The organism is Streptomyces sp. SCPE 10 (assembly GCF_051980735.1).
Classification (GTDB): domain Bacteria; phylum Actinomycetota; class Actinomycetes; order Streptomycetales; family Streptomycetaceae; genus Streptomyces; species Streptomyces misionensis.
This window is the reverse complement of sequence record NZ_CP197069.1, coordinates 2,593,681-2,651,351: the sequence shown is the minus strand read 5'-3', so window position 1 is coordinate 2,651,351 and position 57,671 is coordinate 2,593,681. Positions and strand designations below refer to the sequence as shown.

45 protein-coding genes and 3 tRNA genes (2 of these 48 only partly in view) are annotated in these 57,671 nt (G+C 68.7%); 36 read left to right on the top strand and 12 right to left on the bottom strand.

Translation table 11 applies throughout. The features are described from left to right. Window positions 1-2,362: the 3' portion of a pyruvate, phosphate dikinase gene (gene ppdK, locus ACSP97_RS12440; RefSeq protein ID WP_355529451.1), read on the top strand. Its footprint begins 359 nt before the window's first position; the window shows 2,362 of its 2,721 coding nt (coding positions 360-2,721); the start codon falls outside the window, past its left edge; its stop codon occupies window positions 2,360-2,362. A gap of 160 nt (window positions 2,363-2,522) precedes the next feature. On the opposite strand, the gene ACSP97_RS12435 is transcribed toward ppdK, so the two are convergent. After that, on the bottom strand, window positions 2,523-2,858 hold the full coding sequence (locus tag ACSP97_RS12435) for an EthD domain-containing protein (protein ID WP_355529448.1): 336 nt from the start codon (window positions 2,856-2,858) through the stop codon (window positions 2,523-2,525). A 66-nt stretch (window positions 2,859-2,924) separates the two neighbouring features. Here ACSP97_RS12435 and ACSP97_RS12430 point away from each other — a divergent pair, with 66 nt between their 5' ends. The 4 genes from ACSP97_RS12430 (at window position 2,925) to ACSP97_RS12415 (ending at window position 6,471) form a co-directional block, all read left to right on the top strand. After that, the gene (locus ACSP97_RS12430) at window positions 2,925-3,299 is read left to right on the top strand and encodes a MerR family transcriptional regulator (protein WP_355327257.1); all 375 of its coding nucleotides are present in this window, start codon (window positions 2,925-2,927) and stop codon (window positions 3,297-3,299) included. Between the two features lie 190 nt (window positions 3,300-3,489). After that, window positions 3,490-4,746, top strand: coding sequence for an ABC transporter substrate-binding protein (locus tag ACSP97_RS12425; RefSeq protein WP_358304017.1), 1,257 nt, complete (start codon window positions 3,490-3,492; stop codon window positions 4,744-4,746). Further along, window positions 4,743-5,645 (top strand): carbohydrate ABC transporter permease, encoded by a 903-nt coding sequence (locus ACSP97_RS12420; protein ID WP_358304015.1) that lies wholly within the window; start codon window positions 4,743-4,745, stop codon window positions 5,643-5,645. Before ACSP97_RS12425 ends, ACSP97_RS12420 begins: the two co-directional genes overlap by 4 nt. Then, window positions 5,638-6,471 (top strand): carbohydrate ABC transporter permease, encoded by an 834-nt coding sequence (locus ACSP97_RS12415; RefSeq protein WP_440557506.1) that lies wholly within the window; start codon window positions 5,638-5,640, stop codon window positions 6,469-6,471. The genes ACSP97_RS12420 and ACSP97_RS12415 overlap by 8 nt, the downstream gene beginning before the upstream one ends. A gap of 10 nt (window positions 6,472-6,481) precedes the next feature. Here the strand turns inward: ACSP97_RS12415 and ACSP97_RS12410 are convergent, their stop codons facing one another. After that, window positions 6,482-7,156 (bottom strand): class F sortase, encoded by a 675-nt coding sequence (locus tag ACSP97_RS12410; protein ID WP_355144515.1) that lies wholly within the window; start codon window positions 7,154-7,156, stop codon window positions 6,482-6,484. A 154-nt stretch (window positions 7,157-7,310) separates the two neighbouring features. Then, window positions 7,311-7,865, bottom strand: coding sequence for a hypothetical protein (locus ACSP97_RS12405; RefSeq protein WP_355144513.1), 555 nt, complete (start codon window positions 7,863-7,865; stop codon window positions 7,311-7,313). 626 nt (window positions 7,866-8,491) lie between these two features. Here ACSP97_RS12405 and ACSP97_RS12400 point away from each other — a divergent pair. The 16 genes from ACSP97_RS12400 (at window position 8,492) to ACSP97_RS12325 (ending at window position 22,019) form a co-directional block, all read left to right on the top strand. Then, complete coding sequence (locus ACSP97_RS12400) at window positions 8,492-8,671, top strand: hypothetical protein (RefSeq protein ID WP_355327251.1); 180 nt, start codon at window positions 8,492-8,494, stop codon at window positions 8,669-8,671. 168 nt (window positions 8,672-8,839) lie between these two features. Next, window positions 8,840-9,856, top strand: coding sequence for a PqqD family protein (locus ACSP97_RS12395; RefSeq protein WP_440557503.1), 1,017 nt, complete (start codon window positions 8,840-8,842; stop codon window positions 9,854-9,856). 15 nt (window positions 9,857-9,871) lie between these two features. Next, window positions 9,872-11,227: a TldD/PmbA family protein gene (locus tag ACSP97_RS12390; RefSeq protein WP_355144507.1), complete on the top strand. Its 1,356-nt coding sequence runs from the start codon at window positions 9,872-9,874 to the stop codon at window positions 11,225-11,227. Then, a complete protein-coding gene (locus tag ACSP97_RS12385) occupies window positions 11,224-12,558 on the top strand; it encodes a metallopeptidase TldD-related protein (RefSeq protein WP_440557501.1) in 1,335 nt (444 codons plus the stop codon). Before ACSP97_RS12390 ends, ACSP97_RS12385 begins: the two co-directional genes overlap by 4 nt. Further along, entirely contained in the window at window positions 12,555-13,502 is a 948-nt protein-coding gene (locus ACSP97_RS12380) for an ABC transporter ATP-binding protein (RefSeq protein WP_355144503.1), read from the top strand. The genes ACSP97_RS12385 and ACSP97_RS12380 overlap by 4 nt, the downstream gene beginning before the upstream one ends. Beyond that, a complete protein-coding gene (locus tag ACSP97_RS12375; protein ID WP_440557499.1) occupies window positions 13,499-14,296 on the top strand; it encodes a hypothetical protein in 798 nt (265 codons plus the stop codon). Before ACSP97_RS12380 ends, ACSP97_RS12375 begins: the two co-directional genes overlap by 4 nt. A gap of 2 nt (window positions 14,297-14,298) precedes the next feature. Next, window positions 14,299-15,087 (top strand): ABC transporter permease, encoded by a 789-nt coding sequence (locus ACSP97_RS12370; protein ID WP_440557497.1) that lies wholly within the window; start codon window positions 14,299-14,301, stop codon window positions 15,085-15,087. A gap of 50 nt (window positions 15,088-15,137) precedes the next feature. Continuing rightward, a complete protein-coding gene (locus ACSP97_RS12365; protein ID WP_355144497.1) occupies window positions 15,138-16,418 on the top strand; it encodes a hypothetical protein in 1,281 nt (426 codons plus the stop codon). A gap of 45 nt (window positions 16,419-16,463) precedes the next feature. Next, entirely contained in the window at window positions 16,464-17,405 is a 942-nt protein-coding gene (locus tag ACSP97_RS12360; RefSeq protein ID WP_440557495.1) for a hypothetical protein, read from the top strand. Next, window positions 17,402-17,620 carry a (2Fe-2S)-binding protein gene (locus tag ACSP97_RS12355; RefSeq protein WP_355144493.1) on the top strand — a complete coding sequence of 73 codons (219 nt, stop codon included), beginning with the start codon at window positions 17,402-17,404 and terminating at the stop codon, window positions 17,618-17,620. Before ACSP97_RS12360 ends, ACSP97_RS12355 begins: the two co-directional genes overlap by 4 nt. Continuing rightward, the gene (locus ACSP97_RS12350; protein ID WP_358271328.1) at window positions 17,607-18,578 is read left to right on the top strand and encodes an acetylxylan esterase; all 972 of its coding nucleotides are present in this window, start codon (window positions 17,607-17,609) and stop codon (window positions 18,576-18,578) included. The genes ACSP97_RS12355 and ACSP97_RS12350 overlap by 14 nt, the downstream gene beginning before the upstream one ends. Next, window positions 18,575-19,531 (top strand): hypothetical protein, encoded by a 957-nt coding sequence (locus tag ACSP97_RS12345; protein WP_355529425.1) that lies wholly within the window; start codon window positions 18,575-18,577, stop codon window positions 19,529-19,531. Before ACSP97_RS12350 ends, ACSP97_RS12345 begins: the two co-directional genes overlap by 4 nt. After that, window positions 19,528-20,181: an MOSC domain-containing protein gene (locus ACSP97_RS12340; RefSeq protein ID WP_440557492.1), complete on the top strand. Its 654-nt coding sequence runs from the start codon at window positions 19,528-19,530 to the stop codon at window positions 20,179-20,181. Before ACSP97_RS12345 ends, ACSP97_RS12340 begins: the two co-directional genes overlap by 4 nt. Beyond that, window positions 20,178-20,843, top strand: a complete 666-nt coding sequence (locus ACSP97_RS12335) for a hypothetical protein (RefSeq protein ID WP_355529422.1) — start codon at window positions 20,178-20,180, stop codon at window positions 20,841-20,843. The genes ACSP97_RS12340 and ACSP97_RS12335 overlap by 4 nt, the downstream gene beginning before the upstream one ends. Next, window positions 20,831-21,559, top strand: coding sequence for an HAD family hydrolase (locus ACSP97_RS12330; protein WP_435799197.1), 729 nt, complete (start codon window positions 20,831-20,833; stop codon window positions 21,557-21,559). The genes ACSP97_RS12335 and ACSP97_RS12330 overlap by 13 nt, the downstream gene beginning before the upstream one ends. After that, complete coding sequence (locus tag ACSP97_RS12325) at window positions 21,543-22,019, top strand: adenylate cyclase (RefSeq protein ID WP_355144481.1); 477 nt, start codon at window positions 21,543-21,545, stop codon at window positions 22,017-22,019. Before ACSP97_RS12330 ends, ACSP97_RS12325 begins: the two co-directional genes overlap by 17 nt. Before the next feature lie 100 nt (window positions 22,020-22,119). Here ACSP97_RS12325 and ACSP97_RS12320 read toward each other — a convergent pair whose 3' ends face one another. Beyond that, complete coding sequence (locus tag ACSP97_RS12320; protein ID WP_355327221.1) at window positions 22,120-22,821, bottom strand: SanA/YdcF family protein; 702 nt, start codon at window positions 22,819-22,821, stop codon at window positions 22,120-22,122. A gap of 182 nt (window positions 22,822-23,003) precedes the next feature. Between ACSP97_RS12320 and ACSP97_RS12315 the strand changes: the two genes are divergently transcribed. The 4 genes from ACSP97_RS12315 (at window position 23,004) to ACSP97_RS12300 (ending at window position 28,784) form a co-directional block, all read left to right on the top strand. Then, complete coding sequence (locus ACSP97_RS12315; RefSeq protein WP_355144477.1) at window positions 23,004-24,278, top strand: deoxyguanosinetriphosphate triphosphohydrolase; 1,275 nt, start codon at window positions 23,004-23,006, stop codon at window positions 24,276-24,278. Window positions 24,279-24,382: 104 nt separating this feature from the next. After that, entirely contained in the window at window positions 24,383-25,648 is a 1,266-nt protein-coding gene (locus ACSP97_RS12310; RefSeq protein ID WP_355327218.1) for an NAD(P)/FAD-dependent oxidoreductase, read from the top strand. 46 nt (window positions 25,649-25,694) lie between these two features. Further along, complete coding sequence (gene dnaG, locus ACSP97_RS12305) at window positions 25,695-27,602, top strand: DNA primase (protein WP_355144474.1); 1,908 nt, start codon at window positions 25,695-25,697, stop codon at window positions 27,600-27,602. Between the two features lie 78 nt (window positions 27,603-27,680). Beyond that, window positions 27,681-28,784, top strand: coding sequence for an RNA polymerase sigma factor (locus tag ACSP97_RS12300; protein ID WP_382011903.1), 1,104 nt, complete (start codon window positions 27,681-27,683; stop codon window positions 28,782-28,784). A 47-nt stretch (window positions 28,785-28,831) separates the two neighbouring features. On the opposite strand, the gene ACSP97_RS12295 is transcribed toward ACSP97_RS12300, so the two are convergent. From ACSP97_RS12295 to ACSP97_RS12280, 4 genes are all read right to left on the bottom strand, one after another. Next, window positions 28,832-30,760, bottom strand: a complete 1,929-nt coding sequence (locus ACSP97_RS12295) for an ABC transporter ATP-binding protein (protein WP_355144470.1) — start codon at window positions 30,758-30,760, stop codon at window positions 28,832-28,834. Then, a complete protein-coding gene (locus ACSP97_RS12290) occupies window positions 30,760-32,493 on the bottom strand; it encodes an ABC transporter ATP-binding protein (RefSeq protein ID WP_355529411.1) in 1,734 nt (577 codons plus the stop codon). The genes ACSP97_RS12295 and ACSP97_RS12290 overlap by 1 nt, the downstream gene beginning before the upstream one ends. A gap of 163 nt (window positions 32,494-32,656) precedes the next feature. Next, window positions 32,657-34,105, bottom strand: a complete 1,449-nt coding sequence (locus ACSP97_RS12285) for an FGGY family carbohydrate kinase (RefSeq protein WP_355144466.1) — start codon at window positions 34,103-34,105, stop codon at window positions 32,657-32,659. A 54-nt stretch (window positions 34,106-34,159) separates the two neighbouring features. Beyond that, on the bottom strand, window positions 34,160-34,465 hold the full coding sequence (locus tag ACSP97_RS12280; protein ID WP_355327212.1) for a YtxH domain-containing protein: 306 nt from the start codon (window positions 34,463-34,465) through the stop codon (window positions 34,160-34,162). Between the two features lie 158 nt (window positions 34,466-34,623). Between ACSP97_RS12280 and ACSP97_RS12275 the strand changes: the two genes are divergently transcribed. The 3 genes from ACSP97_RS12275 to ACSP97_RS12265 all read left to right on the top strand — a co-directional run bounded on the left by ACSP97_RS12275 (window position 34,624) and on the right by ACSP97_RS12265 (window position 35,029). Further along, window positions 34,624-34,696, top strand: a tRNA-Asn gene (locus ACSP97_RS12275). A gap of 6 nt (window positions 34,697-34,702) precedes the next feature. Continuing rightward, window positions 34,703-34,775, top strand: a tRNA-Asn gene (locus ACSP97_RS12270). A gap of 177 nt (window positions 34,776-34,952) precedes the next feature. After that, a tRNA-Ile gene (locus ACSP97_RS12265) sits at window positions 34,953-35,029 on the top strand. Between the two features lie 79 nt (window positions 35,030-35,108). Here ACSP97_RS12265 and ACSP97_RS12260 read toward each other — a convergent pair. Together ACSP97_RS12260 and ACSP97_RS12255 are read right to left on the bottom strand one after the other, a co-directional pair. After that, window positions 35,109-36,074, bottom strand: coding sequence for a tyrosine-type recombinase/integrase (locus ACSP97_RS12260; protein WP_355327210.1), 966 nt, complete (start codon window positions 36,072-36,074; stop codon window positions 35,109-35,111). A 952-nt stretch (window positions 36,075-37,026) separates the two neighbouring features. Further along, a complete protein-coding gene (locus tag ACSP97_RS12255) occupies window positions 37,027-37,542 on the bottom strand; it encodes a VUT family protein (RefSeq protein ID WP_355327207.1) in 516 nt (171 codons plus the stop codon). A gap of 544 nt (window positions 37,543-38,086) precedes the next feature. On the opposite strand from ACSP97_RS12255, the gene dpdE reads away from it, so the two are divergent. The 8 genes from dpdE to dpdD all read left to right on the top strand — a co-directional run bounded on the left by dpdE (window position 38,087) and on the right by dpdD (window position 55,681). Then, window positions 38,087-41,362: a protein DpdE gene (gene dpdE, locus ACSP97_RS12250; protein ID WP_440557486.1), complete on the top strand. Its 3,276-nt coding sequence runs from the start codon at window positions 38,087-38,089 to the stop codon at window positions 41,360-41,362. 97 nt (window positions 41,363-41,459) lie between these two features. After that, a complete protein-coding gene (gene dpdF, locus ACSP97_RS12245) occupies window positions 41,460-43,934 on the top strand; it encodes a protein DpdF (RefSeq protein WP_440557484.1) in 2,475 nt (824 codons plus the stop codon). After that, a complete protein-coding gene (dpdG, locus tag ACSP97_RS12240; RefSeq protein WP_355327198.1) occupies window positions 43,934-44,860 on the top strand; it encodes a protein DpdG in 927 nt (308 codons plus the stop codon). The genes dpdF and dpdG overlap by 1 nt, the downstream gene beginning before the upstream one ends. After that, window positions 44,853-47,948, top strand: coding sequence for a protein DpdH (gene dpdH / locus ACSP97_RS12235; protein WP_355327195.1), 3,096 nt, complete (start codon window positions 44,853-44,855; stop codon window positions 47,946-47,948). The genes dpdG and dpdH overlap by 8 nt, the downstream gene beginning before the upstream one ends. Next, complete coding sequence (locus ACSP97_RS12230) at window positions 47,948-48,634, top strand: hypothetical protein (RefSeq protein ID WP_355327192.1); 687 nt, start codon at window positions 47,948-47,950, stop codon at window positions 48,632-48,634. The genes dpdH and ACSP97_RS12230 overlap by 1 nt, the downstream gene beginning before the upstream one ends. Beyond that, complete coding sequence (dpdJ, locus tag ACSP97_RS12225; protein ID WP_355327190.1) at window positions 48,631-53,133, top strand: protein DpdJ; 4,503 nt, start codon at window positions 48,631-48,633, stop codon at window positions 53,131-53,133. The genes ACSP97_RS12230 and dpdJ overlap by 4 nt, the downstream gene beginning before the upstream one ends. Further along, a complete protein-coding gene (gene dpdK, locus ACSP97_RS12220) occupies window positions 53,130-53,648 on the top strand; it encodes a phospholipase D-like domain-containing protein DpdK (protein WP_240801127.1) in 519 nt (172 codons plus the stop codon). The genes dpdJ and dpdK overlap by 4 nt, the downstream gene beginning before the upstream one ends. Next, the gene (gene dpdD / locus ACSP97_RS12215; protein ID WP_440557480.1) at window positions 53,645-55,681 is read left to right on the top strand and encodes a protein DpdD; all 2,037 of its coding nucleotides are present in this window, start codon (window positions 53,645-53,647) and stop codon (window positions 55,679-55,681) included. Before dpdK ends, dpdD begins: the two co-directional genes overlap by 4 nt. Window positions 55,682-55,747: 66 nt before the next feature. On the opposite strand, the gene dbpB is transcribed toward dpdD, so the two are convergent. After that, window positions 55,748-56,842, bottom strand: coding sequence for a DGQHR domain-containing protein DpdB (gene dbpB / locus ACSP97_RS12210; RefSeq protein ID WP_330340137.1), 1,095 nt, complete (start codon window positions 56,840-56,842; stop codon window positions 55,748-55,750). Between the two features lie 48 nt (window positions 56,843-56,890). After that, window positions 56,891-57,671 carry the 3' portion of a tRNA-guanine transglycosylase DpdA gene (gene dpdA, locus ACSP97_RS12205; protein ID WP_355327182.1) on the bottom strand. It continues 473 nt past the right edge of the window, so 781 of the gene's 1,254 nt are visible here — the last part of the coding sequence; its start codon lies off the right edge, out of view; the stop codon is at window positions 56,891-56,893.

The following is a 57,671-nucleotide window of genomic DNA, read 5'->3' as shown; positions in this document are numbered from 1 at the left end:
CAAGTCGGTGCAGGGCCTGGCCAAGCAGGCCGGCGACGAGCGCTTCGCCTGGGACTCCTACCGCCGCCTCATCCAGATGTTCGGCAAGACCGTCCTCGGCGTCGAGGGCGACCTCTTCGAGGAGGCGCTGGAGGCGGCCAAGGCCGCCAAGAAGGTCACGGTCGACACCGACCTGGAGGCCGCGGACCTGAAGAAGCTGGTCACCTCCTTCAAGAAGATCGTCAAGAAGGAGGCCGGCCGGGACTTCCCGCAGGACCCGCGGGAGCAGATGGACCTCGCCATCAAGGCCGTCTTCGAGTCCTGGAACGGCGACCGAGCCAAGCTCTACCGCCGCCAGGAGCGCATCCCGCACGACCTCGGCACCGCCGTCAACGTCTGCTCGATGGTCTTCGGCAACCTCGGCCCCGACTCCGGCACCGGCGTCGCCTTCACCCGCGACCCCGCCTCCGGCCACCAGGGCGTCTACGGCGACTACCTCCAGAACGCCCAGGGCGAGGACGTGGTGGCGGGCATCCGCAACACCGTCGCGCTGGCGGAGCTGGAGCAGATCGACAAGAAGTCGTACGACCAGCTGATGCAGATCATGGAGACGCTGGAGAACCACTACAAGGACCTGTGCGACATCGAGTTCACGATCGAGCGCGGCCGGCTGTGGATGCTCCAGACCCGGGTCGGCAAGCGCACCGCGGGCGCCGCCTTCCGCATCGCCACCCAGCTGGTCGACCAGGGCCTGATCGACGAGACCGAGGCGCTCCAGCGCGTCACCGGCGCCCAGCTGGCACAGCTGATGTTCCCGCGCTTCGACGAGAAGGCGAAGGTCGAGCAGGTCGGCCGGGGCATCGCGGCGTCGCCGGGCGCGGCCGTCGGCAAGGCGGTCTTCGACTCGTACACCGCCGTCAAGTGGTCCCGCTCGGGCGAGAAGGTCATCCTGGTGCGCCGGGAGACCAACCCCGACGACCTGGACGGCATGATCGCGGCCGAGGGCATCCTCACCTCGCGCGGCGGCAAGACCTCCCACGCGGCCGTCGTCGCCCGCGGCATGGGCAAGACCTGTGTCTGCGGCGCGGAGGACCTGGAGGTCGACACCAAGCGGCGCCGGATGACGGTGCCCGGCGGCCATGTGGTCGAGGAGGGCGACGTCATCTCCATCGACGGCTCCACGGGCAAGGTCTACCTGGGCGAGGTCCCGGTCGTCCCGTCGCCGGTCGTGGAGTACTTCGAGGGCCGGATGCACCCGGGCGCGGACGACGCCGACGAACTGGTCGAGGCCGTGCACCGGATGATGGCCTTCGCCGACCGCAAGCGCCGGCTGCGGGTGCGGGCCAACGCGGACAACGCCGAGGACGCGCTGCGCGCCCGCCGCTTCGGCGCCCAGGGCATCGGCCTGTGCCGCACCGAGCACATGTTCCTCGGTGAGCGGCGCGAGATGGTCGAGAAGCTGATCCTCGCCGACACCGCGGCGGAGCGCGAGTCGGCCCTGTCCGCGCTGCTGCCCCTCCAGAAGAAGGACTTCGTCGAGCTGTTCGAGGCGATGGACGGCCTGCCCGTCACCATCCGCCTCCTCGACCCGCCGCTGCACGAGTTCCTGCCCGACATCACCGAACTCTCGGTGCGGGTGGCCCTGGCCGAGTCCCGCCAGGAGCCGCACGAGAACGACCTGCGCCTGCTCCAGGCCGTGCACCGGCTGCACGAGCAGAACCCGATGCTGGGCCTGCGCGGCGTCCGCCTCGGCCTGGTCATCCCCGGCCTGTTCGCCATGCAGGTCCGCGCGATCGCCGAGGCGGCCGCGGAGCGCAAGGCGGCCAAGGGCGACCCGCGCGCGGAGATCATGATCCCGCTGGTGGGCACGGTCCAGGAGCTGGAGATCGTCCGCGAGGAGGCCGACAAGGTCATCGCGGAGGTGCAGACGGCCACGGGCACGGAGCTGAAGCTGGCGATCGGCACCATGATCGAGCTGCCGCGCGCCGCGCTGACCGCCGGGCAGATCGCGGAGGCGGCGGAGTTCTTCTCCTTCGGCACCAACGACCTCACGCAGACCGTCTGGGGCTTCAGCCGCGACGACGTCGAGGCCTCCTTCTTCACGGCCTACCTGGAGAAGGGCATCTTCGGCGTCTCCCCCTTCGAGACCATCGACAAGGACGGCGTGGGCTCCCTGGTGAAGGCCGCCGCGGAGGCCGGCCGGCGCACCCGGCCCGACCTCAAGCTCGGCGTCTGCGGCGAGCACGGCGGCGACCCGGAGTCGGTCCACTTCTTCCACGAGGCCGGCCTCGACTACGTCTCCTGCTCCCCCTTCCGCATCCCGGTCGCCCGCCTCGAAGCGGGCCGCGCGGCGACGCAGTCCACGGGCAGCGACCACCGCTGATCCCGGCCGGGACACGAACCCCGGGCCCGCCGTCGGTCCCCGACCCTCATCCGATCGGCGGCGGTCCCGGTGCAGGAAAGAGAGGGGCGGCATCCCTGTGCGGGGGGTGCCGCCCCTCGGCGCTACCAGGCCGATTCGGCCGGGTCTCCGAACCGGTCCGTCAGATGACCTGCCTCTCCTCGGTGACCATCACGGCCACCGAGTCCATGTCGATGAAGCGTGCTTCGTCGGGGTTGACCAGCGTCCGGTAGTTCTCGGAGGAGAAGAAGGCGTCGTGGTCCTCCCAGTTCTCGAACCAGATCTCCGTCAGGCCGTCGTAGGCCCGGGGCGGGTACTTCTCGGCGGGGACCGGGTGGGACACGGTGTACCTGCGCACATAGCGCTCCGCCTCCGGGATGGAGGTGAACAGCGGCGCGTGCCGGTCACGGTGGTACTCGACGAAACGCTCGTACGACATTCCCTCGACGCGGTTGATCATGAAGATGAGCTTCAGCATGGGGTTAACCTAAAAGCTCACATCGATGTCAGGGGCAAGTCGATCAGCGACATGTGAGGAGTCGGCATGCGGATCGGTGAACTGTCCGCCCGGACGGGAGCCAGCCGCCGGTCGCTGCGCTACTACGAGGAACAGGGCCTGCTCGTCAGCTCCCGCTCACCCAGCGGACAGCGCCATTACGAGGACGAGCACGTCCAGCGGGTGCGTCTCATACAGGCGTTCCTGGCAGCCGGCATGCCCAGCGGCACCATCGCCGAGATGGCGCCCTGCATGTCCGAGCCGACCGAGGACAGGGCACGGCGGGCACTGGAGATCATGGGCCGCGAACGGGCCCGCCTGTCCGAGGCCATCGACGACCTCGCCGCCGCCAGGGACGCGCTGGACCACCTCATCGAGGACAACCAGGCGTATCTGGCCCGGTCGACGGCCGACGGTCGGTGACCTGGGGACGTTCGGTTCGGCGCGCGGACCGGAGGGAGAGGCGGAGCCGGTCCGACGCGACGGCCGTGACCTGCGGTCGGGTCACACACCGTCCGCCCCGAGTGACACACCGCAGTAACACCCCTTTCGTAATCGCCGCGCATGGTTGATCGTTGGGCCGTGCGTTGAGGACCGACGTCAGGGGGAGAGCATGACGATCAGCCGTAGGACGCTGCTGGGCGCGGGTGCCGGGGCCGGGGTCGCGGTGCTGACCGCCTGCGGGTCCAACACCGGGCGCGGTGGCGGGGGTTCGGGCGGGACGACGCTCGCGCAGTGGTATCACCAGTACGGGGAGCCCGGGACCGAGCAGGCCGTCGAGCGGTATGCCGCGGCCTACAAGAAGGCGCACGTCACGGTGCAGTGGCGGCCGGGGGACTACGACCGGCAGACCGCCGCCGCGCTGCTCACCGACTCCGGGCCCGATGTCTTCGAGGTCAACGGGCCCTCCCTCGACCAGATCCAGGGCCGGCAGGTGGAGGATCTGACCGAGCTGGTGGCGGGGGTCGAGGACGACTTCAACAGCGCCGTGCTCGCGCCCAAGACGTACCGGGGAAGGGTCTACGGGATCCCGCAGACCATCGACATGCAGATGCTCTACTACCGCAAGAGCCTGCTGGCCGACGCCGGCGTACGACCGCCCGAGACCCTCGACGAACTGGTCGACGCCGCGCGCGAACTGACCGGCAGAAAGGTGAAGGGGCTGTTCCTCGGGAACGACGGCGGCGCGGGCGTGCTCGGCGGAACCCCCCTGTACGCGGCGGGACTCCGGCTGGTCACGGAGGACGGCAAGCCCGGCTTCGACGACCCGGCCGCCGCCCGCACCCTCGGCAAGCTGCGCCGGCTGTACGCCGAGAAGTCCCTGCTGCTCGGCGCGCCCGCCGACTGGTCCGACCCGTCCGCCTTCCTCCAGGGGCTGACCGCGATGCAGTGGTCCGGGCTGTGGGCGCTGCCGCAGGTGCAGAAGGAACTGGGCGACGACTTCGGGGTGCTGCCGTTCCCGAAGGACGGCGCCGCCGGCCGGCCCTCCGTGCCCGTCGGGGCGTACGGCGCCGCCGTCAGCGCGCGCGGCAGGCACAAGGAGGCCGCCAAGGAGTACGTGAAGTGGCTGTGGGTCGAACGCACCGACTACCAGGAGGACTTCGCCCTCTCCTACGGGTTCCACATCCCGGCCCGGATCTCCCTCGCCAAGAAGGCCGCCAAACTGAGGACCGGCGCCGCCGCCGACGCCGTACGGTTCACCACCGAGCACGGCGACGCCCAGCCGCTGCTGTGGACCCCCGCGAGCCAGGTCGCCTACCAGGACGCGCTGAGCAGGATCATCAAGGACGGGGCGAACCCGGAGACCGAACTGCGCACCGTCGTACGGAAGGTGTCCGCCGAACTCGACCGCGTCACGCACACGTCGTGAGGCGCCGAAGGACCCTGTGGTTCTGGGTCTTCGTGGGGCCGTTCGCGATCGGGCTCGCGCTGTTCACCTACGTTCCGCTGCTGTGGAGCGTCGGCCTGAGCTTCTTCGACGCGCACAACACCGTGACGCCCACGCACTTCGTCGGCCTGGACAACTACGTGTCGATGCTGGAGGACGACGCGTTCACCGGCAGCCTGCGCACGTTCCTCGTCTTCACCGCCTTCATCGTGCCCGTCACCTTCGCCCTCTCCCTCTCCCTCGCTCTGATGGTCAACCGGGTGCGCCGGGCCCGTGCCTTCTTCCGGTCGGTGTTCTTCCTGCCCGCCGCGTGCAGTTACGTCGTCGCCGCCCTGATCTGGAAGATGTCGATCTTCAACGGGGTGCGGTTCGGGCTTGCCAACACCCTGCTCGGCTGGTTCCACACCGACCCCGTGGCCTGGCTGTCCACCACCGATCCGCCCTGGTACTGGCTGGTCATCGTGACCGTACGGCTGTGGCTGCAGGCCGGGTTCTACATGATCCTGTTCCTCGCCGGGCTCCAGCGGATCGACCCGGTGCTCTACGAGGCCGCCGCCGTGGACGGGGCCCGGCCCGGCTGGACCGTGCTGCGGCACATCACACTGCCCCAGCTGCGGGCCACCTCGGTCGCGGTGGCACTGCTGCTCGTCATCAACGCCTTCCAGGCCTTCGACGAGTTCTACAACCTGCTGTCCGACGCGCGGGGCTACCCGCCATACGCCCGCCCGCCGCTCGTCTACCTCTACTACACCGCCCTCGGGCAGGGGCAGAACCTGGGGCTCGGCAGCGCGGGGGCCGTCATCCTCGCGCTGATCATCGCCGTCGTCACGGTGGGGCAGGCGCGCTGGCTGCGACTGGGGAGGACGGAAGCCGATGGATGACGCCCTGGTACGGGCCGGGCGGGCGCTGCGCGCGGCGCTGCTCGTGGTGCTCGCGCTGCTCTTCCTGATCCCCTTCTACCTGCTGGTCCGCAACGGGCTGTCCAGCGAGCAGGACATCACCTCGCCCTCGTGGACCCTCTTCCCGACGGAGGTGCGGTGGGGCAACGTACGGGAGCTGTTCGACGACCCGTCCGTGCCGTTCGCCCGCTCGCTGCTCAACTCCGCGCTGATCGCCCTCGCCACCACCCTCGGCACCCTCCTGCTGGCCTCGCTCGCCGGGTACGGCCTCGCCCGCATCCCCTACCGGCACGCGAACAAGGTGTTCTACGGCATCCTCGGCACCCTGCTGGTCCCGGCCGCCGTCACCTTCGTGCCGAGCTTCGTGCTGGTGTCCACGCTGGGCTGGATCTCCACGCTGCGCGGCCTGATCGTGCCGACCCTGTTCTCGGCGTTCGCCTGCTTCGTCTTCCGGCAGTACTTCCTCGGGTTCCCGAGGGAACTGGAGGACGCGGCGCAGGTCGACGGGCTCGGATACTGGCGGACGTACTGGCTGGTGGTCGTCCCGAACGCGCGGCCGGTGTTCGCGGCGGTCGGCACCATCGTCTTCCTCGGCGCCTGGAACTCCTTCCTGTGGCCGCTGGTGATCGGGCAGGACCAGAGCGCCTGGACGGTCCAGGTGGCGCTCTCCTCCTTCACCACCGCCCAAGTGGTGCGGCTGCACGAGCTGTTCATCGCGGCGGCGGTGTCGATCCTGCCGCTGCTGCTGGTGTTCCTCTGCTTCCAGCGGTGGATCGTGGCGGGGGTGGAGCGCTCGGGGATCGACTGACGCCGGCCGCTCAGCGGCTGCCGGTCAGATGCGCGAAGACGACCACGTTGCCCTGGTAGCCGGTGGTCTTCGAGTAGCCGCCGCCGCAGGTGATCACGCGCAGCTCGGGGCGGCGGGCGGCGCCGTAGACCTTCCGGTCGGGGAAGGCGCTGGCGGCGTAGACCTCGACGGCGTCCACGGTGAACTCGGCCACGGTGCCGTCTCGGCGGTCGATCTCGATCCGGGCGTCCCGCTTGAGCGCGCCGAGGTCGTAGAAGACGGCGGGCCCCTCCTTGTTGTCCACGTGTCCGGCGACGATCGCGGTGCCGGTCTCGCCGGGCATGGTGCCGGCCTCGTACCAGCCGGCCAGGTTCTTGTCCTGGGCGGGCGGCACGTCCAGGCTGCCCGAGGAAGTGAGGGCGAGGCCCATCAGCGGCGCGTTCACCCGGATCGACGGAATCCGGATGCGCAGCGGCGGGGACGGCGGGAGCGCGGGCGCGGTGAGGCGTTCCCCGCCGGGATCGGGGCGGCCCTCGGCGGCGGTCGGCTGCGGGGGCGCGTGCGTGTCGCCGAGCAGCCAGACCCCCGCGGCCAGGGCCACGACGGTGACCGCGGCTATCGCGGTGTCCCCGACCCTGCGCGCCCGGCGCCCGCGGGGGCGGCGGGCGCCCCGGGCACGGCTCACGGGCAGGCGTGTGCTGCGCATGGCAACCCCTCTCCCGGGGGCGGACCCCCGCAGTGGACCTGGGGCGGTCCCGCCCGGTGCGGCGGGACCCCCTCCCCCTCCGGGCCGCGAGGGGCATCGGACCCGGAGGGGGCGGGACGTGCGGTACCGGCGGACGGACAGCGGAGGGTGTCCGTCAGATCCCGTCGCCTCTCGCCCGGCGATGCAGGAGCCAGGTACCGCCCGCGGCTGCGACGGCCAGTGCCGCCACGCCCGCCGCGGTCTGCACGGGGTCGGGGCCGAGTGCGCCGCCGACCCCCGTCTTCACGCTTCCGCGCGGCTGCACCTGGTCGTGCGCCGCGCTCAGGGCGACCACCAGGTCGCCCGTCACCTGCCGGGTGCCCTCCGCGCACTTGGCGACGATCTCGTACGTCCCCGGCTGCGCGCTCGGCGGCACCTGGAACTGACCGATCGCCTCGCCCTGGTGGGTGGTCGGCGCCAGGGTGAAGACACCGGCGCCCACCGCGCCCGCGTCCCCGGTGGCGCCGCTCTTGTCCCCGCACGCGGCGGTGTTCACGGTGACCTGGCCGCCGGGCATCGCGGTGGCCGGGTACACCTTCAGGCTGCCCGCGGGGGCACCGAAGGGCCGGGCCGCCGGCCGCGGGACGCCGCCGTGGGCGGGCGCGGTGGCGAGCGCCGCGGTGGCCACGGCGAGCGCGGTACCGGTCAGCAGACGGGCGGTGCGACGCATGGTGCTCCCCGAGCTTGTCCGACTGATGTGTCTCGTGCCCTTCCGAGGTAACGGGGTCATGGCCGGATCCGCTTGCCGAGAGATCGCCCGGACTGCGGTGAACGGGTGGCGCCCCGGGTGCCCGTACGGCGTAGCCCCCGGGGAGATCGGGCAGGTCAGGGGCGGTATGCCGGGAAATGGGAGAAGAAAGTACGAAGAACACACGAATGGAGCGACGGCGGCGGTTGAACGGGTGACCACGCTCCATCCCGGCCGTCCGCACCACCAAAAAGGACATACGTCTGATCTGTGTCGCCCGGGTGAACCGGAATGGAACCCGACGGGAGAAAGATCTTGACTCCGGGTGCGGCCACGGTTAAGTTTTTGACGCACCTTCGGGGGAAGGTGCCATAGAACCGGGGGGCTCTTTGATCGGAACGCCGGCCGCGACAGGCCTGATGAGTTCCTGATTCTTCTGCGCACTTTCGCAGCTCTATCGCATTCCTCATTCAAAGTCTTCGGCAGTTCGCCGTGCGGTGCCCGACGCCTCGCACGGACTGCCGAATGGGGTCTTCTGTCATGCCCATGATCAGGTGGCCCCGCCGCGCCCGCTAAGGGCGACACCCCAGCGGAGGGAGGTGGAAAGCATGGAGAATGTCGAGGTCATCGAGCTGGAGGACGACATCGTCGAGTTCGAGTCCGCCGAGGACAACGCCGCGAACGTCGCCAACGTCGCCAACGTTGCGAACGTGGCGAACGTCGCCAATGTGGCGAACGTGGCCAACGTAGCGAACGTTGCCAACGTGGCGAACGTCGCGAACATCTGATGAGGCTGGGTGACGGGGAATTTCCCCGTCACCCCGTCTCCTCCCTGTCAAATTCCTGTGGAAAGGTAAACCCGAACTGTGGCGCGCTCGGTGATTGAAGAAAAGCTGCAAGCGGCCCGCGTATTGGCGAAGGCGCTTGCCGCCGACGACAATGGATCGATTGATTCCATGTATATTGCGGGAAGCCTGACGGCGGGCCTCGGAAATCCCACGAGCGATGCCGACCTCTTCGTTCTCTACGCGGACGAGTCCGCCATGGGCGACGACGTCACGCAGTACAACGTGAACGGACACCGGGTCGACGTCGAGCGCTACACCCTCGCCTTCGTCGAGGACGCGGTGGAGACGGTCACCTCGTTCGAGCTGCGCCGGGACAACCTGACCGAGCTGCACAAACTGCCCGACAAGCTGGACTTCGTCTGCCGCCTGTACACCTCCGAGACCGTGGCGCCCTCGCCCGCCCTCGACGGCTTCAAGCGGCGCATCGACGCGTCGGTCGCCACCATCCGCCAAGTGGCGGTCAATTACTCCGCCATCGCGGTCAACGGTCACCTGGAGGACTTCCTCGGCGCCTCCGTCGACGGCGATTTCGAGACAGCCGCCCTGGTCGGCCAGGAGCTGACCGCCTACGCGGGCAAGGCCGTCGCGGCGGCCTCCGGCGACCTCTACTACAGCAAGAAGTGGGTCTACAAGCAGCTCGACCGCACCCCCGTCGCCGGCTTCCCGAAGGACACCTTCGTCGAGTTCCAGCGCGGCAACTGGACCGACCGCGGCGACCGCGCCGCCGAAGAGCTCGTCTTCTTCGTGCAGACCTGCGTCGCCGCCGCCCAGCTGCTCAGCCGCCAGGGCGTGTCCCTGGACGCCTGGCCGTGGGCCGGACCGGCCGAGCCGGCCGCGGACGGCCTGTGGCGCAACCCCTCGTACAACGTCCTCGGCCAGCGCGAGGGCATCCTGCTGCACTGGGAACTGCGCCGCCAGCTGATGCTGCGCGACCCCGCGGCCTTCGTCTGGGCGCTGTGCGACGGCCGCAGCGCACAGGGCGTCGTCGACGCCGTGCAGGCGCTGGCCGAACACGTCCCCGCGCTCAAGACCATGACCCCCGAGCGCGTCGAGCGGCTGCTGGAGTCGCTGCGCTCACGCGACCTCGTGGGCGGCGCACCGTACTCCGTCCTCGGCACCATCTGATCGGCAGCGGGACCCATGGCAGCGACGACGACCCGGCCGACCGGCACCGAGGATCTGCTGGAGACGGCCCAGTGGGCCCTCGAACGGCTCGGCACCCGCGCGCAGTACGCGCAGGTCTACGCGGAGCGCACCGTCGAGGTGCGCGTGGAGTGCCTGGACGGCGAGGTGCTCGCCACCTGCGTGGAGCCCCGCGAGGGCCTTGCGTGCATGGTCCGCGAGGACGGCCGCTGGCGCCACCGGGCCTTCTCCGTCGCCCAGTTGCCTTCGCTGCCCACCTGGTCGGCGGCCGACCGGTCGGCGCCCGGCGCGGACCTGCCGGCCTGGCCGGACGCCCCGGACCCGCGGTTCACGCCCGTGGCCGCGCGGGACTGGCTGGTCCGGGGCGCCGCCCCGGCCCACTCCCTGCGCACCATGGAGGACCTCACCCTCCGCAGCATCGCCGTCGTGGACACCGACGGCGTGCGGTCGGCCGGCACCACCCGCGTCGTACGGCGCCGCGCCGAGGCCACCGTCACCCGCGACGGCAACCGCTACCGGGGGCTCAGCCGCTGGCTGCAGCGCGGCCCGCTGGCCGGCACCGCCGACCGTGACGCCGTACCGCAGGACGTGGCCCGGATCGCCGTGGAGCACGCGCACGACTCCGCGCGGGCCACCCTCGGCGGGCGCCACCGCACCCCCGTGGTCTTCGGGCCCTCCGCCGCCGTCGGCCTGCTGCACGAGCTGATCGGGCACGCGCTCGAGGGCGACAACTTCACGATGCGCAGCGACTACGTCGCGGGGCTGCGCAAGCCCGGCGCCGTGCCCGCCGCGGTGACCCTGTACGACGACCCCACCCTCGCCGACGGCTACGGCTCGTACGACATCGACGACGAGGGCGTCGCCGGCACCGTCACCACGCTCGTCGCCGACGGCGAACTCGGCACCCCGCTGTCCAGCGTCCGCACGGCCCGGCGCCACGGCCACCCGCCCACCGGCAACGGCCGCCGCCGCGACTACCTCGCCCTGCCGCTGCCCCGTGCCAGCAACACCGTGCTGGCACGCGGCACCGACGACCCGGCCGCCCTGCTGGCGCCCGCCGCCGGGGGCCTGCTGCACGTCGGCTGCCTCGGCGCCGGGATGATCCACCTCGGCTCCGGCGAGTTCCACTTCGCCGCGCTGAACTGCACCTACGTCACCCCCGACGGCCACCGCGTCCCGGTGCGCGACGTCAGCCTGTTCGGCGACGCGCTGGAGACCCTCGCCCGCATCGAGGGCATCGGCACGGACTTCGGCGGCGACAGCGTCACCTGCGGAAAGCAGGGCCAGATGATCGGCATCGGGCTGTTCTCGCCCTCGATGCGGTTCTCCGCACTGGATTGGAGCGCGGCGTGAAGACCCTCGAACACCGCCTCGGCCAGGCGCTCGCCGTGGCCGAGGCGGTCCAGTCGGCCCTGCGGCCGGCGGAGCACGCGGCGACGTTCCTGGAGCGCACCGCCCGGCGCCGGCTGGTGTGCGACGCCACCGGCAAGAGGCAACTCCTCGTCGAGGAACCGCCGTTCAGCGGCTTCGTGCGGCTGGAGCGTGACGGCCGGGAGCTGTACCTCAACGCCGGCCGGCTCACCGCGCCCAGCGCCGCCCGGCTGCTGGCGGCCGGACGCCCGCTCTTCCATCTCGGCAGCCCCGCGGCCGATCGCGACCGGGCGCACGCCCATCCCGCCGACGACGGACCGCGCACCCCGGCGGCAGGTCTCGACATGGCCCGGGCCGCCGAGCGCACCGACGAGCTGACCGCGGCCATCACCACGGGGCTGCTCCCCGGGCAGAGCGTGGCCGCCCTGCACGTCGGCGACGTGCTGCGCGAGTCCGTCTTCCTGGACAGCGCCACGGCCCGCCTCCAGGACCAGTGCTACGGCGTCGAGCTGACCGCCGTCGTCACCGACACGGCCGGCACGCACGCGGTGTCGGCCACCCGCTACGCCACCGCGCTCGACGACATCGACCTGCCCGGGTTCGGCCGCGAACTGGCCCTGCTGCACACCGGGATGGGCACCGGCACGCACACCTTCACGGGCAGCCGCGTCGTGTTCACGCCGTCCGCCGTCGCCCAGGTGCTGCGCGCCCTGGTGAACACGATCCTGCTCAACCCCGTCGCCGACCCCGCGCCGCTGGCCACCACCCTGGTGGACGAGGGCCCGCGCGCGGCGGGCTACGGCGCCGTCGCCTTCGACTGCGAGGGCACCGCGACCGGGGTCACCCGGCTGGTCGGCCGCGACGGCCGGCAGCACGCCCTCGCCACCCGCAAGACCCCCTCCCGGCCGGGCGAGCCGCGGCCGCCGCTGACCGGCCACGCGTGGTGGAACCCGCTGAAGAACTTCCCCCAGACGACGGCCGGCAACGTCCGGCTGACCCCCACCCCGGACACCACCGCCGACTCCCTGCTCGCGGGCGAGCGCTGCGTGGTCGTGGACGCCCGCACCCTGGGCGTCGAGGAGTTCCGCTCGGGCGGTCAGCTCGCGTTCCGGCTCCTGGCCGCCCAGGCGGTGGACGGCGTCCCGGGGCAGGCCTGCACTCCGATGTCCGTCGAGGGGTCCGCCATCGACTTCCTCGCCGCGGTCACGGCCGTCGCCGACACCGTGTCCTACTTCCCCGGCCAGATATCGGCGGGCGGGGCCTACCTGGAGATGGACATCACCGGGATCACCTCGAAGGTAATGGGATCATGACAGTTTCCGGCGGAGGGCTCGAAGCCCGCGGTCTCGTACGCGAGTTCACGACGAAGGACGGCTCGGTACGGCGGGCGGTCGACGACGTGACGCTGGTCGTACGGCCCGGCGAACTCGTCTCCGTGCTCGGCCCCAACGGCGCCGGCAAGACCACCACGGTCAAGATGCTGACCGGGCTGCTCCTGCCGACCGCGGGCCAGGTCCTGATCGACGGGCACGACGTGGTGCGCGACCGCCGCCGCGCCGCCCTGGCCTGCGGTTTCAGCCTCGGCGGTGACACCGGCCTGTACCCGCGGCTGACGGCCGCGCAGAACCTGGAGTTCTTCGGCCTCATGTACGGCCTGCGCGGCTCCCGCCTCGCGCGGCGCACCCGCGAACTCCTGGACGAGGTGGACCTGGGGGACCGCTCCGGCGACCTCGTGGGCTCCTTCTCGCGCGGCATGAAGCAGCGGCTGCACCTGGCCCGCGCGCTGCTGCACGAGCCGTCCGTGCTCATCCTGGACGAGCCCTCCGCGGGCCTCGACCCCCAGTCCGCCGCCACCATGCGCGCCCTCGTCGCGCGGCTCACCGGCGAGGGCCGCAGCATCCTGCTGACCACCCACGACATGCGCGAGGCCGAGGAACTGAGCCGCCGCATCGTGCTGATGAAGGACGGCCGCATCCACGTGGAGTCCACGGCGGGCGAACTGCGGCTGAACGCGGCGAACCGGCTCGGCCACGTCGTCAACGCGGTGTTCTCCGCCGCCGAGGCCCCCGAGGGCGTGAAGGACTGCCCCGGCGTGCTGCGCGTCGAGCGGGACGGCTCCGCCGTCACCCTGCGCGTCACCGACGGCGCCGCCGCCGTGCAGTGGCTGCTGGCCGCCTTCCCCGGGCAGACCACCAGCGTCGCCGTCACCCCGCCCACCCTCGAAGAGGTCTTCCTGGACATGGTGGCCGCGTCATGACCACCGTACGCACCGCACCCGCACCCGCGCGGCGCCCGCGGACCGGTTCCGGGGCGACCTACGCCCGGGCGGTCGTGGACCAGCTGCGGATGCACGCGACCAGCCCCATGGCCATCTTCTCGACGCTCGCGATGCCCTGTGTCTTCGCCTTCGTCGTGCACGCCAACGCCACCCGCGGCTTCTCCCGCCACACCACCAGCGACATGGCCGTCGGCTCGGCGGGCATCGGCATGCTCGACTCGATCATCGTGCTGGTGCTGTTCAGCATGATGGGCGAGAAGCAGTGGAAGACGCTGTACGCCGCCCTCGGCAGCCCCGGCGGCCTGGTCCCCGTGGTCCTCGGCCGGCTGACCGGCACCGCCGTCCAGTCGCTCACCGCGCTGCCCGGCACCCTGCTCGTCCTCGGCCTGCTCTTCGGCGTCGACGGCGGCTTCGACTGGACGCGCTGGCTCGTCGGCGGCGTGCTGCTCTCCTTCGCCACCGCCTCCGTGATCGGCCTGCTCGGCTTTGTGGTCCTGCGCTTCCCGTTCTCGGCCGGCATGACCAACGGACTGACCGGTCTGATCATGGCGCTCAGCGCCCTGATCGTGCCCCAGTCCGCACTGCCCGCGCCCGTGCGGAAGGTCGCCCTGATCGTGCCGCAGTCGCACGTGATGGCCTGGATCCGGGGCGCGGGCGCGGACCAGCTGCTGGCGACGGTGGGCCTCACCGCCGTCTTCTGCGCCCTGGTCGTGATCGCCGTGCAGCGCCTGGAGAAGACCGTCCGCCACGACGCCCTTCCGCTGGAGGCCTGACCATGCGCACCCCCGCCTCCCGCACCGACGCCACACGTGCCGCGCTGCGCGGTTCGGCCCTGTCCTACCGGGCCCTGTTCACCTGGTTCAACCCGCTGGGATATCTCAGCTCGCGCATCGTGCGCCCGATCGGCATGGCCATCGCCTTCACCTCGCTCGCCACGCACTACGGAGCCGGCGCGGCCCGCATGCTGGTCGCCTCCAGCCTGCTCGCGGGCGCGGGCGCGGTCGTCTACGGGATGGCCCTGTCGGTCGGCAACGAGCGCTCCTTCAACACCCTCGGCGTCTGGCTCGCCTCGCCCCAGAACAAGGTCGCCGCCGCCTGCCAGCGGGCCCTGCCGCACATCGTGGACGGCTTCGTCGGCGGCCTGTGCACCTACCTCGTGTGCAGCCTGCTGTACACCACCCTGCCCATCGGCATCCCGCAGTACGCCGCGCTGCTGGCCGTCGGCGTGCTGACGACCGCGGCGTTCGGTCTGACCCTCTCGGCCCTCGCCCTGCTCATCGAGGACCTGTTCGTCGGGCCCAACATGGCCGAACTCGTCCTCATGGTGCTGTCGGGAACCCTGGTGCCCCAGAACCGGCTCCCCGGCTTCCTGGCCCCGCTGAGCGAGGCGATGCCGCTCAGCCATGTGATGCGGGCCGTCGACGGCCTCCTCGCCGGGCGGGCGCACAACGTGTCCCTGGTCGTCGAACTGGCCGTCGGCGCCGCATGGGCCCTCGCCGGTGTGCTCTTCGTGCATCTGGCCGCCCGCCGCGCGACCGCCCGTGTCGCGCTCGGCAACGCCTGAACAGTCCGGAAGAGAAACGCCTGAACAGTCCCGGAAGAGAAAGAAGACAAGTGAACAACAGCCTGCCATCCACCTGGTCCGCGAACGCCTGGATCGACCCGCGCGGCACCTTCTCCGGTCCGGTACGGCACCAGGACGGCCTGATCACCCCCGGCCCGCTGACGGCCGCGCCGCTCGGCGACACCGAGCCGTACCTGGTCCCCTCGCTCCCCGTCGAGGTGCACTGCCACGGCCTGGGCAGCGTCGACTTCTCCAACTTCGCGGAGATCGACCTCTTCGAGGTCGACAAGCACGCCGCATCCGAGGGCCTGCTGTGCATCCCGACCCTGTACCTGCGCCAGGAACGCCTCGACGGGTTCGTGGAGTTCATGCGGGGCTTCGCCGCGCTGAAGGCGGACGGCAAGCTCCCGTTCGTCCCGGCCATCGCCCTGGAGGGCCCGCTCGTCGCCAGCTTCGGCGGCACCCCGGCCAGCTCCGTGTGGGCGCCCTCCAAGGAGGAGTGGGAGAAGCTCGCGAGCTGCGGCCCGCTGGGCCTCGTCTACATCATGCTGTCGCCGGACGCCCTCCAGTCCAGCTCCTACCTGGCCGCCCAGTTCACCCCGGACCACCCGTCCCTGGAGTGGATCGTCACCCGCCTCGTGGAGAACGGCGTCCGCCCGGCACTGGGGCACTTCGCCAAGGAGAACCCGCAGCTCGGCGCCGACTGCGTCGAGGAGGTGCTGGCCGCGGCCGAGGCCGCCGAGTGCCCGCACGACGGCGTCCGCGTCGTCACCGACCACCTCTTCAACGAGATGCCGCTGCTGATCAAGCACGCGTTCCGCACCTCCAAGGCGCGCGCCAACCGGGACGCGCTGCTGGCCCGGTACGACCTGCCGTCCTGGAACCTCGCCGACCTGCACGAGCAGGTCGGGCCGGTGCCGGCCGCCATCATGCGCGGCGCGCACGCCGGCCGCATCGCCGCCTGCCTCAACTTCGACGGCGAACACGTCGACTTCGCCATCGCCAAGCGGGCCATCGAGATCGTCGGACCGCACAACATGATGCTGATGACGGACCGCAGCGACGTCGCCCGCCTGGCCGGCCAGGACCTGCACCAGGAGCCCGGCAGCGACCTGTGGTACCAGGAGCAGGGCGTGGTCGCCGCCGGCACCCAGCCCATCGACCAGCAGATCGCCAACGTCCGCGCCCTCGGCGTGCCCGAGGCCGACATCTGGCACCTGGTCTCCTTCACCGCGTACCGCACCTTCTTCCCGGGGGTGGACCTCGCCGCCGACCGGTTCGCGCGGGGCTGCCACGTGGATGCCGAGCGGCAGCGCCGCGCCCTGATCTGAGCGCGCCCACCCGAAGAGAACGAGGCGAAGATGAGGAGCACAGGAATGGAGACGCAGCGTTCCGCCGAGCGCCCCCACGACATACCGCCCGGCCTGCTGGCCGCCGTCACCCGCTCGCCCGTCAAGGAGCGGCTGTTCGGTACGGACACCTACACCCGGGAGGCCGCCTGGACGTTCGGCGACCACACGGACGAACTGCTGCGCACCGCCCTTTGCGTCCTCAAGCCCGATGCCGCTGTAGGGCGGCGCTACGGCACCGCCCTACAGGCACTGCGCGACAACGGGTTCCGCCCGGTCGACGTGGTGCGCTTCCGGCACGACCGGCTGACCATCCGCGAGACCTGGCGCTTCCAGCTCAACTTCGCCGACCGCGAGCGCATCGCCACCATGGAGCTGTACCTGCGCTCCCTGGACTGCGTGCTGCTCGTGCTGCGCGACGAGCGGTACCGGCCCGGCGCCGTGCCGGCCGCCGTCCGGCTGGCCTCCCTCAAGGGCCCGGCGACCGCCGAACGGCGCAGGCCGGAGCACCTGCGCGAGCGGCTGGGCGCGCTCAACGGGCTGTTCAACTTCATCCACACCACCGACGAACCCCTCGACGTGCTGCGCGACCTCGGGCTGCTGCTCGCACCCGGGCGCCGCGAACGGGTCCGCGACCGGATGGTGTCCGGCCACGACGCCACCGACGAGGTGACCCGCGTCCTCGCGGACATCGAGGACACCGTCGAACCCCACGACCTCGACCCCGAGCGCAGCCGGCGGCGCCTGGAGGAGGCCGGCTCGCCCGCCGGGGCACTCGCCCGGCTGCACGCCCGGGGCGCCACCGTCACCGCCGCCGAACTGCTCCAGGCGGCCCACCACCCGGACGCCGACCCCGGCGAGCTGTGGGACCTGCTGTCGGTGCTGACCGCCACCGTGCGCTTCAACACCCCCGGCATCGAGCGCATCTACCCCAACGTGCTGCTCACCGCCTGGCAGGAGCAGGCATGAGCGGCGGCCACATCTGCGTCTGCTACCAGGTCGGCGAGGACGAGATCGTCGGCTGGATCCGCCGGGGCGTCACGACCGTCGAGGGCCTGGGGGAGCGCTGCGGCGCCGGGCAGGGCTGCGGCGACTGCCACGAGATGCTGGAGGAACTCGTCGAGGACTTCGGCGACCCGGCCGTGAGCGACCTCGAAACGGCGGCGAGCCATGCCCGGCGATGACCTCGGACGGTTCTGGCACGCCACCCTCACCGAGGCCGCCGAGCTGCCCCTCGACGTACGACTGACCGCCGTCCGGACGCCGTTGGCCGGATACGGCGTGTACGACGTCTCCTTCGCCGGGGCGCACGGCCACCGCGTCGCGGCCTGGCTGATCCTGCCCGAGGGCCGCGCGGGCGACGGGCCGGCGCCGTGCACCGTCCAGTTCCTCGGCTACGGCGAAGGCCGCGGCCACGTCCTGGACAGCGTGCTGTGGCCCGCCCTCGGCTATGCCACGCTCGTCGTGGACACCCGCGGCCAGAGCGGCGCGGGCGGTCGCGCGGGCGCCACCCCGGACCCGGTCGGCCTCACCCACCCCCAGGTGCCGGGCTTCGTCACGCGCGGCATCCTCGACCCCGCCACGTACTACTACCGGGACGCGTACGTCGACGCGGTGCGCGCCGTCGCCGTGGCCGCCGGGCACCCGGGCGTCGACGCCGGCCGCGTCGCCACCACCGGCCGCAGCCAGGGCGGCCAACTGGCCCTGGCGGCGGCGGTGCTGAGCCCGCTGGTCGGCGCCGCGCTCGTCGAGTCGCCCTTCCTCGCCGCGCTGCCCGACCCGACCCGGGTCCCCGACCGGCAGCCCTACCGGGAACTGCTGCGCTTCGCCGAGTCCTACCCGGACCTGGTGCCGCGCGCGGCGCGGACGCTCGCCCTCTTCGACGTCGCCGAGCTGGCGGCGTACGGCCGCTGCCCGGCGCTGTTCTCCGTGGCCGGCCGGGACCAGCGCTGCCTGCCGGAGACCGGGTACGCCGCACACGCCCGCTACCCGGCGCCCAAACGGCTGCTGACCTGGCCGCTGGCCGAGCACGCCGCGCCCAACACCCCGCTCCGGCTCGCCGAGGCGGAGTTCCTGGCCGACGTCTTCGCCCAGGCCGCCCCGCCCGCCCCCGCGTTCTGGCAGGAAGGACACGACAGATGAGACGCCTGCATCCGCAGAGCCCGCCCGTCTCCCGGCTGACCGAGGTCCCCGCCGGCCTCCTGGAGACCGTCACCTGGTCGGAACGCAAGGCCGATCTGTACGCGGTCGACCAGTACTTCCGCGAGGCCGTCTGGACCTTCGGGGACATCACCGAACGGATGCTCGGCATCGCGCTGTGCATGCTCAAGTCCGAGGCGACCGCGGGGCGCAGGCTGCGGCCCGCGCTGCGGATCCTGCGGGAGGCCGGCTTCCACCCGGTGGACGCGGTGCGCTTCCGGCACGACCGGATGACGATCCGCGAGGTCTGGCGCTACCAGTTCAACATCGCGAGCCGCGAGCGCATCGAGGCCATGGACGTCATCCTGCCCAGCACCGAGACGGTGGCGCTGGTCCTGCGGGACGAGCAGTGGCGGCCGGGGGCCGTGCCCGCCGCCGTACGGCTCAACGCGCTCAAGGGCCCGGCCGACCCGGCCCAGCGCAAGCCGGAGCACCTGCGCCACCAACTCGGCGTGGTCAGCGGCCTGTTCAACTTCACGCACATCTCGGACGAGCCCGCGGACGTGCTGCGCGAACTCGCCGTCATCTGCGACGAGCCCCGGCGCGAACTGGTCCGCCGCCGCATCCTGGACGACCACGACGCCCGCCCCGACGCCCTGGGCATCTTCCAGGAGCTGGAGGACCGGCACCCCGAGCACGACTTCGACCTGGAGGCCAGCTGGCGCCGGCTCGCCGCGCCCGACGGGCCGCTCGCGGCGGAGGGCGGCAGGCGCCCCGGCCTCAGGGAGATGCTCGACCTGACCCACCGCACCTGCCTGGACGATCCGCACCGCTGGGACCTGCTGACCGTCGTCACCCATCTGCTGACCGCGATGAACGTCGAGGGCGTGACCCCCACCGTGCCCAACGTCACGCGGGACTGGCAGCCGCGGCGACTGGACGGGGTCGCCTCGTGACCGCCGTCCTCACCACCCTCAACCTCGCCGTGGAACGGCGGGGCTCCTGGGCCACCCTCGGCCACAGCGGCATCGACAAGCGGCCGGTGGCCCACCGGGTCATGGCCCGCCACGAGGGACTCGAAGGCGACCTGGTCGCCGACCGGCGGGTGCACGGCGGCCCCGACAAGGCGGTGTACGCCTTCGCCCGCGAGGACGCCGTCTTCTGGGAGCGGGAACTGGGCCGCGAGATCCGCCCGGGCAACTTCGGCGAGAACCTCTCGACCACCGGCCTGGACATCACCGGCGCCGAGGTCGGCGAGCGCTGGGCCATCGGCGAGGCGGTCTTCGAGGTCATCCGGGCCCGCAAGCCCTGTCGCGTCTTCGCGGGCTTCTGGGACGTCCCGGACCTGGTCAAGCGCTTCATCGCCCAGGGCGCCCCGGGCGCCTATCTGCGCGTGCTGAAGGAGGGAACCATCGGGGCGGGCGATGCCATCGAGATCATCGAGCGGCCCGGACACGGGGTGACCATCGGCTACATGCTCAGGGCGCTGACCACCGAGCCGCACCTGATGCCCCGCTTCCTGGACGCCCCCCAGATGCTGCCCAAACACCACGAGAAGGCCCGCAAGTGGCTGGCCACGCACCCTCAGGAGACATCCGCCCGATGACCACCACCGCATCCCAGCCCCTGGTCGACCCGGCCCGCCTGGCCGCCCTCGACTGGTCCGACATGCCCGCCCTGCACCGGCCGATGGAGGACCTCCTCGAAGAGCTGGCGACCCACCCGACCTGGCTCAACGACGCCTTCGACCATGTGCTGGCCACCCCGGAGCTGCTGAACCAGTGCGAGCGGCTCCAGGAGCTCGACCGGGTCGTCCTCGTCAACGACAAGGCCAGCGACGTACGGATCAGGCTGCACGTCTTCACCGGCAGCGACTTCGACCGGCCGCACAACCACCGCTGGAGCTTCGGCTCGCGCATCCTGCACGGCAGCTACCAGCACCACCTCTACGGCGACTACGACGAGCTGGACACCGACACCCGGATCGGCACCCCGGCCCTGGTGCGCGAGGAGGTCGCCGGCTCCGGCTATGTGATCCGGCACACGATGGTGCACACCGTCGCCTCCCCGCCCGACACCACCTCCCTGATCGTCCGCGGCCCCTCCGAGAAGAACCGCTTCCTCGTGATGAACCGCGACAACGGCGAGGCCTGGTGGCAGTACGGCCAGAAGGACGAGAAGCCGGAGGACCAGGCCAAGCGCCGGCTCGGCGCCGAGCGCGTCGAGGAGATCCGGCAGCTGCTGATCAGCCAGGGATGCATCCGTTGACCGCGACCGCCACCCCCCGCACGACCGTCTCGCTCGTCATCTTCGACTGCGACGGCGTACTCGTCGACAGCGAGCCGATCGCGGTGCGCACCCATGTCGCCCTGGGCGCCGAACTGGGCTGGCCGCTGAGCGAGTCCGACGTCATGAACCGCTTCGTCGGCCGCTCGACCACCTCGATCGGCGAGCAGATCGCCGAGCGCCTCGGCGCCGAGACCGCCCGGATCTGGGACGAGCGGTTCCGAGACATGCACGCCAAGGCGGTGGACGAGGACCTGACCGCGGTCGACGGCATCACCGAGGCCCTGGACGGCCTGGCGGCCGCGGGCCTCGGCGCGCGGCACTGGTGCATCGCCTCCAGCGGCAGCCACGAGAAGATGCGGCACACCCTCGGCCGGGTCGGGCTCTACGAACGCTTCGAGGGCCGCGTCTTCAGCGCCCACGAGGTGGCCCGGGGCAAGCCCGCGCCGGACCTCTTCCTGCACGCCGCGCGGCGGATGGGCGTCGACCCGTCCCACTGCGTCGTGGTGGAGGACAGCAGGTTCGGCGTCCAGGCGGCGGCCGCCGCCGGGATGCGCTCCTTCGGGTACGCGGGCGGCCTCACCCCGGCCGAATGGCTCACGGGGACCGCGACGGCCGTCTTCACCGACATGCGCAGGCTGCCGGACCTGGTCGCCGCGCACGGCACGGGGGAGGTGTCCGGTGCCGCTGGAGATTGAGCGCAAGTTCCTGCTCGGCGACGGACCGCTGCCGCCCGCCGTGGCGACCGAGCCCATCGAGCAGGGCTACCTCGCCGTCACCGGCACGGGCACCGAGGTACGGGTGCGCCGCATCGCGGGCCGGTGCGTCCTCGGGGTCAAGCACGGACACGGCGAGCTGTCCCGGGTCGAGGTCGAACTCCCGCTCACCGAGTCGGAGTTCGACGACCTGTGGCCCGCCACGGCGGGGGCCCGGCTGGTGAAGACCCGGCACTCCGTACCCGTGCGCGACACCCTCGCCTTCGTCGACGTGTACGAGCAGGAGCTGTCCGGTCTGCGCACCGTCGAGGTCGAGTTCCCCTCGGAGGAGGCGGCACGGGCCTTCGCCCCGCCGCGGTGGTTCGGCCCGGAGATCACCGGCGACAAGCGGTACCGCAACCGCCGGCTGGCGACGGAGGGCCTGGGCCCGCTCGCGCCCTGACGGTCACCGGACCGCTCCACCGGCCCGGGCCGGGAAGCCGCCGTAAGAGACCGCCGTCTTCCCGCCCGGCTCCCGGGACCAGGGCGCCCGCTCGCCACGCTCAGCCGTCCCCGCGCCGGGCCGGACTCCCGGACGCCGCCAGCGCCTTGGCGATCCCCTGCTCCCGGGGCCCGAGGAACGTCGGGGCCGGCCGGAACACCACGTCCAGCGCCGCCTTGGCCGCCGCGAACACCTCGCGCGTGCCGCCGTAGTACCAGGTCGCGTCGTGCTTCGCGTCGACCCCGACGCCGTACGAGTCCACCCCCGCAGCCTCGCACAGCGCCACCGCCCGGCGGATGTGGAAGCCCTGGCTGACCAGCACCGCGCGGTCGACGCCGAAGATCTTCCGGGCCCGCACACAGGAGTCCCAGGTGTCGAACCCGGCGTAGTCGCGCACGACTTTGCCGCCCGGCACCCCGTGCCGGGTGAGGTAGGCGCGCATGGCGTCCGGCTCGTCGTAGTCCTTGCGGCTGTTGTCCCCGGTGACCAGCACGGCCCTGACCCGGCCCGCGTGGTACAGCGCCGCCGCCGCGTCCAGCCGGTGCGCCAGGTACGGCGAGGGCTCACCGTTCCACAGCCCGGCCCCGAACACCACCGCGACCGGCGCCGACGGCACGTCGGCCACCGTGCGCAGCCGGTCCGCCGTGGACGTGAACAGCCAGGTGGCCGGGGCCAGCGCCAGCACACAGGCGGCCATCACGGCCTGCACCAGCCGCCGCTGCCCGGTGCGCGTGCGCGGCAGCCGCGGTCGACGGATCCTCATACAGCCCCCCTTGGTGCGGATTCCGGAGTCCGGCTCCGACCATGGAGGACGCCGCCCGCGCCGATCCGGTTCGCTCCGGTGTGCGATTCCGCTTCGCCGGGGCGGCCGGATTCCCCAACGCGCCGTCCGACTGGGCCACCCGGCACCCCCCATTTGTCACCGGTGGCGCTTACTGTCGAAGCATGGCAGGCAGTGCACCCCCCGATCCCTACGGCCCGGCAGCCCTGGAGCGCTGGGCCCCCGAGCCCGACAAACGCCCGGGCCGCACCGCCTTCCAGCGGGACCGGGCCCGCGTCCTGCACTCCGCCGCGCTGCGCCGCCTGGCCGGCAAGACCCAGGTCGTCACCCCGGGCAGCCACAGCCAGGTCTGGGACGCCAGCCCCCGCACCCGGCTCACCCACTCCCTGGAGTGCGCCCAGGTCGGCCGGGAACTGGGCGCCGCCCTCGGCTGCGACCCCGACCTGGTCGAGGCGGCCTGCCTCTCCCACGACCTGGGCCACCCGCCCTTCGGCCACAACGGCGAACAGGCACTGAACGAGTTCGCGGACGACTGCGGCGGTTTCGAGGGCAACGCCCAGTCCCTGCGGCTGCTCACCCGCATCGAACCCAAGCGGTTCACCGCGGAGGGCTCCGTCGGCCTCAACCTCACCCGCGCCACCCTCGACGCCGCCACCAAGTACCCCTGGCCGCGCGGCGCCCACCCCACCGACCCGGCCTCGGCGAAGTTCGGGGTGTACGAGGACGACCGCCCGGTCTTCGACTGGGTCAGGGCCGAGGCCCCCGGCACCCGCACCTGCTTCGAGGCCCAGGTCATGGACTGGTCCGACGACGTGGCCTACTCGGTGCACGACGTCGAGGACGGCCTGCACGCCGGCCACATCGACCCCAACTGCCTGTACGCCGAACCCGAACGGCGGGCGGTGTTCGAGGTGGCCATCGGCCGCTACGTCCCCGCGGACACCGATCCCGCCGAACTCGCCGAGGCCCTCGACCGCCTCCAGGCCGCCGAGTGGTGGCCGCACGGCTACGACGGCAGCGCGGTCGCCCAGGCCCGGCTCAAGGACGCCACCAGCCAGCTCATCGGCCGCTTCTGCCTGGCCGCCGAGGGCGCCACCCGCGCCGCGTACGGCAGCGGCCGGCTCACCCGCTACGGCGCCGAACTCGTCGTACCCCGCGCGACCCGGACGGAGTGCGCGGTGCTCAAGGCGGTCGCCGACCGGTATGTGATGCAGCGCGCCGAGCAGGAGCGGCTCCGCGCCGACCAGCGGGTCATCGTCGCGGAGCTGGCCGAGGCGCTCACCGCCCGCGCCCCGGACGGCCTGGACCCGCAGTTCCGCGCCCTGTTCGACAAGGCGCCCGACGACCACGCGCGCAAGCGGGTGATCGTCGACCAGATCGCGTCCCTCACCGACGCCTCCGCGCTCTCGCTGCACGCGAGACTGACGGGGCATATGTGAGAGGAACGTGTCACCGGTGGCCTGATCGGGTCACTCCCCCTTCCCGCAGCACGCCCGGTGCGGGACGCTCGCCTGTGGCGGCACCCTTACGAGGAGGCATACAAGTGGTCGACGCGGATCAGACATTCGTGATCGTCGGCGGTGGTCTCGCGGGAGCGAAGGCGGCCGAGACGCTCCGCGCGGAGGGCTTCACCGGCAGGGTGATACTGATCTGCGACGAACGCGACCACCCCTACGAGCGCCCGCCGCTGTCCAAGGGCTTCCTGCTCGGCAAAGAGGAGCGCGACAGCGTCTTCGTGCACGAACCCGCCTGGTACGCGCAGCACGACATCGAGCTGCACCTCGGCCAGAGCGTCGACCGCATCGACCGTACGGCCAAGACCGTGCGCTACGGCGACGACGGCACCCTCGTCCGCTACGACAAGCTGCTCCTGGCGACCGGCGCCGAACCCCGCCGCCTGGACATCCCCGGCACCGACCTGGCCGGCGTGCACCATCTGCGCCGCCTCGCCCACGCCGAGCGGCTCAAGGGCGTGCTGGCCTCCCTCGGCCGGGACAACGGCCACCTGGTGATCGCCGGCGCCGGCTGGATCGGCCTGGAGATCGCGGCGGCGGCCCGCGAGTACGGCGCGGAGGTCACGGTGATCGAACCGGAGCCGACCCCGCTGCACGGCGTGCTCGGCCCCGAGCTGGGCAACGTCTTCGCCCAGCTGCACCGCGAGCACGGGGTCCGCTTCCACTTCGGGCGCACGCTCACCGAGATCGTCGGCCAGGACGGCATGGTCCTCGCCGTGCGCACCGACGATGGCGAGGAGCACCCGGCGCACGACGTCCTCGCGGCGATCGGCGCCACCCCCCGGACCGCGCTCGCCCAGGCCGCGGGCCTGGAGATCGCCGAGCGGGAGCACGGCGGCGGCATCGTGGTGGACGAGCGGCTGCGCACCTCCGACCCCGACATCCACGCGGCCGGGGACGTCGCCGCCTTCCCGCTGGAGCTGTTCGACGACCGGGTCCGGGTCGAGCACTGGGCCAACGCCCTCAACGGCGGACCGGCCGCCGCGCGCTCGATGCTCGGGCAGGACTCGGTGTACGACCGGGTGCCGTACTTCTTCACCGACCAGTACGACCTCGGCATGGAGTACAGCGGATGGGCGCCGCCGGGGACGTACGACCAGGTGGTCATCCGGGGCGACATGGGCCGGCGCGAGTTCATCGCGTTCTGGCTGCGGGAGGGCAGGGTGCTGGCCGGGATGAACGTGAACGTGTGGAACGTCACGGACCCGATCCAGAAGCTCGTCCGCGCCCGGAGCCGGGTCGACACGGACGCGCTCGCCGACCCGCACGTCCCCCTGGACCGCCTCCTGCCCTGAGCCCCGGCCGCCCCGGGACCGTCCGCGCGCCCCGTAGAATTCACCCGTGGCAGGACGGATCAACGACGAGGACGTGAAGGCGGTACGGGACGCGGTCCCGATCGACGCCGTGGTCTCCGAATACCTCCAGCTGCGCAACGCGGGCGGCGGCAACCTCAAGGGGCTGTGCCCGTTCCACGACGAGAAGTCGCCGTCCTTCCAGGTCAGCCCCAGCAAGGGACTCTTCCACTGCTTCGGCTGCCAGGAGGGCGGCGACACCATCACCTTCGTGATGAAGGTGGACCACCTCTCCTTCTCGGAGGCGGTGGAGCGGCTCGCCGCCCAGGCCGGGATCACGCTGCGCTACGAGGAGGGCGGGTACAACCCGGCCCACCAGCGCGGCGAGCGGATCCGGCTGGTCGAGGCGCACAAGATCGCCGCGCAGTGGTACGCCGAGCAGCTGGCCACCAGCCCCGAGGCGGAGACCGGCCGGGTCTTCCTCGCCGAGCGTGGTTTCGACCAGGCCGCGGCGGTGCACTTCGGCGTCGGGTACAGCCCCCAGGGCTGGGACCACCTCACCCGCTATCTGCGCGGCAAGGGCTTCAGCGACAAGGAACTGATCCTCTCCGGCCTGGCCCAGGAGGGCCGGCGCGGACCCATCGACCGCTTCCGGGGCCGGCTGATGTGGCCGATCCGGGACATCGGCGGGGACGTCGTCGGCTTCGGCGCGCGCAAGCTCTACGAGTCGGACAACGGCCCCAAGTACCTGAACACCCCCGAGACCGCGATCTACAAGAAGTCGCAGGTCCTGTACGGCATCGACCTGGCCAAGAAGGAGATCGCGAAGGCCAGCCGGGCGGTGGTGGTCGAGGGCTATACCGACGTCATGGCCTGCCACCTCGCCGGGGTGACCACGGCCATCGCGACCTGCGGCACGGCCTTCGGCAGCGAGCACATCAAGATCCTGCGCCGGCTGCTGATGGACAACGGATCGGCGCGGGTGATCTTCACCTTCGACGGCGACGCGGCCGGGCAGAAGGCCGCCCTGCGCGCGTTCGAGGACGACCAGAAGTTCGCCGCCGAGACGTACATCGCGATCGCGCCGGACGGCATGGACCCGTGCGAGCTGCGCCTGGCCAAGGGCGACGAGGCGGTGGCCGACCTGGTCGAACCCCGCACCCCGCTGTTCGAGTTCGCGCTGCGGCAGATCGTGAGCCGGTACGACCTGGACACCTCCGGGGGGCGGGCCGCCGCGCTGGACGAGGCGGCGCCGATCGTGGCCCGGATCAAGAACAGCGGCGCGCAGCACGAGGTCGCGGTGGAGCTGGCCGGGCTGCTGGGCATCCTGGACACCCAGTTCGTGGTGCGCCGGGTGGCCCAGCTGGCCCGCTGGGCCCGGGACCGGGGCGGCAGGGGCCCCCAGCAGGAGCGCCCGCGCGGCCCGGAGCAGCAGTGGGCGTCGGCCCCGCGCCCGGCGAACTCCGGCCCGGCCCTCACCCTGCGCAACCCGGTGTACGCCGCCGAACGCGAACTGCTCAAACTCGCCCTCCAGCGCCCCGAGTTGGTCTCCCCGGCGTTCGACGCCTACGGGGTGGACGAGTTCACCGCCCCGCCCTACGCCGCCGTACGCCAGGCCATCGCGGAGGCGGGCGGCGCGGAGTACGGCGTGGCCGACCCGCAGGAGTACCTGGTCCGCGTCCGCGAGGCCGCGCCGGACGACACCGTGCGCGCCATGGTCACCGAACTGGCCGTCGAACCGATCCTGCGCCGCACCGTGGACGAGACCTACGCCGGCACGGTGCTGGTCCAGATCCGCCGCCGCGCCGTGGAACGCCGCATCCGCGACATCGAGTACCAGATGACCCGGCTGTCCGCCGGCGGCGACCCGGCCCAACTGGCCGCGGTCCAGAACGAGATGTGGGTCCTCCAGCAGTACGACCAGTCCCTGCGGGCGCGGGGCGCGGAGGCGCTCTGAGCGGCCGCCGAGCGGCGATCGTCAGCAGCGGGTCACGGACCGGACGCAAAAAGTCATCGCACGCCCCTCGTGGGAGCGATGAGTCGTACCCCACACTGTTGGGGGTGCCCGAGTCCGGTGAACATCCTGGAGGTCGCCCTCGTGCAGACCCAGACCCTCACCCCCGCCGACAGCAGCACCGGTGCCCGTGCTGACGAACCGGACGCGGAGCCGGACGTCCTCATGGCCGTTCCCCCGCAGGGCCGTGCCCCCCTGCACCCGGAGAACGGGGGACCCACCGCCGACCTGTTCCGGCAGTACCTGCGCGAGATCGGCCGCATCCCGCTGCTCACCGCCGCCGAGGAGGTCGAACTGGCCCGCCGGGTGGAGGCCGGGCTGTTCGCGGAGGAGAAGCTGGGCAGCACCCCCGACCTGGACAGCGGGCTGGCGCACGACCTGGACCGGCTGGTGGTCATGGGGCGGGTGGCCAAGCGACGGCTGATCGAGGCCAACCTGCGGCTCGTCGTGTCGGTCGCCAAGCGGTACGTGGGGCGCGGGCTGACCATGCTCGACCTCGTCCAGGAGGGCAACCTCGGGCTCATCCGGGCCGTGGAGAAGTTCGACTACGCCCGCGGCTACAAGTTCTCCACCTACGCCACCTGGTGGATCCGCCAGGCCATGTCCCGCGCCCTCGCCGACCAGGCCCGCACCATCCGGGTGCCGGTGCACGTCGTGGAGCTGATCAACCGGGTCGTACGGGTGCAGCGCCGGATGCTCCAGGAGCGGGGGTACGAGCCGACGCCCGAGGAGGTCGCCGCCCACCTCGACCTCCCGCCCGAGCGGGTCGGCGAGGTGCTGCGCCTGGCCCAGGAACCGGTCTCGCTGCACGCCCCGGTCGGCGAGGAGGACGACGTGGCGCTCGGCGACCTCATCGAGGACGGCGACGCCGCGAGCCCCATGGAGTCCGCCTCGTTCCTCCTGCTCAAGCAGCACCTGGAGGCCGTGCTGTCCACGCTGGGCGAGCGCGAGCGCAAGGTCGTACAGCTGCGCTACGGCCTCCTCGACGGCCGCCCCCGCACCCTGGAGGAGATCGGCCGCCTCTTCGGCGTCACCCGCGAACGGATACGCCAGATCGAGTCCAAGACCCTCGCCAAGCTCAGGGACCACGCCTACGCGGACCAGCTGAGGGGCTATCTGGACTGACGGGAAAGGGGGCCGCCTCGCGACGACCCCCTCTTCCAGTCTCCGGATCAGTCGACCTCGGCCACCGCCTGCGCGAACTGCGCCTTGTACAGCCGGGCGTACGCCCCGTCCGCCGCCAACAGTTCGGCGTGCCCGCCCTGTTCGACGATGGAGCCGTTCTCCATCACGAGGATCGTGTCCGCGTCCCGGATCGTGGAGAGCCGGTGGGCGATCACGAACGAGGTGCGTCCGGCGGCCAGTTTGGCCATCGCCTTCTGGATCAGCACCTCGGTGCGGGTGTCCACGGAACTCGTCGCCTCGTCCAGGACCAGGATCACCGGGTCGGACAGGAACGCGCGCGCGATGGTGATGAGCTGCTTCTCACCGGCGCTCACCCCCGTGCCCTCGTCGTCGATCACGGTGTCGTACCCGTCGGGCAGCGTCCGGATGAACCGGTCGGCGTGCGCCGCCCGCGCCGCCTCCTCGATCTCGCCCCGGGTCACCTGGCGGGAGGCGCCGTACGCGATGTTCTCCGCGATGGTGCCGCCGAACAGCCAGGTGTCCTGGAGCACCATGCCGATCCCGGACCGCAGCTCGTCCCGGGTCATCCGGCGCACGTCCACCCCGTCCAGGGTGATCCGCCCGCCGGAGACGTCGTAGAACCGCATGAGCAGGTTGACCAGCGTGGTCTTGCCCGCGCCCGTGGGGCCCACGATGGCCACCGTGTGCCCGGGCTCCACCGTGAGCGAGAGGTCCTCGATCAGCGGCTTGTCCGGGTCGTACCGGAAGGACACGTGCTCCAGCTCCACGCGCCCGCGCAGCTGCGCCGGCCGCTCGCCGGGCACCGGGTCCGCCTCCTGCTCCTCCGCGTCCAGGAGTTCGAAGACCCGCTCGGCCGAGGCCACGCCGGACTGCACCAGGTTCGCCATGGAGGCGACCTGCGTCAGCGGCATCGAGAACTGCCGCGAGTACTGGATGAAGGCCTGCACATCACCGATGGACAGCGCGCCGGACGCGACCCGCAGCCCGCCGACGACCGCCACCAGCACGTAGTTCAGGTTCGACACGAACATCATCAGCGGCTGCATCACACCGCTGTTGAACTGCGCCTTGAACGCGGCCTGGTACAGCGCCTCGTTCTGCTCGGCGAACTGCTTCGCCGACTCCTCCTGCCGCCCGAACACCTTCACCAGCGTGTGCCCGGTGTACATCTCCTCCACGTGGGCGTTGAGCTTGCCCGTCGAACGCCACTGCTGCACGAAGTGCGGCTGCGAGCGCTTGCCGACCCGGGTGGCGACGACGAAGGACAGCGGCACGGTCACCAGCGCGACCAGCGCCAGGATCCAGGAGACGTAGAACATCATCACCAGCACGCCGATGATGGTCAGCACCGAGTTGATCAGCTGGCCCATCGACTGCTGGAGCGTCTGCCCGATGTTGTCGATGTCGTTGGTGGCCCGCGACAGCACCTCGCCGCGCTGGCGCTTGTCGAAGTACGACAGCGGCAGCCGCGACAGCTTCGTCTGCACGGACTCGCGCAGCCGGTACATCGTGCGGTTCACCGTCCGGTTGACCAGCCGGGTGGCGACGGCCATCAGCAGACCGGCGACCAGGAAGGTGCCGAGCGCCAGCAGCAGCACGTCGCCGACCGCGCCGAAGTCGATGCCCTTGCCGGGCGTGAAGTCGGTGCTCTGCAGCATGTCCGCGACGGAGCCCTTGCCCTCGGCCCGCATCCCGGCCAGCACCTGCGCCTTGGTGGCCCCGGCGGGCATCTGCCGGCCGATGATGCCGGCGAACACCAGGTCGGTGGCCTTGCCGAGGATCTTCGGGCCGATCACGCTCAGCGTCACGCTGACTACCACGCACAGCAGCAGCACGCAGACGGTGGCCCGCTCGGGCCGGAACTGGGCGACCAGCCGTTTGCCGGAACCCTTGAAGTCCATCGACCGCTGGTCGGGACTCCCTCCTGCCATCATGCGTCCCATGGGCCCGGCCATCAGGCGGCCTCCGCTTCCGTCAGCTGGGAGAGCACGATCTCCCGGTAGGTCTCGTTGCCCGCCATCAGTTCCTGGTGCCGGCCGGAGCCGACCACCCGGCCCTCGTCCAGGACGATGATCCGGTCCGCGTCCCGGATGGTCGCCACCCGCTGGGCGACGATCACGACGGTCGCCTCCGCGGTCTCCCGGGCCAGCGCGGCGCGCAGGGCCGCGTCGGTGGCGTAGTCGAGCGCGGAGAAGGAGTCGTCGAAGAGGTAGATCTCGGGGCGCTGCACGAGGGTGCGCGCGATGGCGAGCCGCTGGCGCTGGCCGCCCGACACATTGGTGCCGCCCTGGGCGATCGGCGCGTCCAGGCCGCCCTCCAGCCTGGTCACGAACTCCTTGGCCTGCGCCACCTCCAGCGCGTGCCACAGCTCCTCGTCCGTGGCGTCCGGATTGCCGTAGCGCAGGTTGGTGGCGACGGTGCCCGCGAACAGGTACGGCTTCTGCGGGACCAGCCCGACCGTCCGGGCCAGCAGCGCCGGGTCGACCTCGCGGACGTCCACGCCGTTCACCAGGACCTCGCCCTCGGTGGCGTCGAACAGCCGGGGGACCAGCCCGAGCAGGGTGGACTTGCCGCTGCCGGTGGAGCCGATCACGGCCGTGGTCTCGCCGGGCCGGGCCACCAGTTCGACGGAGCGCAGCACCGGCTCCTCGGCACCCGGATAGCGGAAGCCGGCCGCGCGGATCTCCAGGTGCCCGTGCCGGCGCAGCTCGGTGACCGGGGTGAGCGGCGGCAGCACGCTGGAACCGGTCTCCAGCACCTCCTGGATGCGCTCGGCGCACACCTCCGCGCGCGGCACCATCATGAACATGAAGGTGGCCATCATCACGGACATCACGATCTGCATCAGATAGGCGAGGAACGCGGTCAGGTCGCCGATCTGCATCCCGCCGCTGTCGATGCGGTGCGCGCCGAACCACACCACCGCGATGGACGACACGTTGACCACCGTCATGACCATCGGGAACATCAGCGACAGCAGCCGTCCGGTGGCCAGCTGCATCTCGGTCAGCTCGCCGTTGACCCGGCCGAAGCGGGCCTGCTCGTACTCGTCGCGGACGAAGGCGCGGATCACCCGGTTGCCGGTGATCTGTTCGCGCAGCACCCGGTTCACCTTGTCGAGGCGGGTCTGCATGGTGCGGAACAGCGGCCGCAGCCGGCGCACGATCAGCGTCACACAGATCGCCAGCACCGGGACGACCGCGACCAGCACCCCGGACAGCGGCACGTCCAGACCGAGGGCCAGCACGATGCCACCGACGCACATGATGGGCGCCGACACCATCAGCGTGAACGTCATCAGGACCAGCATCTGGACCTGCTGCACGTCGTTGGTCGTACGGGTGATGAGCGAGGGCGCGCCGAAGTGGCCCACCTCGCGGGCGGAGAAGGACTGCACCCGGTCGAAGACGGCACCGCGCACGTCCCGGCCGAGCGCCGAGGCGGTCCGCGCGCCCAGGTACACGGCACCGATGTTGCACACGACCTGTGCCAGCGAGATGCCGATCATCAGGGCGCCGAACGACAGGATGTAGCCCGTGTCGCCCTTCACGACACCGTTGTCGATGATGTGGGCGTTCAGGGTGGGCAGGTACAGGGTGGCGCAGGTCTGCACGAACTGGAGCAGCACCTGCACGGTGATGGGTTTCTTGTAGGGCCTGAGATAGGTCCGTAGAAGTCGTATGAGCACGCTACGTCTCTCGGAGTCGGCGACAGGGGCAGTCGGTTTGCCCTTGGCCCCTATCGTCGGACACTCCACCCGCGTTACCTCAACCGATTAACCCAACAGCGGATTTCCGTACGGCCTTATGGGTGTTGGGTGTTACGGAATGGTTTGCGGCATTTGGTACGGCTCATTGGAACGCGCCGGGATGGGTCTGCTCCCGCACCGCCGTGAACTGCTGCCGGACCGCCTGCCCGACGGCCAGCTCCTCGCCCGGCTCCAGCACCTGCGCCGCCGCGCCCTGCCAGGCCGGCGGGGTGCGCGGATCGAGGGTGCCCTGCGACACGCCCAGCGCCCAGGCCGCCTGCCGGGCCGCGCCGATCGCCGTGTAGTCCGCGGGCTGCGGCACGACGACCTGGGCGCCGAACAGCGAGGGCGCCGCGGCCTGTACGGCGGGCAGTTCGGCGGCCGGGCCCAGCAGGAAGATCCGCCGCACCTCCACGCCCCGGCCGCGCAGCACGTCCAGCGCGTCGGCGAGCCCGCACAGCATGCCCTCGAACGCGGCCCGCGCCAGGTGCTCCGGCTTCATCGACTCGCGCCGCAGCCCGGCGAGGGTGCCCGCGGTGTGCGGCAGGTTCGGTGTGCGCTCGCCCTCCAGATAGGGGAGCAGGACCAGGCCGTGCGCGCCCGGCGTGGACTTCATCGCCAGCTCGGACAGGGTCTCCAGGTCCGGCAGGCCGAGGAGTTCGGCGGTGCCGCGCAGGGCGCGCACGGCGTTCAGCGTGGTGACGACCGGCAGGTGCATGCCGGTGGCGTCGGCGAGCGAGGTGATCATCCCGGACTGGTCGGCGAGCGCCTCGGGGTGCACGGCCATCACCGAGCCCGAGGCGCCGAGCGAGACCACCGCGTCCCCGAGCCCGATCCCGAGCCCGAACGCGGCGGCCATGGTCTCCCCGGTGCCGGCCGAGATCAGCAGCCCCTCCGGAGTGGTGCCGGCCGCCTCGGCCGGGCCGAGCACCTCCGGCAGCATCGCCTGGTGGCCGAGGGCCAGCTCGACCAGGTCGGAGCGGTAGACACCGGTGGCCGCGGACCAGTAACCGGTGCCGGAGGCCCCGCCGCGGTCGGTGGTGCGGCGCACCGGGCGCCCGAGCAGCTGCCACACCAGCCAGTCGTGGGCCTGGAGCAGCACGGCGACGCGCCGGGCGTTCTCCGGCTCGTTCTTGGCCAGCCAGCGCAGCTTGGTGACGGGGTGCGCGGACTGCGGCACACAGCCGACGGCGTGCGCCCACGCCTCCCGGCCGCCGAGCGCGTCCACCAGGTCGGCCGCGGCGACCTGGGCGCGCCGGTCCCCGCCGACCATCGCCGGGCGCACGGTGTTGCCTTGGGCGTCCAGCGGGACCAGCGCGTTCTGCTGCGCGGAGACGCCGATGGCCTGGACCCCCTCCAGCAGTCCGCCGCCCGCGGCTTCACCGAGGGAGAGGAGCCAGGCCTGGGGGTCGACGTCGCTGGGGCGGGTGCCTTCCGGCGGGTCGACGGGATGGGGGGCGTACCCCTGCCTGAGTACGGCACCGGTGTCTGTGTCGCAGACCACGATGCGGGTGAAATCAGGTGAGCTGTCCAAACCGGCGACTATCCCCATGCGGACGATTTTGCCGCATCAGCGCGCCGGCTCCGGCCCCCGGGCGCCACGGGCTCAGGTGGCGCTGGTGCCCCAGTCGTCCCCGGCGGTGCCGCCCGAGGTGCGGTCCTTCAGGGAGCGGACCCGCTGGGCGACCGAGTCGGGGACGCGGTCGCCGACCTTGTCCGAGACCGTGTGGAACGCCTTGCCCGCATAGCTGCGGCCCTGCTGGGCCGCGGTCTCGGCGGTGTTGCGTACGGCAGGGTTCTCGGCGATCCGACGAGCGGACTTCTTCAGCTGCTCGTAGCGCTCGCGTCCGGCCCGTGTGCCGAGTACGTAACCGATGGCCAGTCCGGCGATGAACGTGAGCCGGTAGCGCATGGCTGCCACCCTTCCCGTGCGTAGTATCTGGTGCGACGCAGGTGCCCGAGGGTACCGATTGGCGGAGCACCCCCCTGCTTGCGCTAATGTATGTGTCGCAGCGAGCGACCGCCCCCTGGCGAATACCCGGGGAGGTCCGTTCGATGCAGACGAGGCGATCCTCCGTAGCTCAATTGGCAGAGCAGCCGGCTGTTAACCGGCAGGTTACTGGTTCGAGTCCAGTCGGGGGAGCTTCGGTCCTCCGTAGCTCAATTGGCAGAGCAGCCGGCTGTTAACCGGCAGGTTACTGGTTCGAGTCCAGTCGGGGGAGCACGCTGAACGAGGGCCCCTCAGGGGTCCTTTTTCATGCCCGCGGGAACCGCCGCGGCCCGCGCCGATGTCCTCACGGTCATGAGCAGCGCGGAAGCCGACCATCCGAAGCAGGAGATCGTATGAGCGGCTATGCTGCGGCAGACGGCGCGCACACTTGTACGCGACACGCCGCTATGGGGCGGTAGCTCAGCCGGTTAGAGCAGCGGACTCATAATCCGTCGGCCGTGGGTTCGAGTCCCACCCGCCCCACCAGTCGCAGGTGGCTACAGGACCGTTTCTACCTGCAGAAACGTACGAAGGAGGGCCGCCGCGCCAGCATGGCGGCCCTCCTTCACTCCCTCAGAGCAAGATCCAGAGGACACACAGGGGACACGGGGATTCGTTCAGGGGAACGGGCGGCGGTCAGGCGGTCTTCCGGCGTGATCCACGTCCCCGACGCGCGCTCCCTGGCGAGCCGGACGGCAGCCCCTGGGGCAGCTCCCACCCGTCGGAGTCCGGGCCCGCGGAACGGTCGATCGAACCGGAGGAGCGAGAAGTACCGCTTCTGATCTTCCGCGTAGCGGTCGTTGAGGTTCTCCACCCACACGAGTTCCAGGCCGTTGCTGGTGCAGTGCTCCCTGATCCACTCCAGAGCCGCGTTGGCCGCGTGCTCCTGGCCGTGGCCCTTGGTCCTGATCTCCCCAAGGAGGTCCGTGCCGGGCCGGGTCTGAGCCCCGATCGCCCAAGTGCTGCCGGGCTGCAGGGTGCCGTGGGCGAAGATCGTGGCCACGTCTCCCTGCCACGCGCCGTCAGGGATCACCAGGGGGCTGCGGACCTCGTACGAGACCCCTCGTGGGACGACCGTCATCGTGGACTCCGCCTCGGCGCGCATCATCTCAGGCAGGACGCTGGTGTAGGTGTCCGAGGTGATCTGGCGCGAGGAGTGCCCCAGGCGCTCCTGGACGACCTTGATGTCGTTCTTGGCGAGCAGGGACAGCGTGGCGGACAGGTGGCGAAGATCGTGGAGGCGTACCGGAGGAAGGCCGGACAGCTCGATGAGCCGCTTGAAGCGCCGGGAGACCCAGTCGGGGTGAAGGGGTTCGCGGTTCTCCTGCGTCCAGACGCAGTCGGACTCGACCCAGGCGTTTGCCCACTCCTCGCGCTTCTTCTGCTGTTTCTCCCGCCACCGGGCCAGGTTCTCGCCCGACTCCAGGCTCAGTGAGATGGTGCGTACGCTGTCGGCCTTCGGCGCCTCGCCGTACAGGCAGGCGGTAGGCCACTTCGACGATCTGTGCGGAGATCCGCATCCAGAGGCCATCGATGCTGACCTCCGGCCAGGGCAGCGCGCACATCTCGCCGCGCCGGGGGCCGTTGAAGGTGAACGAGCGCCACAGCTCGCACAGCCAGTCGGCCTTGACGAAGTCGAGGAACTCGCCGGTGAGCTCGGGTGTCCAGACCATGACGGGTCCGGGCTTTTCTTCGGTGCGCTTCCAGTGCTCGACGCGCTCGGGGGGCCACATCAGGGGCTTTGGGCGGGTGGCTGGGGGCAGCTCGACGAGCCTGGCCCAGTTCTTCGCGAAGGCTCCCTCCCGCTTGACGCTCCAGCGGAGAGCAGGCGAGCGAGGCTCTGGCTATGGCTTGGCTTGTACCGGCCCGACATTACAGATAGTGCCTGCCCTTAAGGGCCCCTGCAGGCCGCAGCAGCAGGTGCCCCTGCGGCCTGCCTCAGGGCTCTACAGCCAAGGCCAGTGTCCCCAACTCACTCCTCCAAGTACCAGGGATACACCGGTGGCATCTGCCACAATCGCGGGCGAAATATACACCCCGAAGACGGTGCGGCCTCCGATCAGCAGTTGCACGTTCGCTCGCCGCACGGAGGAGGTCGACGGTGGGGCCTCCGGAACCCATGGGCTGCCTGCGGGGCTCTTCCTGGGTGACTGCTGGGCGGAACCTGTGTCATGGTGTGTACTTACCAGTTGTCCTTTCGCATGAGCACGGCCGCCGTCTCCCTGGCCAGCAAACCTGAAGAAGACGGTGGCACGCGACACTCGGTCCTCCCGAGGCTCGAGAGGATACAAAAGGGCCCCACCAGACCTTAGGCATGGTGGGGCCCTCATTGATGAAATGACCGTAGCGAAGGACCCAGGAGCACGGCAAGTTGACCCAGAACCTGCCCTGGCTTCGTATAACCTGCCGTCTTCACCGCCGAGTTGGTCGCAGCGAGTGCTGACCGGCATACCGCTGCACCTGGGCGTCAGCGACCTTGAAGGTCAGGCGGCTGCTTGCTTCCGACGTCGAAGTACAGCGAGCACAGCGATGGCGGCGAGGGTCATCCAGGCCTTGCCAAGGATCTGGCCGGGGAAGTACTCGAAGGAGCCGAAAGCGAGCTTGAGGAAGAGCAGGCTGTCCGCGAGAAGGCCCACCGCGTTCGAGGCGAGCATCGCGATCAGCAGTCCGCGCTTCCGCAAGGGCTCGTAGACGGCGAAGTCCATGGATTCAGCGACCGCGAAGGCCGCGGCTGAGGCGACGGCGAGTTCTGGGCCGGCGAGGACGAACGACAGGACGGTGCCGACGGCTATGGCTGCGAGGACGGCGCCGCGGCCAGCGGATTCGCGCGCGAGGTCACGAAGGACCAGCGCGAGGCCAACCATGTAGACCCCGGCGGGGGCGGCGTAGCCGAAACCGACGGGAACGGCTCCGAACTGGGTGACGGCCAGGTTGGCCGCGGGGATGGTGGCGACGTAGGCCACGAGGGTCGCGATACCGGCAGGGGCGGGGAAGTTCACGTTCTTCTTTCTGTCTCTGTGCTGTGATCGGTGCGCCGATACCACGCCGCGGACGGACAGCGAGGCGAGCGCCCAGACAGTACAGCCCGAGCCACTGACAATGCTGCCGGACCCACACACCGAGATTCTGGCCGGATCCAGCGCACTGCCAGTGGCATACGTTCGACACTCGAGGCGCAGGGCGTGCGTTTCAGGCAACGGCAGGGGTGGGGTCCGTGCGACCCGTCGCAGGTCATGCGGTCACAGGTGCCCCAGAGGCTGAGTGGCCCACGCAGCCGACCCGATCCGGTGCGACTCCCATGTATAACTTCATTTCAGCCGGATTTTGTGGCGCGTTACACACCGGGTGCGGGCGTCGACTGCCGACCTGTTTGTACCTTTTCCGGCTGTATGTAGACCCGGTCTAAGTCTACTGGTGTCGCACGTTCACGCCGACGCCGAATGTGTGTGCGATTCTCCAGGCTTCTGCATCGACAGTGTTGTCAGTGGGGGCGCTTAAGCTCATCCTCATCGTTAAACCAGCAGGTGGGGGGCGAGCAGAAGGATGTCTTCGGGCTTCGCAGTCGGGCACCTTGTCACGTTCACAGGAGCGCCCGGAATCGGCCGTGTGGGGGCGGTCGATGGTGGCACGCTGCGTGTCGACTTCTTCGAGTCTGTCGCGGAGCCAGAAATTGAGTCGCATCCCGTTCCGGCTGCTGCTTGCAGGCGGGTACGCCTTGAGCGGCAGACTCGGGTGTTCCGACACAACCCGAGCACCGGGGAGTGGCTGGCCGGGCGCGTCGCGAATCGCGTTGGCGGTCAGTACTTTGTGCGGTTCCCCAACGTCGAGTTCGCCTTCCCTGTACCCGAGTCGGAGCTCCGAGTGCGATGGGACAAGCCGGTTCGGGACCCGCTCCACGTCCTGGTGTCTGGGGGTAACGAGTCCGGCTTTCTCTACAACGCTCGCATCCCGATGTTGCGCAACCTCGTGGCCCAGCGTGCCGTCAGCGCCAGCACACCCGCACTCCTCGCCGCAGCCGCTGAGATCTATCCGCACCAGGTCCGCGCCGCGCTGGCCGTGCTCTCCGATCCCGTTCAGCGGTACCTCCTCGCTGACGAAGTCGGGCTCGGCAAGACCATCGAGGCCGGCTACGTGATCCTGCAGACCCTGATCGACAACCCGCAGGCACGTGTAGTCGTCGTCGCGCCCGACTCGCTGCGTCGTCAGTGGCAAGTGGAGTTGAAGTCGAAGTTCTTCACCGACGACTTCCCGATGCGTGTAAGGATCACCTCCCACGAGACGCCTGAGAAGTGGGAGCAGTACCACCAGAGTGATCTTGTCGTGGTGGATGAGGCCCACCAGCTGGTCCAGGACCGCGACGACACGGACCCCACCTACCGCGCGCTGTGCGACCTCGCACACTCTGCGTCCAAACTCCTGCTGCTGTCCGCCACACCTGTCACGTCCAGCCACACCACGCACCTGGGCCTACTACACCTCCTCGACAAGGACGTGTACAAGTGGAGCGAGCGCGAGGCGTTCGAACAGCGATACAACCACCGGGCGGAGTTGGCTACTCACCTCTACAGCCTCAGCGCGGAGTTCCACCTGCTGCTGCCCTCCTCGATCGACATGATCAAGGAGTTGCTCCCCCAAGAAGACACCCGCTTCGACGACCTTGCAGCCCGAGTCCTCGAACTCGTCGACGCTGAGGGCAACCTCTGTGCCGAGACGGACATGGAGGATCTCTCCGCGCGGGTCACGGCACTTCAAGCGCACATCAGCGAGACCTACCGGCTGCACCGCCGTGTCATCAGGCACCGCCGAACAGGCGTATTGCTGGACGACGAGGACTCGGCACTGTTCCCTTACGAAGTGCGAGGCCGAACAGAGCCGTCGCCCCTGGCAGTCGAGTCATACGACCCTGCCGCAGACAGTCTCGTGGAGTGGCAGACGCAAATGTGGGGATATCTCCTCGACGAGGGGCTTGAGGACAACCGTGACGCCTATGCCCTCGTCCTCGCTGTGCTCGCCTCCCGTCTCGGAGGCACGTCCGCAGACTACATCGATGCACTTCGGTGGCGCGTTCATCGGGACGAGGACGCCGCTCTTCGGGCTGGTCTGAGCCCCCGGGAGCGGCACCACCTCAGCGCGCCGTCAGTAGCGCCTCTCGAACTGAAGATCCTCGAAGGTCTCGAACAGCAGATCACCGACGACCGCCATGCCGCCGAGATCAACGAACTCGTCGACGCCCTTCTGCGGGCACTGCGTAGGGGTGGACGCGTCATCATCTTCTGCGGCCCCGGCGCCCTCGCCTCAATGCTTAGCGAGCGACTCAGCGAACGGTTCCGTCAGGTCGACTTCTTTGAGCACACTCGCCGTGTAGGCGCCGAGAAGTCCGAAGCTGCCATCGCCGAGTGGCGACAGCAGACCGCGAAATGTGCCGTGCTGGTCACTGACGATACGGCTGAGGACGGCCTCAACCTTCAAGCCGCCAACACCGTGATCCACTTACGCCTGCCATGGTCGCCCAACCAACTCGAGCAACGTCTCGGCCGAACCGACCGCTACGTCGAGTCACACCAGCAGCGCCGGCCCCCCGAGCAGTTCGTGGCCATGGACGCCGAAGCCCACTCGGGGGCGTGGCTGTCGCTGCTCAGCAACGGCTACCGTATCTTCGCCGACTCGGTGTCCACGCTTCAGGACGCGATCGCGCAGGGCCTCGCCGGGGTCTGGGCTGAGGCGCTGGAGCATGGGCCCGAGGGCCTGACGGGCTCCGCGGACGCGGTCCAGGCCCAACTCGCCGATGCTCGCGCTGAAATCGACCACATGGACATGCTCGAGTCGGTCTTCGAGATGTCTCCTGGCGGGGACCAGTTCGCCGAGCGGCTCGGTGCATTCGAGGCTGACTGGGAGGAGACTCGCGCAGCCATGCTGGGGTACACCGGCCAGGATGGCTCAAGCGGCGTTCAACTCCGTCACAGCGAACCAAGTGCCAATCGTGATGCCTTCGAGATCACGCAGAAGACCCTCATCTCCCCACACCTCTACGATCGCGACCAGCTCACGGACGAGATGGGCCGGGGTACGTTCAACAGGAATGAGGCTCTCAAGGCCGCCGGCACACGGCTGTTCCGCATCGGGAACCCGCTTGTCGACACACTCGCGAACGTCGTCTGGTACGACGACCGCGGCCAGGCCACAGCCTTCTGGCGGGCAGACCGGGACCACAAGGGGGAACCCGAACCTTACTTCGGGTTCGACTATCTCGTCGAAGCCGATACCGAACTGGCGCTAGAACTGGCCCTGCAGATCCCGCACGTACAAAAGCGCGCTGAAGCGGAAGCAGCCCTCAGGCGCCAGGCCGACCAACTGCTCCCGCCCTTCACCTTGAAGGTATGGGTGCCGGCAGGCTCCACCCAGGCCCTCAGCGACGAGAGCACCCGCGAATGGTTGGACGCCCCCTACGGGGCTACGGATCACAACTACAACTCGAAACTGATTCACGAGTTGCTGGATCTCTTCGACGGACGTCCCGGGTACGAAGCCTCTGCGCGAGCTGCCGAGCAGGTCGCCCGGGCCGAACTCGAACGGGTTACCAACCTCGCTGACCGATGCGCCCAGGCACAGGAGAAGGGGCGCGAGCGTCTCGCCGTCGCCAAAGCTCAAGCAGAGGCCCGACACGCAGCAGGTCGTCTTCTTGGCGATCGCGAGAGCTACCTGCTGGACGTAGACGTGACCGAGGCGCTGGTGAAGGGGCTTAGCCACCCCAAGGTCCGGCTCGTGTCCGCCACCTGCGTGCTGAAGACGGGACTCCGGAGGGTCCGTCGTGGCGACTGATAACTGGACGGGTGCCGCCGTCCTGCTGAAGGACTTGTCGACGCTTCCAGAACTCCCGCATGCGCGGGGGACGCTGCGTAGACTCCGCGACGCCTTGATGAGCCAGTCCGTCGGGTGGCGAGACATTGCTTCGCTGACGCGGCAGATCCTCCTTGAAGCTCGGGCCCGTGAGAACACCACCGGCTTGACGGTGTTGCTCGATCCGAGGCTTCCCACCCGGGAGCAGTGGGAGAAGATGCACTGCCAGACCGGGTTGGTCGGTGGCGGCACGCATCTGTGGCTCACCGCGACGCCGTGGCATCCGCCTGTCCGTGATGACGTGGCCCGCAAAGCAGCCGAGGAGGACCTCCGTCAGGTCTACCTCGGGGAGGACTCACCCCACCGGCGGAAGTTGGAGTCGTACCCCGCAGATCCCTTCTTCACGGCCGCGCTGGGTGACGATCACGACCGTTATGTGTCGGTCGGACAGCGACAGGCAGCCAGGGCCGTGGCGCTGGCTGAACCGGGGAGCACCACGATCATCTGCCTCCCCACAGGGCACGGAAAGACCGCGGTGGCCATGGCGCCTGCGCTCCTGGCGAGCGTGAGCAGCGGCGTATCCGTGGTCGTCGTGCCCACCAGTGTCCTGGCAGCAGATCTGGAACGGCGCGCCATCGAAATCATCGAACGGCAAGGCCACCACAGCCCCACGCGCCGGTACGCCTACACCAGTGGGCTGTCGGCCGATGAGCGACAGCAGATGAAGGAGGACATCGCTGCGGGGCGCCAGCGTCTGGTATTCACCTCACCCGAGTCCCTTGTGCGAAGCCTGAAAAAACCGTTGGAGACGGCCGCTGCGGCTGGCCTGTTCAAGTACTTCGTGATCGATGAAGCGCACCTCGTCGAACAGTGGGGCAACAGCTTCCGTACCGAGTTCCAAACGATGTCGAGTCATCGTCGCACGTGGCTCAGCAGAGCCCCCGACGGGCAGAAGCCCGTCACTGTGGCGATGAGTGCGACTCTCACAGCGCAGCAGGTGGAAACGCTTGACACACTCTTCGCCTCCCCGCAGAAGGCGAGAATCGTTTGGGCTGCGCAACTGCGCCACGAGCCGAGTTATTACGTCGATGTATGCCGGAATGAGCAGGAACGCGAGGCTGCAGTCATCGACGCTGTTTCGTTCCTGCCGAAGCCGATGATCGTGTACACCACGAAAGTGGAGCACGCGGAAGAATGGGTCGAACGCCTCCGAGAGCATGGATTCCGCCGAGTAACCCATGTGACGGGCGACTCCAGCGACGCTGAGCGTCGTGAAGCCTTGGAAGGCTGGAGCGGCAATACAGCAGACGGCAAGACCAACACTCGATACGACATCGTGGTGGGTACTGCGGCGTTCGGCCTGGGTGTCGACCTCAACGACGTGAAGACGGTCGTCCACGCCTGCTTGCCTGAAACAGTGGACCGGTACTACCAGGAGGTCGGCCGGACAGGTCGCGACGGCAACCCATCATTCGCCTACCTGGCAAGCACACGTGGTGACGAAGCCATCGCCGACTACATGAGCAATGAGGTGATCATCGGAGCCCCGCGTGCTTGGCAGCGATGGGAAGCCATGTTTCATGATAGGACCCCGATCGAAAACCGCCACCGGGTCAGCCTTGACTCATACCCGCCGGACATGAACGAGGGATTTGACCGGAATCGCTCATGGAACATTCGTATCCTGAATCTGATGGTGAGAGCCGGTCTCGTAGCTGTCCACCCGCCGCAGCCGCCAACCAGAGGCGAGGACGAATCCGACATCCATTGGAAAGCGCGCCTTGAACACTTCCACGCAACGGCCAATGACTACGCGGACGTCGAACTTCTCGGCTCTGACTCACGGAGTAGGGATCACTTCTACACGCGGTTTGACGCGGAACGCCAAAAGCTACTGCAGGATCGGGCAGCGTCACTGCGGGAGCTGAAATCGGCGCTGGTAGGAAATCGGTGCATCGGCGAGGTACTGGGCGCCTACTACCGTATCCCCGATGGGGCAGGCCAACTTCGTACGGGCATTACCTGCCGGGGCTGCCCTCACTGTCGGGCAACAGTAGATCCCATGCCCAGCGGCTTCTACCGACTCGCCGGCGAACCTCGTCCCCTTGTGCCCATGCCGGAACGGCAAGGGCGCCTGCCTCTGCTGCGGTACTTCGGAGACCGACGGTGCCTGAGCACCTGGTGGCAGGACGCCGGCGACCAGGTGCTCGCTGCCCGTCTGGTGGACAGCCTTATCCGCCGGGGAATCGCCGTAGTAGGAGGCCCAGGGCTGGACGCTCGCCTGAGGGCCCAACTGCAGACTACGGCACGGACTCGTACCGTGATCGTTGACGACGACGGTGCCCTTCTCGCGGACTGGCATGGTCCAGTCATCTGGATGACCGACCCCAACGCAGTGTCTCCCGGACCGGAGGTGGCTGCTCGTGTCGCGTGGGATGCACCGACTTACCTCATCCACCCGCGGACCCTGCATCACCCAGAGCGCCGAGGTACGCCACTCATCGACATCCATCCGGCGAACCTGTCGATCCGCCGTGCCTTGGAGGAACTCTGATGACTCTTCTGAACGTGGATGCAGCTCTTCCCTCTCAGACATGGGCGCTAGTGCGCCTCCTCGTCTACTTGGGGAAGAGCATCGCCCTGGACGAGGCCCGGGCCTTGGTGAGCCCTCCTGCTTTGCGTTCTGATGACACCAAGTCGAGGGCGCCCTTTGACAGCGCCGTCAGTTCGCTCGTGGACCTGGGGCTGGTGCACGTAGACGAGGAGCATCAGGAATTGTCTCTTGCGGGCCAAGCCACGGCTCTGACCAACTGCGACGATCTCGATACCTACACCTGCATCCTCCGGCGCGCGATCCTCGCAGCAGACCGCAATCGCGGTCTGGGGGATGACAACGATCCGGCCGGGCCCCGTGACCTGACGCGTGCGCTCGCCTGGTTCCTCATGCACGACCCGATGGAACCACCCGTCGATTGGATCGCCGCGCAGCGCCTAGAGCAGGATGGGAAGGACCACAGGTTGCTCAAGCCGGAAGTGCAGCCCATCTTCGTCAACGCGACCCGATGGACCCGTTTCGGTTATTGGGCCCCCGCCCTTGGTCTCGCTGCAGCCCCGCTCATTCGTGCTGAGGGTAGTGGCCCTCTGGTTCCCGACTGCACCACGGCTGTAAAGCAGACGGCAACCAAATTGTGGCAAGCGGGGCAGCGAATGAACGCCGTGGAGGTATTGCAGGTGCTGCGAGAGCACCTGCCTGTGCTACCCGGCGGTGCGCACTCGCTTGCGTTGGGCATTCCTAGTCCTGGCGAGAATGCGGCAGGCGCCGCGCTCTCGTTCGCGCTGTTGCGCGGCCACGACGAGAAGTGGCTTCGCCTGGAGCACGACGATGATGCCCGGCACATCCTTCTCGTGCACGACCCCGACCGGCCGGCCAGCCCCCGCCCCGTCAGCGACATCACCATCCTGGAGGCCACCCGTGGCTGACTTCCGCGGAATGATCTGTTGGGAACCGGCAGTGGCAGCCTCCACGATCAACACGGAGGCGGTCAGCCCGTCAAGGGCAGTTTTCCTGGCGACCCACGCTCCATTGAGGATTAAGCGCGCACGAATCATGGGCGGGAGAGAACTCGTCCTCGAAGGCGACCCGATCAGCGAACAAGAGGTCTTTGAAGAGTTCCTGGCGCTCCGACCGGACAGCGGCGCCTTGCTCATGCCGATCGTCGGTGACTCAGGCTCGGGCAAGTCGCACCTCGTCCGATGGGTGCGGGAACAGTTTGCTGCGATGGAGGACGGGGCAGACGATCGGGAGATCATCTACCTCGAGAAGTCCAAGACAAGTCTCAAAGCTGTCGTTAGCACTCTCCTCGCGAAGGCAGAGAGCGACGAGTTGACGCAGCTGAAACAGGACATCAACAGGTTCACCGAGGACATCGACGAAGACTCCCTTGCGCGGCGGATCCTCAACGAGTTGAGCGAGGCGCTGGAAGCAACCCCTCCCAGCACGGAGTCGCGCCCTCTAGCCCGCATGCTGGTCGGTCCGGGGAAACTGGCAGCAGTGCTGCTGGACCCCCACGTTCGCGCAGAGTTGCTTGCTCCGGGTAAGTTCGTGCCGGAACTTGCCCGCCAACTCATTCACAATCGTGACAAGGGCCAGGCGGATCGCCCTGAAGGATTCACTGTCAGTGACCTCCCACTCGACATTCACGATATTCGATCAGCGTCAGGGATGGCGCAGAGGCTGCTGGGCACCGTAAGCACCCGAGGCGACCTTCAAGCCATCGCGGTAGACCTACTCAACCGGCATCTCGAAGCCGCCATCAAGAGCGCCGCTAACCTGGGAGCGGGCAGGCTTCTGGATGCCATGAAGCAGGTGCGAGAGGCATACCGCCGGCAGGGCAAAGAGATCATTCTTCTGATCGAAGATTTCGCCCTGATCCAGGGCGTTCAACGGGACCTGCTCGACGCTGTCGTAGAAGCGGCCAACCGTGAGGGAGAGACGACTCTCGCGCCAATCCGCACCCTCATGGCCGTAACCACAGGCTATTTCCAGTCCTTGCCGGAAACAGCCTTGACCCGTCTCCAAGCGGCCACCGGCTACGTGTACCACCTGGATGTTCCCTTCAGCCCAGAGGAGACGGGACGCACAGAGATCGCCGCGTTCGTCGGCCGCTACCTGAACGCGGGCCGTGTTGGCCGTGAAGCCCTGGAGCGCGCCAACGAAGAGACTCCGAACAAGTGCATGACTTGCCCTCTCCAGACAGAGTGCCACGAGGCCTTCGGCGCCACCTCTGATGGCTACGGTCTGTATCCCTTCAACGAGTCGTCTTTGGTCAGGGCTGTTCATGCAACAGCCCCGAAGGACAAGCCTTGGACCTTCAATCCCCGCGCCGTTCTGGGTAGCGTCGTCCGGCCAGTTCTGAAGGAGCACGCCGGCGCCATTCGGCGCGGCGAATTCCCCGATCCTGACTTCCGGCAGCGTTTCAGGCCCACCAGCCTCGACAAGCCGCTCAGCCGGCAGGTACGTACCTTCGTAGAGGAGAACGACCACGATCCTGCATCCGCTGAGCGGCGCAACCTCGTGCTCGAATTTTGGGGGGACGCCCCCGAGCACGCCGGCAGCATCCATCCCACGATTCTGGAAGCCTTCTCCCTTGAGCCGCTGGCTGATGAAGGCCAGCAAGGCCTCTCGCCTGCTTCTACTTCCTTCCCTGAGCAGTCACGTAGCGGCACGCACAGGGTTGAGGCGAAGGAGACGGCAGAACGGAACGAACTTCCGAGGGAACTCCAGCGAATGCTGGAGACGGTGGACGAGTGGCTCACCCGCGAGGGGGGTCTGGACACAGCGACCGCCAATCGGATCCGCAGTGTTGTCTCAAGTGCGGTGGTGCAGAGGTATCTGTGGAACTCTCCGCTGATGCGGGAGCAGGCTCTCACCGAGATCAGGAGGGCAGCCTGGCCGGCCAAGGCAACGGTCGTGTCCATCGAGGGCGCGCGGGAGAACTTGACGGGTGTAGAGAACGCGCCCATCACCTTCTCGCGCTTGCCGAAGGACAGTTGGTTCTTCGACAGCTTGCTGAAGGCCGAGCGGAGCCTGCCGGCGAGGGCCGAAGACATCCGCAGGTTGGCCACGCTGGCAGACAAGCACAGGCCCGACCTCACCGCTCGGCTGCAGCGTCATATGGAAATCACCGACGACCACCTGGTTGCCGGCTTCCGGGCCTCGCTCATCGGCGCAGCCTTGGCGGGCAAGGCGTGGCCGGGAATGCCCAAGCCGCTCCTCATCGCAGCCGCCCTGGACGATGGCCAGGAGTGGCGTCGTGAGGACCACTCCATCCGCGTCACTAGGTGGATGGACGTCCTCTCGATGCACCTCAAGGCGCGCCCGGAACTTGTGAAGCAACTGCGACACGCCGTCGGCATCGCGCAAGGCGTCGGCTCGGTCACCATGGTCGACGCTGCACGCATCCTCCCCCTGCTCGACGAGGCAACGTCTTCCTGGGACTGGGATCCTGAGGGACTTGAGATCGCGAAGTGGGTCCGACCGGCGGTCAACGGCTTTGCAACCTGGCCAGACATGCTCGACGACCAGGTCACGTACCACGAAGAGTTGCTCGACTCGATCCGGAGCCGCCAACCACGCGGGACCACCGGCGTCCAGACCATGGCTGGGATTCGGGATGCGCTCAGTGCCGCGCGAGAGGTCGGCCTGCCGCTGACCGCCGAGCAAGCACGCCAATTCGACGCGCTCATTCAGGCATGCCAGGACGCCGACTGGAAGTCCATCTCCGCGCTCGAGGACGACCTGGCTAAAGCGAGCGACGACAGCCGTGATCCTGCTGCACAGCAGGACGCCCGAGTAGTTGCGGCGGTCAAGGATCGCGGCACCTCACTCAAGACGATTCAGCAGCTACTTCTCGCCAGCGACGCCTGGCTGGACTCGGCTCTCATTAGCGCCGAGTCACGCTCCAGCGGCTCCGCGGGTGACAGTGCAGCAGAGGACGTCGGGCATGTCTGTGCGGAGTGGCAGGCGCTTACAGCCGTCACGGCCGACGAGGATAACGGGGAGGACTGATGACCAACTTGTCTGTGTATGACAAGGCCGTGCAGCTGCAAAACCGGGCCCGTCAGATCGCCGCCGGTGCGGTCGGTGAGAAGGAGGCAGCCCGGGTCCTCAGCCGCACCAAGGAACTGCGCGGTGCGTTGGCCGAACTCAGGAATCAGGTAGAGCTCGGTCGTACGCTTGCGGACTTGGGAGCGGCCGACGAGCCCGACTTGACCGGCGTCGACACGGCGCGCACTGCCTTCGAGCGCAAGGCTCGCAACGGTCTGCCCAGCGACACGGCCTTCAATACGGCCAGGAGGAAGGTCCAGGAGATCACGGTCAGGCTCAAGAGCGAAAACAGCGAGGCTTGGTCTTCCTGGGCCGCCGCACAGATCGCTGATCTGCCGCTCGCCCGCATCCCTATGCTCTCGGCCGGCGAGCGAGAGGCAGCACGGGGGCGGGAGAAGGAACTCCGGCAGGCGGCTGCTACCAAGAGCCTGTCTAAGGCTGACATCACTCTATTCACCGGCACGTACGCCATTCTCGCCGAGTCGCTGCACGACAAGAGTGATCCGCCCAACGAACTGCTGACCCTCCTTGAGCGGCTGGAGAAGCGCCCCAGCCCCACGCTCCGCGACATCACGGACGATGACATCGCGCTGCTACGTCAGTTCGAAATGGACCTTCACATCACCCTGCAGAGGACGGGAGCGTGACCGATCACCTCGACATCCGCTTCGCCAACGAACTCCTGAATCGCCTGGAGGACCGCGAACTACCACTCCTTTCGTGGGGCGTGACGGAGAGCGCCCTGTCTGAGGCTGAGGTCCTGGAGACCATCGACGACGTCTTGAGCAGCCATGCGGCGGCCCCGGCCGGCGTCTCGGCCCAAGCGGTCTTGGAGGAGTTCCTCCTTCGCGCGCTGCTGTTCGAGGTGCCCGTGCCCGTGGCGTCCCCACCGCGATATCGGACGCGCCTGGCGGAATCCGTAAGGCTCACTGCGGGGCTCCGCCAACTGTTCGCACGAGGCGGCTGGGCCGATGAGGAGCAGCCGGGGTGGTGGCAGCACCGGCCGCGTCTCGTCGCCGACTACCGGCTTCATGTGTCCCCGCGGCGCTATCCGCGTCGGAACATTCCCGCCGAAGATGCGCTTCTCCAGCTGGCCCAGCTTCCCTCTTGGGGAGAGGTGCAGGCGCGCGTGGCCGCCGCTCAACTTCAGGGACGTAAGCTGGCGCGCTTCCAGCTGGAGGCAACGCGTACCGTTTTCGCCTCCCTCAGCGCCCAGACAGCCAAGGGGATCATCGTCGGCGCGGGCACAGGTAGCGGTAAGACACTGGCGTTCTATCTGCCGGCATTCGCCGCGATGGCCGACCACGCTCGCCACGGGGCAGCGCGTGTTCACACGCTGGCGCTGTATCCGCGCAAGGAACTCCTTCGTGATCAGCTGCGGGAATCCATCCGCGCAGCGGACAGTGTCGACCAGGCGCTGCACGAGCACGGGCGACGCTCACTACGGGTGGGTGCGCTCTACGGCGACACTCCGTGGAACACGCGTGACCGTAGGCTGGAGGCGGACTCAAGGCTTCCCACCTCCTGGGAACGAACCCGCAAAGGTGTCGTGTGCCCGTATCTGCCCTGCCCCAATCCAGATTGCGGTACAGGGGATCTTGAGTGGACGGATGACGATCGGCGGCAGGGGCGAGAGCGGCTGACCTGCATCAAGTGCGGCTATGCCCTCAAGCAAGGGCGGCTCGCGCTCACCCGCGACTCCATGAGGAAGAACCCGCCCGACCTGCTGTTCACGACCACAGAGATGCTGAACCGCGCCAGCGGCGACTACCACCTGGAGCGGCTGCTCGGCTGGCGCGGGGGGACGTCAACCCCTTCCCTTGTCCTCTTGGACGAGGTGCACACCTACAGCGGCTTCCACGGAGCCCAAGTGGCCCTGTTGCTGCGCCGCTGGCGCGAAGCCGTTCGCCGGCCCATCACCTTCGTGGGTCTCTCTGCGACCCTGCGAGACGCAGACACGTTCTTCGCGCAACTGGTGGGCCTGCACCCAGGCGACGTCGTGCCGATCGAACCAGACGACACCGACATGGAATCCGAAGGTCGCGAATACGCACTTGCACTCCGCGGCGACCCTGTCTCCGGCGCAAGCCTGCTGTCGACCTCGATCCAAACGGCCATGCTCCACGGCCGTCTACTCGACCTCGACCACAACAGATACCTTTACGGCTCCACCGGTTTCCTCTTTACAGATGACCTGGACGTCACCAACCGCTTCTACAACGACCTCCGCGACGCAGAAGGCGGACAAGATCGTGCCGGCCGCAGACACAACCCCAACAAAGTCGTGCTCGCCGGGCTCCGCTCATCCACTCGCGACGAGCACGCAGCCCGCTACCTCGACGGGCAGTCCTGGGACCTTGCCGAGAAGATCGGGCACGATCTTGATCCGACTCTCCGGCTCCATCATCTGCGCGTCGGACGAACGTCCTCCCAGGACGTAGGCGTCGATCACGACGCCAATCTGACCGTCGCCACAGCATCCCTCGAGGTCGGGTTCAACGATCCGCGCGTGGGCCTGGCACTTCAGCACAAGGCGCCACGGGATCCCGCAGCGTTCATTCAACGCCGCGGCCGCGCAGGCCGACAGCGTGGGACACGCCCCATCACCATCGTCACGCTGTCGGACTACGGCCGGGACCGTCTCGCCTACCAGGCGTACGAGACCCTCTTCGCTCCGGAAGTGCCGACACGAAACCTGCCGATCAACAATCGCTTCGTCCTGAAGATTCAAGCCACACAGGCCTTGCTGGACTGGTCGAGTAGCAAGCTTCGTACCAGGAAGCTGTATGACGATCCACGGAAGCTCCTCAAAGCCCCCAACGGCTACGTTGTGCGCGACGAAGACCGGGATGGCCACAACACTTTGGCCTCGCTCTTCGAAGCTTTGCTCTGCAACCCCGAACTGCAGGACGAACTCGCCCGGCACCTGATGAGGGCCCTGAAGATCACCGCAGACGAGGTACAGGCTCTGCTGTGGGAGCAGCCGCGCTCGCTGCTTCTGGCCGTTGTCCCAACTGCCCTACGTCGACTTCGCAGCAACTGGACCTTCCAGCGCACCGACCCTGGCGCCAAGGAAGGGTCAGTGCTGCCTGAGTTCATCACGCGATCCCTCTTTGAACCTTTGAACTTGCCCGAGGTGGCACTCATCCTGCCGTTCCCAGAGAAAGTGAGTCTGGAGCAGCTTCCAATCGCAAGAGCCCTGCGCGAGGCCGTCCCCGGCCGCGTGAGTCGCCGCTTCGGGCACCGCCGGGATGAGCACCGTACGTGGCTGCCGATACCGCCCAGCGGCGTAAACGCGCTTCCTCTGCCGCAAATAGTCCAGCATGCCGACCCCGAGGGGGTATGGCACCCACATGGTTACGATCCACAAGGGATCAAGGTCTTCAGGCCCCACCAACTGAAGCTGGAACAGCCGACATCGGACATCGCGGACCACTCCCAGGGCTTTCCCCTGTGGGGGACTCAGATCGTCGTGCCGGAGGACGCGCCTCCGACCCGCGCGGATGTGCCTCATCCGTCCCCCTGGCATGACCGTATCCGTGCCATCGGCTTTGCGACTCACGCGGCAGGGAATCCAATCGAGATACGGCGTATGACCATCGGCGCCGAATGCAACATTGCCTTCGCGCGCGGCGGCGGCGAAACACGTACAGTCCACTACGAGTTGCACGGAAAGCCAGCCGCGCTTGGCTTCAGGATGGATGTCGACGCGGCCCGCATCTTGCTGAAGCCCATCAATACGTCGGACCCCCACGTCAAGCAGTATCTGTCATCCCCGCAGTGGCGCTCCCTGGCATTCTCATGTGCCATCAACGAGGACCCCGCACTCGCGGACATTTCCAACAGATTCCAGAGAGAGTGGCTGACGCAGGTCTACCTGACCACATTCGCTCTCGAAGGCATGGACGGAACGCGCACCGCCGAGCAAGTACGGGAGTCGCTCGCCCACGGAATGTGGGCGCGGCAACTGACCCGGATCATTAGCGTGCTGTATCGGGACAACAGCGATCCAGAACAGATCCTCGACAACGCCCGATTGATCACAGGGCTCACGGAATTGGTTCATGACGAGCGAGTGCTTGCTGCAGTCGACCGGGCCGCGGAGCTTCTCGTGGCTCCGGATGTCGCGGACCGCACCGAGGACCTGGCCCAACGCGCCTATCGAGACACCCTGGCAGCAGCGATTCTCGCTGCTGCCCAGCGTGCCTGTCCCGACGCACAGGACGGAGACTTGATAGTCGACGTCCTGCCCGGCACTGACAGCACCGAGCCCACGGTCGTGTGGCTCAGCGAAACGTCGGTTGGCGGTCTGGGCGTCATCGAGAGCCTGGTTCGCTTCTACGGGGATGACCCCCGCCGCTTCTGGGCGCTGGTCACCAGCACCTTGGCGCCCAGCGACTACGAGTATGTAGACGCCACACTGACGCGGTTGCTGCGGCACCTGGCAGAGGAACCGGGCGGAGATGCTGCCACGGCCATCCGGGCACTGCGCGGTGCTGAAGATGCCGAAGCAGCTAAGGAAGCCCTCGACTCGCTCCTCGCTGCCTGGGAGAGGTTGGACGGACGACCTCGTCGCGCCGCGGTGTCGGCTTTGTCCACCCGCCTCCTTCGTCCCGGATCCGGACCCGATACAGACGCGCAGGCCTTGTCCATGGTCAACGCCTGGGTGGATCTAGAAAGACGCCTCGGAGTAGAAGTGGACGCCCGTGTCATCGCTTACGCCGTGGGGGATAGGCGACTGAGCGTCGGTGGTAGCCGTGCCCTGAACGCCGACCAGGCCTTCAGTCTCCTGTGGCCGCGCGGACGACAGGCCCGTACGCAGGACCTTCAGCACTACCAGCCCTACGCGGAAGCTCCCGTACTGGACCGTCTCCTCGTGCGGACGGCCCACGACGACCGCCTTCCCCAGGTGGACGTCACGTCGAGCGACTGGATCCTGGCCTATCAGAAGGCGATGTCCGACAGCGCCAGTGTGGAGCTCATCTGCCCGGCAAGCGAACCGCAGGCCTTGGCCGAGGCGATCGTCCAGGTGCCGGCCCTGCGCATCGACAGGGACGTCCTCGTCCTGTATGGCGAGGTCCGCGGTTATGCCCGGCACCCAGATGAGTTGCGCGTGCGAGTGGAGTTGCGGGAGGCGGCCCAGTGACAGAACTGACCAGAACGCTACGCACAGGCGCCAAGACGGGTTTGAGCGTCGACTCAATGCTGGCCGCAGCATTGATGGCGGAGATGATCAATCCGAGTAGGGAACTGTGGCTCGTCTCTCCCTGGATCACGGATGTGCGAGTGATCGACAACCGGCACGGCAGCTTCGACGCGCTGTTCGGCGATGTACCGCCCAGTAGTTGGCGGCTGTCTGACGCACTTCTGCGGATCGCCGGTGCTGGATCCCACGTCTACATCATCACTCGACCCGATTCTCACAACGAGGCGTTTCTCCGGCGGATCGAGGCTGCGGAACTCGACACGGTGCACGTGCGGCGTGATGCCGATGTCCATGAGAAAACGCTGTGCGGGCAGGAGTGGTTGCTCACCGGATCGATGAACTACACGGTCCGAGGCATGGCGAAGAATGATGAGTCGGTCACCTACAAGGTGGGCGGGCCGGATGCCGGCCAGGCGCGGCTGGACCTGGCCCGGCGGTGGAGGAGTGGCGCATGACGCAGCCCCAGGAGAAGAGGCGGGAAGCTCTCGAGAGGTTCTTGCAGCAGTTCTTCGGCCCGGGAAACGGTGTCTGGCCAGGGATGAGCCCAGACTTCCGCTACAAGGACCGCACCCTGCCGTTCGTGGAGGCTCTGCGGCGTGGCGACGACGCACCTGTCGTCTTGCCCCGCACGTATACCGACCGCGACCGTTTCGTCATGTACGTCATCGCCCGAGATGTGAATGATCGGGCTAAGACGGCCGATTTGATCCGCGCCTTCGCTGGCCCCACCTACATCGCCTATGACGAGCAGGTAGGCATCCAGCCGGTCTGGCTCGACCCTGACGACCCTGTCGAGCAAGCCATTCTCGACTTCTTCAGCCAGCGCCCTACCTTCAGGCTGGAAACAGGGCGGACCTTGGACCACAAGAGGAATCTGGCCAATGCCCTGCAATTGATGCAGTCCACTGAGGCCAGTCGGCCTCCCAGACTGTGGCGGATCGCCAAGCCGGTCGGTCGCCTCCTGGCAGAGTTCGAAGCTGCTCTGTCGGCTGGCGCCGAAGGTGCGTCAGGCGTAGTGCTGGACCACCTCGCGGCCACGGGTGGAGTGACGGCCTTCAACCTTGCGAATCTAAAGATCAAGCGGCTTGATCGACTCGGCCGAAGCGAAGAACTACTCGGCTCCCCTGATCTTCCAGACGTAATCCGGCAGGATCCTCCCGTTCCTGTCAAGGAGGCCATCTTGAACGCCGTGTACGCGGCGCTGGAGGAGCCTCTGGCCGACAACGATCTGCCGACGGCACGACAGAGACTGGAAGAGCGAGGCCGATTCGTCCCTGATCTCCTCGACGTCGACGCTACCTCGTTGAGTGCCCAGGCCATCGCCGTTCTGCTGCTGGCAGCTTCCATCCTTGAGGACGTGCCGGCCCTTCGCCGCCTCATCGAGGCTGTGAAGAGCAAGAACCGTGCCGACGAGTTGCCGCCAGTGGTATGGGAGGACGCCGTACGGCAACTCCGAGCGGCCGACGGTGACCCGCTGCCCCCAGCGGAGAGCGCGCCATCCCCTGGCGCTCGTTCAAGCGACTCGCCTGCAGGACCTTCGTCCGTCGACTCCTGGCCATCTCTGCTTGAGGCAGTGGCTGAAGGCCGCAACGCCGGTGACTTGGCACTCAGGAACCGCGTCTGGGCGTCGTGGCCATCGCCTGCGGCTGACGATGCCGTCCTGGCCGCGTACCTTGACAGCCTGGAGAACCAGGCCGCGGATGCGGCGTGGGGGGCTGCCGGGGCGTTTATCGACGCGGTTGGATACGCGAAGCCGGCAGGGCTTACTGCTCACGCGTTCATTCGCAATGCCGTGACCTTCGACCGGTTCGGTCCAGGGGACCTTGCAGTTCTGCAGGCTCTCACGGAGATCGCGCTCCGTGCCGCGCCCTCGGCTCAGACCTATGTCGACATCCTGGATGAGATCGGCGCCGAGCGTAGCCGCTGGGTCTCGCCAGAGCGGGCTCCGATCGCGCTGGACTTCGTCGACCTGCTGTTCCTGGCGGCATGCCCGGACCTTAATGCCCGCAGCAACCTGGCGTACAACCTGCTGGAACCTCTCTGGCGGCACCAAGGGCGACTCACCGAAGAGGACTTGGCCTTCGCGAAGCGCCTCTCCAGCGAACTCGGCGTCGACTTCACCTGGCAGCCCCCAACTGGAGTGAGCGGTGAGCAGGAGACAACGCTCGCCGACCTGCCATCCATGAACGTGCTGCTCTACTCCCTCGATCAAGCGGTCCTGGGTCGATGCGCTGAGGAAATTGAACGGCTTGCGCCAGCGGTGAAGACGGTCACCGCCCACGACCATGTGGGGAGCTCACAACTCCGCCAAAAGGCGCGCGCTGCCGATGTCATCGTCCTCGCGACGCGTTGCGCAAAGCATGCGGCTACGGGATTCATCACGCAGAATGCTCAAACCAAGTACGTACGTTATGCAGATGGCAGCGGATCAGCGTCGATGCTCCGTGCAGCTGTTGTTGGTCTTCGTGGCGTTGCCGCGGGCCACTGAAGTGACCGATGGCCTCCCCCATCAAGAGTGGGGGAGGCCATCGGTCACTGACTTGCCCTGATGCTGCTACCTGCGAGCGAAGGGCTTCAGGTAATCCTTGAGGAGACGTAGATCAGAGGGCGTGTTCTGCAAGCCGTTCCACTTGCGTTCTTCATCGGCGAACCTCCACGTCCCGGATGTCCAGGCCACATGGGGCTCCAGTTCCGCAAGAGTCTTGCGGACCTTCTTCCAATTAACCTTGTCCACCGGAATTTCAGCAGTGAGCTCGTCCATGACGAAGCCCATCGCTTGGATGCCGACGCCATGCGTAAGCCGGGAGTCCTTCGGGCCGAGCCTCCAGGCATCCGGGAACACGTCCCTTACCAGTCCCCAGTACTCGCACAGATGCTCAAGCATCTTGTCCGGGTCACCCGAGCCGTCCTCGTTGCGGTACTGGTAGAGCGCACCTTCGTAGAGGCTGTACTCAAGCATCTTGAGGACACTGTTGTCCTTGATGTCGCCCAAGGGAGACGTAGGACTCTGAATCCGGCCGAAGAAGGCACTGTGGCCGTCTGTATTGAGGCGGATCATAAGGCGAGCTGGGAGCTGGCGACGAGCGTACGAAGGCGGTAGGTGACCGCTGGTGTCCGGCAGCAGTTCGTTCACCAGACCCTTGGGAAGCGGCTTGGTTGAGTTGACCAGGATGAACTGGGACCGCTGCTCTTCTTGCCCATCGGCGATGAAGCCCACAGCAGCGACGGGGAACTCTGCAAGGTTCGCGTCCCGGATGGCGGCGCTGCGCTGCTGGCCGTCTACGAGCCAGGCTGGTTTCTCATCCTCCGACTGGGTCTCGTCGACAGGGATGACGAGCTCGCCGGGTACGGAGTAGTCAACGTCCTTGGCCGGCCTACCGGGTACGAACTCAACCCGCTTGTCGAAGGCGAGGACCAGGGCGTTGGGGAGCATCGCCCCGTCAGACTCCAAGTAGCGGCGGATCGCCTTGATGTGGCTGAGGACCTCCGGTCGCTGGTAGCCCTGCAGTCGCTGCTCATCATCCCGGCTGATACGCGAGACTGCGGTGAAGTCGTGCAGCTTCTTGCCGTCGACAGCAAAGCAGAAGATCTCTCGACTGCCTTGGCGTACGAGTAGGGCTGGGAGTCGCAACGTGTATCGGTCGGCCACATCATCTCCTAGGCGAACAATTGGTAGATAGCGGATGGGTGCGGGTCGTCATGCGAGCTGTGTGTCTGCACCAGCGGCTGGCCGCCGAAATCGCAGATCCCGCATCTTGGCTTCGAGGACGGTCATGTTGTGGAAGCCTCGTCGCTTGTTGCGTTCAGTACCACGGAAGATCACTATCTCGATGCCTAGGTCTTTGCAGAGGTCACAAGGGCAGTCGTCCCATGGCCGTTCGTCCAAGGTCTTCCTGTAGTGCTTGCTGTACTTCTCCTTCTTCTTCTCGTCGACGATCGTCAGGTAGGCCTCCAATGCTGCCACGGCCTCGTCTAGCTTCACCTGCTTCTTGTCGTAGGCGCGGAGAGCCCGCAGGCACTCTCGCTCTGCCTTGATCGCTGCCGCTTGAGAGACCTGCCCGGCGAGGATCAGCCGTTTCAGGGTTGGGTTCCCGTCGACTTGCGGGACTCTGATCGCTGTGTAAGTTCCCTTGTCAGTGTGGTAGTTGTTGCGCTCGTCCATGAAGGCCTGACGGAACGCGGACGTGCTGTCGAAGCTGGTCACACCGCGGTCCCAGAACTCCTCCATGCTAGCGATCCGCGTGATCCCCAGCAGGTGTAGCTCGGTCCCCTCGTGGCGTACTTCCTTGACCTTGTCAAGGCAGGCGATGATCTCGTGGGACTTGAGCGGAACCATGCCGCCGAGCGCGATGCGCTTGTATCCCATGTCCTGCAGTCGAGCCACGCTGTCTGCGTAGCTCGCGGGACTCCATCCTTGCGCGGCTCCGAGCGGCTGGAGTTTGCTCCTGCGGGCTTCAAGCTCGGCGAGGAATTTTTCA

What these genes read in the sequence shown, in the direction of transcription:
- ACSP97_RS12435 (WP_355529448.1), bottom strand. Translation starts at nt 2,858, where the DNA reads ATGCTGAAGCTCATCTTCATGATCAACCGCGTCGAGGGAATGTCGTAC.
- ACSP97_RS12430 (WP_355327257.1), top strand. Translation starts at nt 2,925, where the DNA reads ATGCGGATCGGTGAACTGTCCGCCCGGACGGGAGCCAGCCGCCGGTCG.
- ACSP97_RS12425 (WP_358304017.1), top strand. Translation starts at nt 3,490, where the DNA reads ATGACGATCAGCCGTAGGACGCTGCTGGGCGCGGGTGCCGGGGCCGGG.
- ACSP97_RS12415 (WP_440557506.1), top strand. Translation starts at nt 5,638, where the DNA reads ATGGATGACGCCCTGGTACGGGCCGGGCGGGCGCTGCGCGCGGCGCTG.
- ACSP97_RS12410 (WP_355144515.1), bottom strand. Translation starts at nt 7,156, where the DNA reads ATGCGCAGCACACGCCTGCCCGTGAGCCGTGCCCGGGGCGCCCGCCGC.
- ACSP97_RS12405 (WP_355144513.1), bottom strand. Translation starts at nt 7,865, where the DNA reads ATGCGTCGCACCGCCCGTCTGCTGACCGGTACCGCGCTCGCCGTGGCC.
- ACSP97_RS12400 (WP_355327251.1), top strand. Translation starts at nt 8,492, where the DNA reads ATGGAGAATGTCGAGGTCATCGAGCTGGAGGACGACATCGTCGAGTTC.
- ACSP97_RS12395 (WP_440557503.1), top strand. Translation starts at nt 8,840, where the DNA reads ATGTATATTGCGGGAAGCCTGACGGCGGGCCTCGGAAATCCCACGAGC.
- ACSP97_RS12390 (WP_355144507.1), top strand. Translation starts at nt 9,872, where the DNA reads ATGGCAGCGACGACGACCCGGCCGACCGGCACCGAGGATCTGCTGGAG.
- ACSP97_RS12380 (WP_355144503.1), top strand. Translation starts at nt 12,555, where the DNA reads ATGACAGTTTCCGGCGGAGGGCTCGAAGCCCGCGGTCTCGTACGCGAG.
- ACSP97_RS12375 (WP_440557499.1), top strand. Translation starts at nt 13,499, where the DNA reads ATGACCACCGTACGCACCGCACCCGCACCCGCGCGGCGCCCGCGGACC.
- ACSP97_RS12370 (WP_440557497.1), top strand. Translation starts at nt 14,299, where the DNA reads ATGCGCACCCCCGCCTCCCGCACCGACGCCACACGTGCCGCGCTGCGC.
- ACSP97_RS12360 (WP_440557495.1), top strand. Translation starts at nt 16,464, where the DNA reads ATGGAGACGCAGCGTTCCGCCGAGCGCCCCCACGACATACCGCCCGGC.
- ACSP97_RS12355 (WP_355144493.1), top strand. Translation starts at nt 17,402, where the DNA reads ATGAGCGGCGGCCACATCTGCGTCTGCTACCAGGTCGGCGAGGACGAG.
- ACSP97_RS12350 (WP_358271328.1), top strand. Translation starts at nt 17,607, where the DNA reads ATGCCCGGCGATGACCTCGGACGGTTCTGGCACGCCACCCTCACCGAG.
- ACSP97_RS12345 (WP_355529425.1), top strand. Translation starts at nt 18,575, where the DNA reads ATGAGACGCCTGCATCCGCAGAGCCCGCCCGTCTCCCGGCTGACCGAG.
- ACSP97_RS12335 (WP_355529422.1), top strand. Translation starts at nt 20,178, where the DNA reads ATGACCACCACCGCATCCCAGCCCCTGGTCGACCCGGCCCGCCTGGCC.
- ACSP97_RS12330 (WP_435799197.1), top strand. Translation starts at nt 20,831, where the DNA reads ATGCATCCGTTGACCGCGACCGCCACCCCCCGCACGACCGTCTCGCTC.
- ACSP97_RS12320 (WP_355327221.1), bottom strand. Translation starts at nt 22,821, where the DNA reads ATGAGGATCCGTCGACCGCGGCTGCCGCGCACGCGCACCGGGCAGCGG.
- ACSP97_RS12315 (WP_355144477.1), top strand. Translation starts at nt 23,004, where the DNA reads ATGGCAGGCAGTGCACCCCCCGATCCCTACGGCCCGGCAGCCCTGGAG.
- ACSP97_RS12300 (WP_382011903.1), top strand. Translation starts at nt 27,681, where the DNA reads ATGAGTCGTACCCCACACTGTTGGGGGTGCCCGAGTCCGGTGAACATC.
- ACSP97_RS12295 (WP_355144470.1), bottom strand. Translation starts at nt 30,760, where the DNA reads ATGGCCGGGCCCATGGGACGCATGATGGCAGGAGGGAGTCCCGACCAG.
- ACSP97_RS12285 (WP_355144466.1), bottom strand. Translation starts at nt 34,105, where the DNA reads ATGGGGATAGTCGCCGGTTTGGACAGCTCACCTGATTTCACCCGCATC.
- ACSP97_RS12280 (WP_355327212.1), bottom strand. Translation starts at nt 34,465, where the DNA reads ATGCGCTACCGGCTCACGTTCATCGCCGGACTGGCCATCGGTTACGTA.
- ACSP97_RS12260 (WP_355327210.1), bottom strand. Translation starts at nt 36,074, where the DNA reads ATGGCCTCTGGATGCGGATCTCCGCACAGATCGTCGAAGTGGCCTACC.
- dpdE (WP_440557486.1), top strand. Translation starts at nt 38,087, where the DNA reads ATGTCTTCGGGCTTCGCAGTCGGGCACCTTGTCACGTTCACAGGAGCG.
- dpdF (WP_440557484.1), top strand. Translation starts at nt 41,460, where the DNA reads ATGAGCCAGTCCGTCGGGTGGCGAGACATTGCTTCGCTGACGCGGCAG.
- dpdG (WP_355327198.1), top strand. Translation starts at nt 43,934, where the DNA reads ATGACTCTTCTGAACGTGGATGCAGCTCTTCCCTCTCAGACATGGGCG.
- ACSP97_RS12230 (WP_355327192.1), top strand. Translation starts at nt 47,948, where the DNA reads ATGACCAACTTGTCTGTGTATGACAAGGCCGTGCAGCTGCAAAACCGG.
- dpdD (WP_440557480.1), top strand. Translation starts at nt 53,645, where the DNA reads ATGACGCAGCCCCAGGAGAAGAGGCGGGAAGCTCTCGAGAGGTTCTTG.